Annotated in this window: 52 protein-coding genes (2 of these 52 running past the window's edge); 27 read left to right on the top strand and 25 right to left on the bottom strand. The window is 70.6% G+C overall.

The window, feature by feature from the left end:
- On the bottom strand, positions 1-719 hold the 5' portion of the coding sequence (locus AB0368_RS31290; protein ID WP_366157609.1) for a DUF885 domain-containing protein. The gene continues 952 nt to the left of window position 1, outside the view; the window shows 719 of its 1,671 coding nt (coding positions 1-719); the start codon lies at positions 717-719; its stop codon lies off the left edge, out of view.
- 39 nt (positions 720-758) lie between these two features.
- Positions 759-1,826: a PHP domain-containing protein gene (locus tag AB0368_RS31285; RefSeq protein WP_366157608.1), complete on the bottom strand. Its 1,068-nt coding sequence runs from the start codon at positions 1,824-1,826 to the stop codon at positions 759-761.
- Between the two features lie 177 nt (positions 1,827-2,003).
- Between AB0368_RS31285 and AB0368_RS31280 the strand changes: the two genes are divergently transcribed.
- The 7 genes from AB0368_RS31280 (at position 2,004) to AB0368_RS31250 (ending at position 10,616) form a co-directional block, all read left to right on the top strand.
- Positions 2,004-3,845, top strand: coding sequence for a M48 family metallopeptidase (locus tag AB0368_RS31280; RefSeq protein WP_366157607.1), 1,842 nt, complete (start codon positions 2,004-2,006; stop codon positions 3,843-3,845).
- A 742-nt stretch (positions 3,846-4,587) separates the two neighbouring features.
- Positions 4,588-5,652: a hypothetical protein gene (locus AB0368_RS31275; RefSeq protein ID WP_366157606.1), complete on the top strand. Its 1,065-nt coding sequence runs from the start codon at positions 4,588-4,590 to the stop codon at positions 5,650-5,652.
- The gene (locus AB0368_RS31270) at positions 5,639-8,329 is read left to right on the top strand and encodes a nitrate- and nitrite sensing domain-containing protein (protein ID WP_366157605.1); all 2,691 of its coding nucleotides are present in this window, start codon (positions 5,639-5,641) and stop codon (positions 8,327-8,329) included. The genes AB0368_RS31275 and AB0368_RS31270 overlap by 14 nt, the downstream gene beginning before the upstream one ends.
- Complete coding sequence (locus AB0368_RS31265; protein ID WP_364684543.1) at positions 8,326-8,796, top strand: roadblock/LC7 domain-containing protein; 471 nt, start codon at positions 8,326-8,328, stop codon at positions 8,794-8,796. Before AB0368_RS31270 ends, AB0368_RS31265 begins: the two co-directional genes overlap by 4 nt.
- On the top strand, positions 8,793-9,269 hold the full coding sequence (locus AB0368_RS31260) for a DUF742 domain-containing protein (protein ID WP_366157604.1): 477 nt from the start codon (positions 8,793-8,795) through the stop codon (positions 9,267-9,269). The genes AB0368_RS31265 and AB0368_RS31260 overlap by 4 nt, the downstream gene beginning before the upstream one ends.
- Positions 9,247-9,879, top strand: a complete 633-nt coding sequence (locus AB0368_RS31255; RefSeq protein ID WP_366157603.1) for an ATP/GTP-binding protein — start codon at positions 9,247-9,249, stop codon at positions 9,877-9,879. The genes AB0368_RS31260 and AB0368_RS31255 overlap by 23 nt, the downstream gene beginning before the upstream one ends.
- A 95-nt stretch (positions 9,880-9,974) precedes the next feature.
- Entirely contained in the window at positions 9,975-10,616 is a 642-nt protein-coding gene (locus tag AB0368_RS31250; RefSeq protein WP_366157602.1) for a hypothetical protein, read from the top strand.
- 25 nt (positions 10,617-10,641) lie between these two features.
- Here AB0368_RS31250 and AB0368_RS31245 read toward each other — a convergent pair whose 3' ends face one another.
- The 5 genes from AB0368_RS31245 to AB0368_RS31225 form a co-directional block, all read right to left on the bottom strand.
- Positions 10,642-11,592 carry a hypothetical protein gene (locus AB0368_RS31245; protein WP_366157601.1) on the bottom strand — a complete coding sequence of 317 codons (951 nt, stop codon included), beginning with the start codon at positions 11,590-11,592 and terminating at the stop codon, positions 10,642-10,644.
- A gap of 125 nt (positions 11,593-11,717) precedes the next feature.
- On the bottom strand, positions 11,718-16,553 hold the full coding sequence (locus AB0368_RS31240; protein ID WP_366157600.1) for a DNA repair ATPase: 4,836 nt from the start codon (positions 16,551-16,553) through the stop codon (positions 11,718-11,720).
- Positions 16,550-18,580, bottom strand: a complete 2,031-nt coding sequence (locus tag AB0368_RS31235) for a flotillin family protein (protein WP_366157599.1) — start codon at positions 18,578-18,580, stop codon at positions 16,550-16,552. The genes AB0368_RS31240 and AB0368_RS31235 overlap by 4 nt, the downstream gene beginning before the upstream one ends.
- Positions 18,581-18,595: 15 nt before the next feature.
- Complete coding sequence (locus AB0368_RS31230) at positions 18,596-19,171, bottom strand: hypothetical protein (protein WP_366157598.1); 576 nt, start codon at positions 19,169-19,171, stop codon at positions 18,596-18,598.
- Between the two features lie 136 nt (positions 19,172-19,307).
- The gene (locus AB0368_RS31225) at positions 19,308-19,559 is read right to left on the bottom strand and encodes a hypothetical protein (protein ID WP_366157597.1); all 252 of its coding nucleotides are present in this window, start codon (positions 19,557-19,559) and stop codon (positions 19,308-19,310) included.
- Positions 19,560-19,883: 324 nt separating this feature from the next.
- Here AB0368_RS31225 and AB0368_RS31220 point away from each other — a divergent pair, with 324 nt between their 5' ends.
- From AB0368_RS31220 to AB0368_RS31200, 5 genes are all read left to right on the top strand, one after another.
- On the top strand, positions 19,884-21,230 hold the full coding sequence (locus tag AB0368_RS31220; protein WP_366157596.1) for a glycosyltransferase family 2 protein: 1,347 nt from the start codon (positions 19,884-19,886) through the stop codon (positions 21,228-21,230).
- Between the two features lie 32 nt (positions 21,231-21,262).
- Positions 21,263-22,456, top strand: a complete 1,194-nt coding sequence (gene wecB, locus AB0368_RS31215; RefSeq protein WP_366157595.1) for a UDP-N-acetylglucosamine 2-epimerase (non-hydrolyzing) — start codon at positions 21,263-21,265, stop codon at positions 22,454-22,456.
- Positions 22,456-24,096, top strand: a complete 1,641-nt coding sequence (locus tag AB0368_RS31210; RefSeq protein ID WP_366157594.1) for a polysaccharide deacetylase family protein — start codon at positions 22,456-22,458, stop codon at positions 24,094-24,096. Before wecB ends, AB0368_RS31210 begins: the two co-directional genes overlap by 1 nt.
- A 64-nt stretch (positions 24,097-24,160) precedes the next feature.
- Complete coding sequence (locus AB0368_RS31205) at positions 24,161-24,520, top strand: nuclear transport factor 2 family protein (RefSeq protein WP_366157593.1); 360 nt, start codon at positions 24,161-24,163, stop codon at positions 24,518-24,520.
- A 50-nt stretch (positions 24,521-24,570) separates the two neighbouring features.
- The gene (locus AB0368_RS31200; protein ID WP_366157592.1) at positions 24,571-25,008 is read left to right on the top strand and encodes a VOC family protein; all 438 of its coding nucleotides are present in this window, start codon (positions 24,571-24,573) and stop codon (positions 25,006-25,008) included.
- Here the strand turns inward: AB0368_RS31200 and AB0368_RS31195 are convergent.
- The gene (locus AB0368_RS31195) at positions 25,001-25,759 is read right to left on the bottom strand and encodes a dienelactone hydrolase family protein (protein WP_366157591.1); all 759 of its coding nucleotides are present in this window, start codon (positions 25,757-25,759) and stop codon (positions 25,001-25,003) included. The genes AB0368_RS31200 and AB0368_RS31195 overlap by 8 nt on opposite strands.
- 146 nt (positions 25,760-25,905) lie before the next feature.
- Between AB0368_RS31195 and AB0368_RS31190 the strand changes: the two genes are divergently transcribed.
- Positions 25,906-27,357 (top strand): cellulose binding domain-containing protein, encoded by a 1,452-nt coding sequence (locus tag AB0368_RS31190; protein ID WP_366157590.1) that lies wholly within the window; start codon positions 25,906-25,908, stop codon positions 27,355-27,357.
- 34 nt (positions 27,358-27,391) lie between these two features.
- Here AB0368_RS31190 and AB0368_RS31185 read toward each other — a convergent pair whose 3' ends face one another.
- Positions 27,392-28,051, bottom strand: a complete 660-nt coding sequence (locus AB0368_RS31185; protein ID WP_366157589.1) for a TetR/AcrR family transcriptional regulator — start codon at positions 28,049-28,051, stop codon at positions 27,392-27,394.
- Positions 28,052-28,158: 107 nt separating this feature from the next.
- On the opposite strand from AB0368_RS31185, the gene AB0368_RS31180 reads away from it, so the two are divergent.
- Together AB0368_RS31180 and AB0368_RS31175 are read left to right on the top strand one after the other, a co-directional pair.
- Positions 28,159-28,650: a MarR family winged helix-turn-helix transcriptional regulator gene (locus AB0368_RS31180; RefSeq protein ID WP_366157588.1), complete on the top strand. Its 492-nt coding sequence runs from the start codon at positions 28,159-28,161 to the stop codon at positions 28,648-28,650.
- Entirely contained in the window at positions 28,647-30,227 is a 1,581-nt protein-coding gene (locus tag AB0368_RS31175) for an MDR family MFS transporter (protein WP_366157587.1), read from the top strand. Before AB0368_RS31180 ends, AB0368_RS31175 begins: the two co-directional genes overlap by 4 nt.
- A 51-nt stretch (positions 30,228-30,278) precedes the next feature.
- Here AB0368_RS31175 and AB0368_RS31170 read toward each other — a convergent pair whose 3' ends face one another.
- Positions 30,279-31,706 carry an MFS transporter gene (locus AB0368_RS31170; RefSeq protein WP_366157586.1) on the bottom strand — a complete coding sequence of 476 codons (1,428 nt, stop codon included), beginning with the start codon at positions 31,704-31,706 and terminating at the stop codon, positions 30,279-30,281.
- Positions 31,707-31,798: 92 nt separating this feature from the next.
- Positions 31,799-32,458 (bottom strand): TetR/AcrR family transcriptional regulator C-terminal domain-containing protein, encoded by a 660-nt coding sequence (locus AB0368_RS31165; protein ID WP_366157585.1) that lies wholly within the window; start codon positions 32,456-32,458, stop codon positions 31,799-31,801.
- Positions 32,459-32,635: 177 nt separating this feature from the next.
- Here AB0368_RS31165 and AB0368_RS31160 point away from each other — a divergent pair, with 177 nt between their 5' ends.
- Together AB0368_RS31160 and AB0368_RS31155 are read left to right on the top strand one after the other, a co-directional pair.
- Positions 32,636-34,240, top strand: coding sequence for a GGDEF domain-containing protein (locus AB0368_RS31160; RefSeq protein ID WP_366157584.1), 1,605 nt, complete (start codon positions 32,636-32,638; stop codon positions 34,238-34,240).
- A 164-nt stretch (positions 34,241-34,404) separates the two neighbouring features.
- On the top strand, positions 34,405-35,232 hold the full coding sequence (locus AB0368_RS31155; protein WP_366157583.1) for an SAM-dependent methyltransferase: 828 nt from the start codon (positions 34,405-34,407) through the stop codon (positions 35,230-35,232).
- Positions 35,233-35,426: 194 nt separating this feature from the next.
- On the opposite strand, the gene AB0368_RS31150 is transcribed toward AB0368_RS31155, so the two are convergent.
- Both AB0368_RS31150 and AB0368_RS31145 read right to left on the bottom strand, forming a co-directional pair.
- On the bottom strand, positions 35,427-35,801 hold the full coding sequence (locus AB0368_RS31150; RefSeq protein WP_366157582.1) for a hypothetical protein: 375 nt from the start codon (positions 35,799-35,801) through the stop codon (positions 35,427-35,429).
- The gene (locus AB0368_RS31145) at positions 35,779-36,033 is read right to left on the bottom strand and encodes a hypothetical protein (protein ID WP_366157581.1); all 255 of its coding nucleotides are present in this window, start codon (positions 36,031-36,033) and stop codon (positions 35,779-35,781) included. Before AB0368_RS31145 ends, AB0368_RS31150 begins: the two co-directional genes overlap by 23 nt.
- 249 nt (positions 36,034-36,282) lie before the next feature.
- Here AB0368_RS31145 and AB0368_RS31140 point away from each other — a divergent pair, with 249 nt between their 5' ends.
- Complete coding sequence (locus AB0368_RS31140) at positions 36,283-36,519, top strand: DUF397 domain-containing protein (protein ID WP_364698591.1); 237 nt, start codon at positions 36,283-36,285, stop codon at positions 36,517-36,519.
- Between the two features lie 68 nt (positions 36,520-36,587).
- Here AB0368_RS31140 and AB0368_RS31135 read toward each other — a convergent pair whose 3' ends face one another.
- Entirely contained in the window at positions 36,588-37,478 is an 891-nt protein-coding gene (locus AB0368_RS31135) for a helix-turn-helix transcriptional regulator (RefSeq protein ID WP_366157580.1), read from the bottom strand.
- A 296-nt stretch (positions 37,479-37,774) separates the two neighbouring features.
- On the opposite strand from AB0368_RS31135, the gene AB0368_RS31130 reads away from it, so the two are divergent.
- The 5 genes from AB0368_RS31130 (at position 37,775) to AB0368_RS31110 (ending at position 39,873) form a co-directional block, all read left to right on the top strand.
- Entirely contained in the window at positions 37,775-38,101 is a 327-nt protein-coding gene (locus AB0368_RS31130; protein ID WP_366157579.1) for a hypothetical protein, read from the top strand.
- Positions 38,098-38,292 (top strand): hypothetical protein, encoded by a 195-nt coding sequence (locus AB0368_RS31125; protein WP_366157578.1) that lies wholly within the window; start codon positions 38,098-38,100, stop codon positions 38,290-38,292. Before AB0368_RS31130 ends, AB0368_RS31125 begins: the two co-directional genes overlap by 4 nt.
- 13 nt (positions 38,293-38,305) lie before the next feature.
- On the top strand, positions 38,306-38,758 hold the full coding sequence (locus AB0368_RS31120; protein WP_366157577.1) for a hypothetical protein: 453 nt from the start codon (positions 38,306-38,308) through the stop codon (positions 38,756-38,758).
- A gap of 17 nt (positions 38,759-38,775) precedes the next feature.
- On the top strand, positions 38,776-39,366 hold the full coding sequence (locus AB0368_RS31115; RefSeq protein ID WP_366157576.1) for a DUF6518 family protein: 591 nt from the start codon (positions 38,776-38,778) through the stop codon (positions 39,364-39,366).
- A gap of 96 nt (positions 39,367-39,462) precedes the next feature.
- Entirely contained in the window at positions 39,463-39,873 is a 411-nt protein-coding gene (locus AB0368_RS31110) for a DUF3040 domain-containing protein (protein ID WP_366157575.1), read from the top strand.
- A gap of 10 nt (positions 39,874-39,883) precedes the next feature.
- Here AB0368_RS31110 and AB0368_RS31105 read toward each other — a convergent pair whose 3' ends face one another.
- The gene (locus AB0368_RS31105) at positions 39,884-40,717 is read right to left on the bottom strand and encodes a phosphoribosylaminoimidazolesuccinocarboxamide synthase (RefSeq protein WP_366157574.1); all 834 of its coding nucleotides are present in this window, start codon (positions 40,715-40,717) and stop codon (positions 39,884-39,886) included.
- 117 nt (positions 40,718-40,834) lie between these two features.
- Between AB0368_RS31105 and AB0368_RS31100 the strand changes: the two genes are divergently transcribed.
- A complete protein-coding gene (locus AB0368_RS31100; RefSeq protein WP_366157573.1) occupies positions 40,835-43,915 on the top strand; it encodes a DUF3427 domain-containing protein in 3,081 nt (1,026 codons plus the stop codon).
- 8 nt (positions 43,916-43,923) lie between these two features.
- Here AB0368_RS31100 and AB0368_RS31095 read toward each other — a convergent pair whose 3' ends face one another.
- The 6 genes from AB0368_RS31095 to AB0368_RS31070 form a co-directional block, all read right to left on the bottom strand.
- A complete protein-coding gene (locus AB0368_RS31095; protein WP_366157572.1) occupies positions 43,924-45,144 on the bottom strand; it encodes an MFS transporter in 1,221 nt (406 codons plus the stop codon).
- A 190-nt stretch (positions 45,145-45,334) separates the two neighbouring features.
- Positions 45,335-46,333 (bottom strand): methyl-accepting chemotaxis protein, encoded by a 999-nt coding sequence (locus tag AB0368_RS31090; protein ID WP_366157571.1) that lies wholly within the window; start codon positions 46,331-46,333, stop codon positions 45,335-45,337.
- A gap of 201 nt (positions 46,334-46,534) precedes the next feature.
- Positions 46,535-47,038 carry a DUF305 domain-containing protein gene (locus AB0368_RS31085; RefSeq protein ID WP_366157656.1) on the bottom strand — a complete coding sequence of 168 codons (504 nt, stop codon included), beginning with the start codon at positions 47,036-47,038 and terminating at the stop codon, positions 46,535-46,537.
- Between the two features lie 74 nt (positions 47,039-47,112).
- Positions 47,113-47,919, bottom strand: coding sequence for a lytic polysaccharide monooxygenase (locus AB0368_RS31080; RefSeq protein ID WP_366157570.1), 807 nt, complete (start codon positions 47,917-47,919; stop codon positions 47,113-47,115).
- Positions 47,920-48,005: 86 nt separating this feature from the next.
- Positions 48,006-49,313, bottom strand: a complete 1,308-nt coding sequence (locus AB0368_RS31075; RefSeq protein ID WP_366157569.1) for a HAMP domain-containing sensor histidine kinase — start codon at positions 49,311-49,313, stop codon at positions 48,006-48,008.
- The gene (locus tag AB0368_RS31070) at positions 49,310-49,996 is read right to left on the bottom strand and encodes a response regulator transcription factor (protein ID WP_366157568.1); all 687 of its coding nucleotides are present in this window, start codon (positions 49,994-49,996) and stop codon (positions 49,310-49,312) included. The genes AB0368_RS31075 and AB0368_RS31070 overlap by 4 nt, the downstream gene beginning before the upstream one ends.
- 36 nt (positions 49,997-50,032) lie before the next feature.
- On the opposite strand from AB0368_RS31070, the gene AB0368_RS31065 reads away from it, so the two are divergent.
- Both AB0368_RS31065 and AB0368_RS31060 read left to right on the top strand, forming a co-directional pair.
- Positions 50,033-50,644, top strand: coding sequence for a DNA mismatch repair protein MutL (locus tag AB0368_RS31065; protein ID WP_366157567.1), 612 nt, complete (start codon positions 50,033-50,035; stop codon positions 50,642-50,644).
- A gap of 2 nt (positions 50,645-50,646) precedes the next feature.
- Positions 50,647-51,420 carry a type II CAAX endopeptidase family protein gene (locus AB0368_RS31060; protein ID WP_366157566.1) on the top strand — a complete coding sequence of 258 codons (774 nt, stop codon included), beginning with the start codon at positions 50,647-50,649 and terminating at the stop codon, positions 51,418-51,420.
- 105 nt (positions 51,421-51,525) lie between these two features.
- Here the strand turns inward: AB0368_RS31060 and AB0368_RS31055 are convergent, their stop codons facing one another.
- From AB0368_RS31055 to AB0368_RS31045, 3 genes are read right to left on the bottom strand one after another with little or no spacing between them, the layout of a single operon-like run.
- The gene (locus tag AB0368_RS31055; protein WP_366157565.1) at positions 51,526-52,560 is read right to left on the bottom strand and encodes an alpha/beta fold hydrolase; all 1,035 of its coding nucleotides are present in this window, start codon (positions 52,558-52,560) and stop codon (positions 51,526-51,528) included.
- Positions 52,557-53,222 (bottom strand): hypothetical protein, encoded by a 666-nt coding sequence (locus tag AB0368_RS31050; protein ID WP_366157564.1) that lies wholly within the window; start codon positions 53,220-53,222, stop codon positions 52,557-52,559. Before AB0368_RS31050 ends, AB0368_RS31055 begins: the two co-directional genes overlap by 4 nt.
- Positions 53,219-54,865 carry a phosphatidylglycerol lysyltransferase domain-containing protein gene (locus AB0368_RS31045; RefSeq protein ID WP_366157655.1) on the bottom strand — a complete coding sequence of 549 codons (1,647 nt, stop codon included), beginning with the start codon at positions 54,863-54,865 and terminating at the stop codon, positions 53,219-53,221. The genes AB0368_RS31050 and AB0368_RS31045 overlap by 4 nt, the downstream gene beginning before the upstream one ends.
- A 411-nt stretch (positions 54,866-55,276) precedes the next feature.
- Between AB0368_RS31045 and AB0368_RS31040 the strand changes: the two genes are divergently transcribed.
- Positions 55,277-57,523 (top strand): MMPL family transporter, encoded by a 2,247-nt coding sequence (locus AB0368_RS31040; RefSeq protein ID WP_366157563.1) that lies wholly within the window; start codon positions 55,277-55,279, stop codon positions 57,521-57,523.
- 29 nt (positions 57,524-57,552) lie between these two features.
- Here the strand turns inward: AB0368_RS31040 and AB0368_RS31035 are convergent, their stop codons facing one another.
- Positions 57,553-57,671: the end of a spermidine synthase gene (locus tag AB0368_RS31035; RefSeq protein ID WP_366157562.1), read on the bottom strand. Its footprint extends 604 nt past the window's final position; only the last 119 of its 723 coding nucleotides appear in the window; its start codon lies off the right edge, out of view — the gene reads right to left on this strand; the stop codon is at positions 57,553-57,555.

The raw sequence follows: 57,671 nt of genomic DNA, 5'->3' as shown, positions 1-57,671 counted from the left end.
ATCTTGGCTCCGAGGAAGTACTGCGAGGCACGGGCGTACCGTTCACGCCCTGCCGCCTCCTTGTCGCGGCCGAGCGGGGCGAGCTCCGTACGCAAGAATTGTCCGAAGCCGGCAGTGGCCGCCGTGGCCGCGGCAGCGTTGCGTTGCAGCTCCGCGAGGAGCGCTCCCTGCGCGCCGAGCCTGTCGGCGAGGCCGTGGAAGAAGTTGTCGCGGGCGGGGTCGGTCCAGGCGTCGCACTGCTCGGCGACCTCGACCATCTGGATGCGCGCGCTCGCATTGCCCTTGGCCGCCTCGGTGAGCAGGGTGCGCTTGTACTGCTCGAGGGCCTGCGGGAAGCCGCCGAGCCGGGCCGAGATGGCGGTCACGGCCTCCTCGCCCTGGATCGGCATGAGATCGAAGACCATCCGCAGGCCGTGCAGGGCGCTGGAGATCACGTTGATCTCGCTCGCTATGTCACCCGACTCGTAGCGGACCAGGTCGAGGCCGAGCCGCTCCTGCATGGCGTCCTTGGCGACGTTCTCCGCCTCGGTCTCCGGCTCGAGCGGATCCAGCTCGAAGAGAGTGCGGCGGACGAGGTCGGCCTGTGCGTCGAAGCCGTCGGGCGACAGGTCGTCGAGCTTGTCGTCGTAGCCGGGCACGCCGATGAAGGTCGCGCCGGTCGGGTTGAGCGGCGCCCACTCGGTCACGTAGCGGTTTGCGAGGTCATCAATCTGTCCCACGGGGCGACCTTACGGGAGACCACCGACAAAACGCGGCAGTTATTCCGCCGGGGCGTGACCTCCCGTCCACGCCAGGAGGCGGTCGGTGGTCCAGGTGTTCACGACCCGATCCACCGGTACGCCGCACAGCGCCGCACGCTCGCATCCGAAACGCTGCCAGTCGAGCTGCCCAGGAGCGTGCGCGTCGGTGTCGATGCTGAACAGGCAGCCCGCCTCGACCGCGACCGTGAGCATGCGCTTGGGCGGGTCGAGCCGGTCCGGCCGCGAATTGATCTCCACCGCCTTGTCGTGCTCGACGCAGGCGGCCAGGACCTTCTCCAGGTCGAAGGTGCTCGGCGGCCGGGTACGCCCGCGGCGGTGCGCCCGGTCCCCCTCGCCGGCCGCGGACACCTTGCGGCCGGTCAGATGGCCGAGGATGTCGAGGTGCGGGTTGGCGATCGCCGCCACCATCCGGCGGGTCATCTTGGGCGACTCGTCGCGCAGCCCGCTGTGCACCGATCCGACCACCACGTCCAGCCGTGCCAGTAGCTCGTCCTCCTGGTCGAGCGAGCCGTCCGCCAGGATGTCGACCTCGATGCCGGTGAGGATGCGGAAGCCCTCGGGCAGCGCGTCGTTGAGCCGGTCGACGTGGTCGAGCTGCTTGCGGAGCCGGTCGGCGGTCAGTCCGTGGGCCACGGTCAGCCGCGGCGAATGATCGGTGAGCACCAGGTATTCGTGGCCCAGCTCGACGGCTGCGAGGGCCATCTCCTCGATCGGCGAGCCCCCGTCCGACCAGTCGGAGTGGGCGTGGCAGTCGCCGCGCAACGCCTGGCGCAGCGCGGCCGCCGCACCGACGAGATCAGTGCCCTCGGTGTCCTCCAACCGGCGCAGATAGACCGGCTCCTCGCCGCCGAGCGACTCGGTGATGCAGCGGGCGGTCACCTCACCCACACCGGGAAGCTTGGCGAGCGTGCCTTCGGCCGTACGCTGAGCGAGCTCCGCAGGTGGCAGCGCGGTGACCGTCGCGGCGGCCGATCGGAATGCCTTCACCCGGTATGTCGCCTCGTTGGCGCGCTCCAACAGGAACGCGATGCGTCGCAGGTCAGCGGCCGGATCACGAGATGCCATGCCGCCCAGCGTAGGCCGTGATCGGCTTTTCCCCGCGGTTGTCCACAGACCCCGTCACCCGGTTTCCCGCGGTTGTCCACAGGCCCGCCGAACGGGGTTGCCCAGCAGAGATCGGGGTCGGTATCTTCCTCGCGCCGCGGGCCGGAACCCACGGTGTCATGGGGGAAGGAACGACCGATGTTTCGTGCTGCCGCGTCCGTGGTGATGCTGCTCGGCTTTTATGTCGTCGCGCTGATCCAGCTCGCCGCCGTGCTCGCCTTCGTCGTCTGGGCAGCGATGTCGCACCACGCCGCGGCCGGCATCAAGCTCGGCCTGCCGCTGCTCCTCGCGGTCGGCGCGACGGCCGTCGGGCTGTGGCGCGCCATCCGCACCCAGCCCGAGCCGATGCACGGGCTCGTCGTCACCCCGCAGGCCGCCCCGGAGCTGTGGCAGACGGTGCACGCCCTGGCGAGCGAGGTCGGCACCCGGTCGCCGGACGAGATCCGGCTGGTGCCCGAGGTCAACGCGGCTGTCGGCGAGGACACCAAGCTGCTCGGCCTGATCGGCGGCCGGCGCCGGCTCTACCTGGGAATGCCGCTGGTGCAGACGCTCTCCGTGGACCAGCTCCGCTCGGTCGTCGCCCACGAGCTCGGTCACTACTCCGGCCGGCACACCCGGCTCGGCGCTGTCGCCTACCGGGGCCGGCTCGCGATCGGCGGCACGATCAGCCGGATCGGGCGCTGGAACCCGGTCGGCATCGTGTTCCGCGGCTACGCGCGGCTCTACCTGCTCGTCGACAACGCCGCCTCGCGGCGCCAGGAGCTCGACGCCGACCGCGCTTCGGTGCGGGTCGCCGGCCCGCAGGTGGCGATGTCCGCGCTCCGCGAACTGCCGGTCATCGACGCGGCCTGGGACTTCTACTTCGGACGGTACGTCGTCCCGGGATGGGAAGCCGGGTACGCGCCGGACGACGTCTTCGGCGGCTTCGGCCAGCTGGTCGCCGCCCGCGGGGACGAGCTCGCCAAGCTCCGCGACAAGGAGCCGGAGAAGCACAAGTCGCGCTGGGACACCCACCCGTCGACGGCGGAACGGATCGCGGTGATGGGTACGGCGCCCCAGCAGCCGCACCCGGTGGACGGCCGTCCCGCGGCGGCGCTGCTGCCGTCGATCCACGAGGCCGGCATCGCCCTGCAGCGCGAGGTCGTCGACGTATCCGACCGGCGGGTGCTCCCGTGGCCGCAGTTCACCGCGGCGACAGCCACGGCCCGGCTGCAGCGCACCGCCGACCGGTTGTTCCGATCGCTGGGCCGCCTCACCGGCACCCCGGACCCCGGCCTGGGCACGCTGTTCGCCCTCGTCGAGGCCGGGCGCCTGGGTGAGCTGGCGGAGGAGTTCTTCCCGAACATCGCCCCCGAGGAGGCCGCACTCAAGTTCGCCGGCCTGATGGACGTGCTGTTCATGCTGGCGGCGATCCGTTCGGGCACGGCCTTCTGGCAGCAGTCGTGGTCGGGTCCGGCGCGGCTCATCGACGCCGACGGTTCGGAGCTCGACTTCGAGGAGATCGCCAAGCTCGCGGTCTCGCCGGGAACCCTGGAGGAGGCCCGGGCCCGGCTGGCCGACCGCGGCGTACGCATCGAGTCCGCCGGCATCATCGAGCGCAAGGCCACGGCGAACGGCTCCGACGTCATCGCCGCCATGGCCAACCTGAAGGTCGACGGCGCGCACACCGACCTGGTGCTGCTGGACCGCGGCTTCGTGTTCGTACCGGGGCCGAAGTCGACCGACAACGGCAGGAAGCGGCTGCAGGAGCTGCTGTCGTCGACGTCGGTCGAGCAGCTGGCGGCCGGCTGCCGGTTCATGCCGTTCGAGGAGGTACGCGGGACGAGCATCACGAAGCGGACACCGGTCAAGGCGGACTTGCAGCTGCACGACGGCACGGTGGTCGCCCTGGAGGAGCGGTGGACCGGGGAGCAGCTCGGGGACAGCCGGGACACCCTTCTCGGAGTCCTCGACCGACTCGGTGGCCGACCCGAGAGCTGAACCAGCTGGCGGCAGCCGCCAAGGCCGGGACGCGGGGCGCGTAAGCCGGCCCGGGGGCCGCGGCCGGAGGTCAAATGCCGAGCGTCAAGGGTCGTCGGTCAGATCAGCCCTTCGCCGGAGCCGCGGACGGCGGCAAGGCTGACCGTTGACGGTCCTTGCGCCGACCGGCTCGTGGGTTTCCGCCGCCCCGTCCGCCTAAATTGCGCCATAAGCGATCCAAACGCCCGCCCGAGCATCCACCGCTCGGACTTTCCCACGCTCTTGTCCACTTCGTGAGACAACTTGAGTGATCGTGCGAATACCCTCCGCAACCTCACCCCGTTACGTGACGTATTCGTTACCCACCAGTAATACGCTCTGGGCGAAGGAGCGTACTCCATTGTGGAACTCTCAGGCCAGGCGGGCTCATCGCCCCCGGAACCCGTCCAGCGTGCCCGCCTGCGGTGCTCCTCAGCAGTCGAGTGGCTGCTCGCAGGGGGTGCGCGGGCATGTACGGCCTGCTAACCCCCGGGGTCCATCGTCCGATCAGACGAGCCAACTCTGACCCTAAGAAAGGGGTCGCATGATTATTTCCCGGATAGATTGACCCGGATCGGTGCGCCCGCACGGCTACGGAGGGTAGCCGCCAAAACGGTCTATCGCGGATGCATGGCGGAGGAATTGGGCAATGTCAGTCTCGGTGGATAACCGGCGAACCCGGACTCGCTCCGTGCTCGCGGCTGTTTTGACGCTTTTGATACTCGTGCCGGCGGGCATCCTGTTCGCCCGGGTCTGGGACGACGTCTCGGCCCGCAAGGACAGCACCCGGCTCGAGCAGAAGGGCGTCGAGTACCTCACCGCCCTCGGTCCGCTCGTCAGTGCTCTGGCCGAGGCGCAGTCCTCGGCGCTGTCCGGCGTGACGAGCGCACCCGGTTCGCTGACCGCCGCTGTCACCGGGGTCAACGCCGTGGATCAGCGTCTCGGTGGCGACCTGCGTACGCGGGACCGGTGGACCGGGCTGAAGCAGAAGATCGAGCTGCTGCCCAAGGCGACCGGCGGCTCGATCGCCGTCTTCCAGGCCCACGTCGAGGTCACCGACCTGGCGCTGGCGCTGTACGACTCGGTTCGCAACAACTCGGACCTGATCCGCGACCCGGACAACGACCTCTCGCACCTGCAGCAGGCGGTGGCCGTCGAGCTGCCCGCCACGGTCGTGCAGGTGAGCCGGATGGGCGACCTCAGCCAACTCGTCGCCAAGGCGAACGCCCAGCAGCAGGCGCAGCTCAGCCCGCAGTTCGGCGCCGCTGTGCTCGAGGTCAACACCTCCGTCAACAGCCTCACCGACAATCTGCAGGCGGCTGTCGACGACACCAACAGCCCCACGCTGAGCGGCAACCTGGTCAGTGGCCTGGACACGTTCCGCCGCGGCGTCGAGTCGTTGACGCGGGGGGCCAACCCCGGGGGCGCCCCGAATGCGGCGACCATGGCGACCGCGCAGAGCCAGCTGCAGGTGTCGTTGGCGAACCTGGCCGGGATCACGACGCGGGAGATGTCGCGTCTGCTGGATGACCGGCTCGACACCCTCGACTACCGCACGATGGAGGCGCTCGCCGCCGCCGGTGCGGCCATCCTCCTCGCCCTGGCCGCGATCGTCCTGCGGCTGACTGCCCGTCGGCGGACGGCCGCGGCGCCCTCGCCGGCGCGGGTTCCGGGTGAGACCACCCGGGACATGACGGTCGGCCCCCCGGGTGGGGACTTCGGCGGAGCGATGCCGGTGTACGGCGACGCCACCCAGACACGGCGGGAGCGTTCCGGTGCTCTTCGGTAGGTTCCGCATCCTGGGCAAGCTGACGCTGCTCATCCTCGTACCGTTGATCGGCGTTGTCGCCCTTGCCGTGCCGATCGTCGCCAACCGCATCGGCGTCGCCCGTGACGCCCAGGCCACCTCGGACGCGGTGCAGCTGGCCACCCAGGTGGGTTCGGCCGTGCAGGAGCTCCAGGAGGAGCGTCTGCTGTCGGTGGGTTACCTCTTCGGCCTGATCCAGGAGCCGGAGCTGGCGGTGCAGAGCGCCAAGGCGACCGACCGCATCCAGGGGCTCAAGAGTCTCGACCAGCCGCTGTCGAAGGGCCTGCGCAGGGCCGTCGACGACGTCTCGCGGCTGTCCAGCACCCGGGCCAACGTGATCAACCGGACCATCCGCCCGGACCTGATCGTCACCGAGTTCACCGCCGTGGTCACGCCGATCATCAACGAGCTCGCGCTGGCCCAGAAGGCCGACCTGAACACCTCGGCGGGCCGGCAGGTGTACGCGCTGGAGCAGGCCCTGCGCACCGACGACATGATCAGCCAGGCGTCCGGCTACCTGACCGCCGCCGTGGTGACCAGGAACGCGGCCATGGTCGGGCTGTTCTACTCGACGCTGGTGCAGCTTCAGCTGCTGATCGTCAACTCGCAGCCGTACTTCACCGACGCTCAGTACAAGCTCTATCTGGGCGCTCAGCAGGCGTTCGCGTCGCGGGTGGGCGACCGGTTCCTGGTCGAGGCGGCCACCGATCCCGACTCGGCGGTCAAGCTGCTGGAAGTCCGGACGCTGTTCCCCTCGCTGCGGTCCACCATCGTGCTCGGTGGCTTCGTGGAGAAGCGGGTCGCAGCGGACGTGGACACGGCCGTGACCGAGAGCCGCAACTCGGCGCTGCGCACGGCCGCCCTGGTCGGTGGCGGCTCGCTCCTCCTGCTGCTGCTCGTGATCGCGCTGTCGCTGTTCATGGCCCGCGCCGTCGCCCGGCCGCTGCGCCGCCTCACCACCTCGGCGGACCGGATCGCCCGCGCCGCCGAGGCCGAGCTGGAACGCGTGGCGGACGACGATGCCGAGGTGGCTCGCCCGATCCGTCTCGACCCGGTCGACGTGGAGGCCCGCGACGAGATCGGCGACCTGGCCCGCGCGTTCGACCGGGTGCAGACCACCGCCGCCCGGCTGGTGGAGCGCCAGGTGCTCGGCCGCCGCAACGTCGCGCAGATGTTCGGGCACGTCGGGCGGCGTACCCAGAACCTGGTCGGCCGTCAGCTGGCCCTGATCGACAACCTGGAACGCCGGGAGACCGACGGCGACCGCCTGCGAGACCTGTACCGGCTCGACCACATGTCCAGCCGGCTGCGGCGGAACGCGAGCTCGCTGGTCGTGCTCTCCGGTGGGGCCGGCGCGAACGACCACATGGCGCCGCTGGCGCTCTCCGACGTCGTACGCCTCGCCCTCGGTGAGATCGAGGACTACACCCGGGTCGACGTGGAAGTGCCCGAGGAGCTGGTGGTCGTACCGGCAGTCGTGGCCGACCTGACGCTGCTGCTCGCGGAGCTGATGGAGAACTCGACGTCGTTCTCCCCGCCGCACACCCGGGTCACCGTCAGCGCGGCGGAGCTGCGCGGCGGCGCCCGCCTCGCGATCGAAGACCACGGCCTGGGCCTGTCGCCGGAGCGGCTGGCCGAGGAGAACGCGCGGCTGACCCGCCGTGAGCGCCTCGACCTGGCACCCACCGAGGTGCTCGGCCTCTTCGTGGTCGGCCGCCTCGCCCGCCGGCACGGCATCGAGGTCACGCTGACCGATACGCCCGAGGGGGGCGTGACGGCCTGGGTGGACCTCGCCCCGGCCCACCTGCTGGCGCGGCCGGAGCCGCTGCCCGCCGAGCTCGCGCCGATCCAGGCGACCGTGCCGAGCAGCCACACCGAGTTCGCCCCGCTGATCGCCGGCGGGTCGGTGCGGCACGCGCCGGGCAGCACCCAGCCCTTCGACGCCAACGTGCTCAACCGGGCCACCCGGACGCTCGAGGTGGCGCGGTCGTGGAACGCCTTCTCGGTGCGGCCCACCGCGCCGCAGCTGGAGGCCGTCCCCAGCACCGTGGTCGAGCACGCGGCGATCTACGAGACCACGCCGGTGGCGGGACGCTTCCCGGCGGCGGTGCACGAGCTGCCGGCGGCCCCGATCGCCGGGTCGGCACACCCGGACACGCCACGGCAAAGGCCCGAGCCGCAGCAGACCGCGTACCACATGCCCGTACCGCAGCAGCCCGTACCGCCGGCTGTCGTGCCGCAGCCGCGCACGAGCCCGGAGGCGCGCAACGGCTCGGCGGCCCCGCTGCGCCGGCGGGTGCCCGGCTCCCAGCTGCCGGCCGAGACCGGACCGAAGCTGCCCGCCGCGCCGCCCACCTCGGACGACGCGCTCGCGGCCCGTGAGGCCTTCGAAGCCTTCGAGGCGGGCGTGTCCCGCGCCCAGTGGGACGTCATCGAGCAGGACATGGCCGCGCCGCCGGCCGTGGGGCATGCGCCGCTGACCCGGCGGGTGCCGGGCGCGACGCTGCCGGTGACCGAGCCCAGGAATCCGACCCCGCCGGCCGCGCCGGCCCAGCCCCTCGATCCGGAGGCCGCCCGGGCCCTGATGGAGCAGTTCGAGTACGGCGTAGCCCGGGCACTGCACGAAACCCAGCCACAACCCGAAGGACAACCGCGATGACTTCCCCTTACTCCACTGACACCGGCAACGGACGCGACTATGCGCAGTCGCAGCTCAGTGCGGAGGCGAAGACCTTCAACTGGCTGCTCGACTCGTTCACGTCCGGCACCGCGGGCGTCGTCGAGGCCATCGCCGTCTCCTCGGACGGTCTGCTGATGGCGATGTCGGCGATCAAGGACCGGCCCAACGCCGAACGCCTCGCCGCGGTGGTCTCCGGCCTCACCAGCCTGGCCGGCGGCGCCGCCAGCTGGTACGCGCTGGGCAGCCTCAACCGCGTCATCATCGACATGGCCGACGGCTACCTGCTGGTGACAGCGATCAGCGCCGGTTCGGTGCTGGGCGTGATCGCGGACCGGACCGCCAACCTGGGCACCCTCGCGTACGAGATGACGCTCTTCGCCACCCGCGCCGGTGGTGCCCTGAGCCCGCGTCTCATCGCTGAATTGAAGAACGCCGTTCAGCAATGACCTACCCGGCCGACTCCGACGACCCGGACCTCCCGGCGACCCCCGGTGTTCGGCCGTTCCTGCGCAACACGGGTCCCGGCGCGCGGTACGAACCGACGCCGGCCCCGGTCTCCGGGCCCGTGCCCGGGGACCCGCCCGAGGAGCACCCGACGTCGTTGCGGCCGTTCGTCATCACGTCCGGCCGCGTCGCCGGACAGGACGCCGGCATCGGGCTGGAGACGCAGGTCAGTGCCCTCCCGGGGGCGTTGACCACGCGGCTCTCGCCCGAGCAGCGGGCCATCGTCCAGCTCTGCGCCGAGCCGCTGTCGGTGGCGGAGATCTCGGCGCGGCTCCGGATGCACTTCGGCGTCACCCGAATCCTCGTCGACGACCTGCGGGCCGCCGGGCACCTTGACGTTCATGTGTTGGAGAGCGACTTCCCCGACCCCGAGACCATCATGCGAGTAATCCGTGGGCTTCGATCCATCTCCTGAGCGCCGCGTCGTCGGCACGGCGCGCGTACCCGGCGCGCCGCAGAAGACTTCACCGCCGGTGCCGGTCAAGATCATCGTGGCCGGCGGCTTCGGCGTGGGCAAGACCACGACCGTTGGCGCCATCTCGGAGATCTCGCCGCTGACCACCGAGGCGGAGATGACGACCGAGTCGGTCGGCGTCGACAACCCGAACCAGGCGACCGCCAAGACCACCACGACCATCGCCATGGACTTCGGCTGCGTCACCATCGACCAGACGCTGAAGCTGTACCTCTTCGGCACCCCGGGGCAGACGCGCTTCTCGTTCATGTGGGACGACCTGGTCCGCGGCGCCCTGGGCGCGCTCGTCGTGGTCGACACGACCCGGATCGACGACTGCTACCCCGCCGTGGACTACTTCGAGCGCGCCGGGCTTCCGTTCGTCGTCGGCGTCAACAGCTTCAACGGGCAAGTCGGCTACAACCTGGACGAGGTGCGCTGGGCGCTCGCTGTGCGTGACGACGTACCGGTGCTTCAGTTCGACGCGCGATTCCGCGGTTCGGTGAGAGATGCCCTGCTCGTGGTGCTGGACCAGGCCCTCGACAAGGCCGTGCGAATGCGTTCGTCGTAAGGTGTGCGCCGATTCGGTGCGTACGCGGTTTCCAAACGGGCCGTTGAGCGGGCACAGTTGTACGGGGGCGACGGCGTTGACGGGAGGACGGTGACGTGCGAGGCGGACTTGACGACGCGCTCGACAGGCTGGCACGCCGCGATGAGCTGCGCCGACGCGCCGCCGGGGAGGCCACGGGCACCCCGCCGGCGGTGACGGAGCTGGTCGAGGCGATCGCCGCGGTCGTGGGCCGCAACCCTGAACTCGCCGTGACGGTCGGCGTCGAGGGCGCCGGCGAACCCGTGCTGCTGCATTTCGCCCTCGAGGACGGGATCGTGCAGGTCAACGCCGACAACTCGGTGGTGCGACGGGCTGCCGAGCCGCAGGACGTCGAGGTCATCGACGTCGACCCGGAGCCCGAGCCGGCGGGCTACTCCTACGAGGAGCAGGCCCCCGACCACGGGCAGGACACCCGCCGGATCAATTACCAGGACCGCGGCCAGCACCGCTACGACGAGGCGGCCCCGCAGCCGCACCCGTTCGCCGCGGCCCCGCCGCCCCCGGTGCCGCCGCAGACCCGCCGGGTCCAGGCCGATCAGCACCGTGCCCCGCAGGAGCCGCCCGCCGCTCAGCGCATGCCCACCCCGCTGCCCGAGCCGGTTCCGCTGCGGGTCAACGAGGAGGAGACGGAGATGGCGGCCAAGCGTCTGGCCGCCATGCTCCGCGAGGACCCGTCACTGCTGAGGGCTCAGGACTGATCCCGAAGCGACAACGCGGCGGAGCTCAGCTGCGGACGACGACCTTCTTACCGGAGGCTGTGACCGCATACGAGACGGTCTTGTGCGTCCACGGGTTCGTCGCGTAGACGCGTACCCCGCCACGCACGTCCTTCACCTTGATCATCTTCAGCTGTGCCTTGGTGTTGAACATCGACCCCACCCGACGCACGGCCTTGCGCAGCGACGCGACCTTCACCGTTGACCCTCGTGCCGCCAGGCGCGCCTCCGCGGCGCCAGCGTAGCTGACCTGCTTGACGGCAGCCGGCATTTGCAGGTACCACAAACCCCGCGTCAACTGCGGCGCGCCGATCACGGAGTTCGCCGCCGGCGGCGTGATCGTCTGCGGTGCATACGTGTACGTCAGCGCAATGGCGAAGCTGTCCGCCTGGGCGCGCGCGCCGCTCAAAGTCCCGGCCGGACCGACCTGCAGCGTTGTGGTCTGGCCATCGACGACCTGAACGTAATCGGCGGACCCATCGTCGTGCACGGTCTTCGTACCCGCGTGATCGACGTCGTCGCTCAGCACCACGGCCGGTGTCGGGGCGTCATCCTTGAGGTACTTGGCGAGAGTGAGTGACCCGTCTGGGGTGAATACGTACTTGACGGTGGGACGGCCCATCATCTTCACCGCGGCCCGGGACGCCCGGTCGGGCAGTGTGCGGTAGAGGCCCTTACCAGCGACCGCGTACCCGGCCTCCTGACTTCCGGCGAGGCGGAACTGGTCGTAGGCGATGCCGCGCGACGGGTCGACGCGGTACGAAGCGGACCCCGACATCGAGGTACCGGTAATCGTGACGTCGGCCCGCCAGCCGGCTGCGGCCGCGGCCGTGGACGCGGTAGCCACCGGCTTCAAGGCCGCGACCATCTGCGCCGCGGACAGCCGTGTCGTCGTGTCGGCGGCGTACGCGGCGCCGGGCGCAATCGACAGGCCACCAGCCAGCGACACCGCGGCCATCAAGAGAACGGACCGGGACGTACGCAAATCCACCACTCCTAGCAATGAGATGACGCGCCTGATCAGCGCAGCGGCACCCACCATCGGTTGCCTGGCGCAAGCCACGCTCGGAGTCGTCTCAAGATCTAGGCAAGAGGCGGCCTGGCGAGCAGGATCGCCTTCTCCACCGCGCCGACCCGGTCGGCCAGCAACCCGACCGCGCCGACGGCCCGGGTCATCGGGTCGTCCTCCGCGCCGCCGAGCGCCTTCTCCCGCAGGTACGCGGCCTTGACCTCGGCCCACCGCGCCGCCTGTTCCGGGGTGAGCCGCCCGCGCAACTCGGCGAGCTTGAGCAGGTTGGCCTCGGCGCCGGTCGTCAGCGTCTGCGCCTCACCGAGGTAGTGGTCGTCGACCACGGCCTCCAGCTCGGCGTCGTTCATTACCGGCACGATGCGTTCGGCGAGCTTGTTCATGTTGCGGTACGAGCCCTGCAACTTGAACGGCGGCTCGGTCCGCGACGCGTCGGCCTGGCCGGCCGAGGCGATGTACGCCTTGTTGTTGCGCAACACGATCCGCTGCACCAGCCGCATCTTGCGCAACACCGACAGCACCTGCTCGAGCTCGGTGGGCGAGTACGCGTGGCTGAGCCGGTCGGGGCGTACGGAGTCGTCGCCCTCGGCCAGGCGGACCAGCAGCGGCAGGTCGGCCCGGTCGCGGGCGGACAGCGGCGCCAGCACCGGGTTGGAGGTGAGGGCGTTCTCCAGGTACGACATCTCGAACGCCTCCTCCCGGCCGCTGAGCACGTCGCCGAGGTTCCAGACGTCGGCCCGGTTGGCGAGCATGTCCGGGATCCGGAAGCGCGTGCCGCTCTCGGTGTACGGGTTGCCGGCCATGCACACCGCGAACCGCTTGCCCCGCAGGTCGTACGTGCGGGTCCGGCCCTCCCAGACGCCCTCCATCCGCCGCTGCGCGTCACAGAGCGAGATGAACTTCTGCAGCAGCTCGGGTGAGGTGTGCTGGATGTCGTCGAGGTAGAGCAGGACGTTGTTGCCCATCTCCAGCGCGAACGAGATCTTCTCGACCTCCTGGCGGGCCGTCGCGTCGGGCGCCTCGGCCGGGTCCAGCGAGGTCACCTCGTGGCCCAGGGCCGGGCCGTTGACCTTCACGAAGACCAGGCCGAGCCGGTTGGCGACGTACTCCATGAGGGTCGTCTTGCCGTAGCCGGGCGGTGAGATCAGCAGCAGCAGGCCGGACTGGTCGGTGCGCCGCCCGTCGCCGGTCGCGCCGAGCTGCCGGGCCAGGTTGTCGCCGATCAGCGGCAGGTAGACCTCGTCCAGCAGCCGGTTGCGCACGAACGCCGACATCACCCCGGGCTTGAACTCGTCCAGGCGCAGGCGGTCACGTTCGGCCTGGGCGAGGGCGGTCCGCTTCTTCTGGTACGCCCGGTACGCCGGCACCCGCTCCGCACGGAACAGCCGGGTCGCTGCGAGGAAGTCGTCCAGGCGTACGGTCAGCTTCCCGTCGACGATCCGCGGGTGCTGGGACAGCAGCCCGGACACCGTCTCGCTCACGGCGGCCGCGGAGTCGTACCGGGTCAGCGCGGTGCCGGTGAGCTCGATCGCGACGGCCTCGGCCACGTCGCTCACGTCCCCGGACTCCGGGTTGGCCCCGTGGTACGCCGACAGCCACGCGCGCACGAGCTGCTTGCGGGCGGCCGGGTCGGCTTCGAGCGCGCGCAGATCGTCCGCGTAGCTGCGGGCGGGTCCGGCGGTCAGCGCCCGGTGGAAGCGGTCGAGGAAGGTCCGGGCGGTCGCGCTAGTCACGAAGCCGGCCGGCGAGGCGGCAAGCTCCTCGACCAGATACTCGCCCACCACCCGGTCCGCGCCGGCCGCGACGGCCAGGGCGTCGCACAGGTCGGCGAGGTCCTGCCCGGCGCCGAACAGTTCCCGCGCCCGGACGAGCGAGGCCGCCCGCACCGACCAGGACGTCTGCTCGGCCGCGGGGAGTCCGGCCCAGAAGAGCTGCGCGGCGGCCCGCACCGGCGCCGGGTAGCGCAACAGGCCCGCCGCGGCGTGCAGGCGGATCACCGCGCCGAGGATCAGCGTCGCGTCGCTGTCGTGCACGCCGCGCTCGTAACCCTCGTCGTAGCGGGCCTCGGCTCCCCGGCGTACGAGAGCATCGAGACTGCCGTCAGCCTGGGCCGTGGGGTTCTCGGCGAAAAGGCTCGCGGCCAGGTGCTCGGCGCGGGACAGGTCCTTGGACTCGGACACCAGCGGCTGGTCCCAGAAGGGGCGGGTGGCCAGGAAGGCCTCGTCGCGGACCGGCGCCCGGTAGTCCGTGCCGGTAACGGCGAACGCCAGCTCGTCGCCGTCCGGCACCAGCGTGAGGTCGATGGCCTGGGTGTTCACCGCGAACGTGTGCCGGCCGAGGGTGATCGTGCTGCCGTCCGCGCCGTACAGGTCGAGCCGGTCGCGTAGAGCCCGGCCGGCCTCCTGTCGAGCGGCCTTGACCCGCCCCTCCAGCTCCTCGGCGCGGACCGTGTCGCCGAGGGTACGCAGCTCGTCGGCGACCTTCCGCAGCTTGCCGACCATGGGATCGGTGGCGAAGTACGTGTTGACGTCGTCGACCGTGCCGAGGCTCGCGACCCGGCGCTGGACGCTGGCGAGAGTGCGTTGCGCCGAGTCGAAGAGCCGGTCGGCCCGCCGGGCCCGCTCGTCCAGCAGGGCCTGCCGGCGCGCGGCGAAGGCCTCGTAGACCTCGGTCCGCTTGGCGCCGAGCTGGTCGATGAAGTCGTCGAAGTCGCCGAACCGGGACTCGAGCGCCTCCACCTGCAGCATCAGCTTGGCGAGCTGTTCGTCGCAGCGTTCCGGGGTGTCGGCGGCGGACAGCGCGGCCGTCACCGACTGGGTCAGCAGCGCGAACTCGGCGGCGAACGCTGCGCGGCCCTCGACGGCGGCGAGCTCGCGCCGGCGGGCGTCGAGCGTGGCCCGGGCCCGGTTGACGCCGCCGAGCACCTCGCCGATGCGCTCGAGGATGGCGACCCGGACGGTAGCGTCGGCGATGTCGAGCCCGCCGACCACCTCGGTGACGACCTGGAGGCCGTCGGCCTGCTCGGTGAGCCGCTCGGCGACCGGTACGGCCTCCGCCACGGTCGCGATGGCGGCCGCGTCGGCCACGAGCTGGTCGACGGACTGCTGGTAGCCGGCGAAGGCGTCCTCACGCTGAAGGAAGTCGACCGCCCGCCGCGCGGTGGAGTCCACCTCGGCGGACAGCTCTGCGGCGAGGTCGTCCAGCCGGGCGGTGTCGACGTACCGCAGCTCCCGGAGGGTCACGATGCGGCCCTGGGCATGGCGCAGTGCGGCGAGCTGACGGATCCAGGCGTCGGTGGTGGTCGGCACCTCGCCGCGCGCCCGGCGGATCAGCGACATCGTCGCGGCGCCCGCCTCGTCGACGGCCTTGGCCGCCTGCGCGGTCAGCTCCTGCACCGACTCGAACTCGTCGAGGACCTGCTCGGCGGTGGCCCGCACCTCGGCGAGCGGCGTCCGCAGGTCTTCCAGCTCGGCCTCGGACAGCCAGTGGTACTGGTCGAACAGGCGCGTGCAGGCGGCGATGATCGCCTCGAACACCGCGCCGGACGGGGTCATCTCGTCGATCATGCGGGACACCGACAGGGCGTCCGCGATGCCGCGTACCAGATCGGCGTTGCCCACCCGGTCCAGCGGGCCGGTGCCGACCGGCTGGGCCGCGGCGAATGTGTCCGAGACGTACGGCGTCTGCCAGACCTGCATCGGGTGGACCCGGGCCGGCTCGTCGGAGACGGCCCGGAAGGCGACCAGCGTGCCGTCGTCGAACAGCGAGTAGCCGTGGCACGGGATCGGAGTCGCGACCTCTTTGCGGATCACGTTGTACGGCAGCAGCAGATACCGCCCGGCGGCCCGGGCGTGGAAGACGTAGAGCACGTCCTCGCCGTTGACCGAGCGCACGACCCGCTCGAACTCCAGCTCCGCGACGTCGGCGTCGAACGTCTTCGCGATGCCGGTGGCCAGGTAGTAGCCGCCGGGGAAGATCAGTCCCTGGTCCTCCGGCAGCCGCTGGCAGGCCTGCCCGATCCCGTCGAGGCGAACCACGTCGCGGGTGCGGGTGTTGAAGACCAGATACCGGTACGTGGTCTCCTTGTACGGCAGCACGCGCAGCAGGATCAGCGGGCCGATGCGGGCGTACGCGATCTCCGCGTCGGCGAGGCTCTGCAGCGGCTCGTCGACGGGCTCGGAGAAGATGCCCTCGCCGTCCTCGGTGTTGTTCTCCACCTTGACGGTGAGCGTGCCGCCGACCGTCTCGACGAACACCTGCTCCTCGATCGACACGTGCGGGTGCCGGCCGAGGATGTGCTGCTCGCGGGTGGTGAGCGTCCACTCGAAGTCGTGCGAGGGCGGGAAGACGTGGTCGCGTTCGCCGCGGTTGTCGACGTACGCGACGGACCCGTCGGTGTCCACCCGCCAGCGCAGCACCTTGAGGTCGTCGGCACGGGCGCCGGTCTGGAAGACCGCGAGCAGCAGACCTTCCAGCCGGCGCAGCTGGAGCAGGTGCGTCTCCCGGTAATAGCGGTACAGCTCGGCGAAGTCGCGCTGGAACGTCGCGTCGTCGAGCAGACCGGGCAGCGTCGCCGGCTGGAACTTGCCGTCGGCGAACCCGTGCACGGCGAACACGTCGTCGACCGTCGTCTCGGTGCGCAGCCCGATGAAGACGTTGTAACCGAACAGCATCGAGCCGCCGACCTGCACGAGGTCGCGCGGGACGCAATTGTTCTCGGTACGGATCCGCTCCGAGCCGAGCAGCCGCATCTGCTGCCCGCCGAACGTCTCCATCCGGCGGGCGTTCAGCGCCTCGGCGCGGCCGGCCAGCTCCTTGGCCTGCGCGCCCAGCCGGGCGCGCAGGACCTCGTACGTGCCGGCGTCGAGCGTCTCCGTGGTCGCCGCGGTCACCGTGCCGCCGGGACCTTGGCGTCGGCCAGGCCCATCTCGCGGGCGGCCGCCAGCAGTTCCTTGAGCTTGCCGGAGTCCCCGTTGCCGGCCTTGATCTGCTGGGTGAGGAACGCCGACAGGGTCAGGTTGGCCACGTCACCGGTGTTCACCGAGCCGATGACCCGGCCCAGGTCGTCGGCGAAGTTCGCCGAGCCGTCGAGGTAGCGGGCGCCCAGGCCCTGGATGACGTCGGAGTGCTGGACGAAGCCGTCGATGCTCTTGCCCATCGTGATCGAGCCGACGAGCTTGTCGAAGAAGATCGAGTCGCCGCCGACGATGTCGATGTCGGCCTTCTCCAGGCCGGTGGCGATGAGCGTGGCCTGCGCCTCGGCGATGTCCTTCTGCACGTTGATGCCGGCGAGGCGGATCTCCTTCTCCATCTCGAGCCGGAGCCGGTACTCCTCGTGCCCGCGGCTGGCGTCGTCGAGTGCCGCCATCGCGCCGGCCTTCTCGTGCAGGCCCTCGGCCTCGCCCTTGAGCTTCTCGCGGATCGCCTCGGCGGCGACCAGCGCCTTCTCGCGAGCGACGGCGGCCTCGGCGCGGCCGGTCTTCTCGACCACCTCGGCGTTGACCCGGCCCGTCTTCTCGATCACGTCGGCGTTGCGTTCGCGCACCTGCACGTCGGCGAGGCCCGCGGCGGCCGCCTCGGCCTGCGTACCCTCGGCCAACCGGATCTTCGCCCGGGCGTCCAGCTCCGCGGCCTGCTGGCGGGCCTCCGCCAGCAGCAGCTCCTCGCGGGCCTTGAACTTCGCGGCGGCCTCGGCCGCCTCCGCGGCCTTGATGTCCTTGACCAGGGCCTCCTGCGCCTCGGCCTCGGCGTTGATGATGACCGCCTGACGGGTACGCTCCGCCTCCTCGACGACGCGCAGCCGCTTGATGTTCTCCTCCTGCTCGGCGACCGTCTTCTCCACCGCGATGCGCTCGCGGATCACCTCGGCGATCGCGCGCTTCTCCGCCTCGACCTCCTTGTTCTTGGAGATGGTGGAGAGCTCGGTCTCCCGCTCACGACCGATCACCTCGAGCATCCGGTCCTTCTCGATCCGCTCGGTCTCGATGGCGATGACCCGCTCGCGGTTCTTCTCGGCGACCGCGATCTCGCGGGCCTTGTTCTCGTTCTGCACGCCCAGCTGCTGTTCGGTGCGAAGGTGGGCGCCCTCGGCGCGGAGCCGCTCCTCGGCCTGCGCCAGCTGGATCTCCGCCTCCTCGCGGGCCCGGATGGTCTCGATCTCCCGGCGCTGCTTGATCTCCGCGTCGGCCTGGCGGCGCTCGAGCTCGAGGATCGCCTCCTTGGCGTCCACGTTCTGCCGGGTGATCTCCTTCTCCTCGTTGCGCCGGAAGTCGTTGGTGCGCACCGACTCGATCGCGGTCAGCTCGGTGATCTTCCGGATGCCCTGCGCGTCGAGGATGTTCTTCGGGTCGAGCGAGCTCATCGGCGTCTGCTCGAGGAAGTCGATGGCCGCGTCCTCGAGGCTGTAGCCGTTGAGGTCGGTGCCGATCACCTCGATGATCTGGTCCCGGAACTCGTTGCGCTTGGTGTAGAGGTCGACGAAGTCCAGCTGCTTGCCAACGGTCTTCAGCGCCTCGGAGAACTTCGCGTTGAACAGCTCCTGCAGCGTCTGCTCGCTGCTGGCCCGGGTGGTGCCGATCGCCTGCGCGACCTTGATGACGTCCTCGGTCGTCTTGTTGACGCGCACGAAGAACGTGATCCGGATGTCCGCGCGGATGTTGTCGCGGCAGATCAGGCCCTCACGGCCGGTCCGCGAGATCTCGATCGTCTTGACCGAGATGTCCATGGTCTCGGCCTTGTGCAGCACCGGCAGCACGACCGCACCCGTGAACGTGACGTCGACGCGGCGCACCTTGGAGACGATCAGCGCCTTGCCCTGCTCCACCTTGCGGAACATGCGGCTGAGGAAGAACACGACGCCGAGCGCGATGAGCAGCACCACGGCGACGAGCACACCGAATCCGGTGGAGATCACGTCCATGTAAGAGCCTTCGGTTTAGGAGTTAGCGATATCGGCGGGGACGATCCAGAAGAAGTCGCCGTCGGGATCCACGTCGTAGAGCAGGCCTACGGTGCCGGCCCGCAGTTCGTCGTCGCCGGCCTGACGGACCTGCACGATCGCGGAGGAACCGTCGGGGGCGTGCACCTCGGCCTGGCCGAAGGTGCGGGTGACCCGCCCGGTGCGTACGACGCAGGTCAGACCGACGAAGTCGGCCCGCGACGGCTCGGTGCCGGCGGGCAGGAAACGCCTGATGAGCAGGACGGCCAGTCGCGTGACGACCCAGGCGGCCACGACGGCGCCGGCCAGCACGAGGGTGGCGGGGACGGCACCGAGCAGCGCCGCACCGGCCAGCGTGGCGAACCAGGCGAAGGCGATGAGCAGCGAGAGCACCACGGACACCGGCACGCCGCCGAGCCCGAGGAAGCCGAGGAATCCGCCCTCGCCGACGCCGTCGCCCTCGGGGTCCGCCCCGCCCACGACGACGACCAGCCAGTAGCCGATGACGACGATGAGGAGCGGGGTGAGTACGACGGTGGGGAAGCTGAGCACAGCCTCGAAGAACCCACCCATGGATCAGCCCCGCCCCCGTTGATGCGCCCGCAGGTGCTCTCCGCCCCCTGTGGCGGATCACCTGCTGCGGCGATGTCGATGATGACAGGCGCGTTCAACCGCGGCACTCGGCCGTCAGGACAGGATGTGGATCACCTCAGTCGTCGGTGAGGGCGAGGGTGTCCGGCAGGTCGAGCAGGACCTCGCGGCGGTCCGGGTCGCGCGTCGACTCCGCCTGGTCCTCGATGTAGTCGACGATCTCGTCGCGTTCGGCGTCCGAGAGGTCGTCGAGGCTGGCCGCCAGGTCGTCGAGGAGGGTCGTCGCCGTACGGGGGTCGATCTCGTCGTCGCTCGAGAGCTCGATCGACACCGCCAGGTCGACGAGCGCTCGCACCAGGATCCGGTTCACGCAGGCAGCATAGACCTCACGCAGAGTCACATGGAGTCACCGTCGCGCCACGATCCGCCGCGAACGGCGAACATCACCCACTGTAGTGACTTCCTCGCGAGCCGACAGAACGCGCGGGGCGCCTGACCCCTCCGCCCTCGTTGGCATTTCGCCCGTTTTGCGCTGACTGAGATGTCTGGCATGGGCCGATCGGGCGGACCGGCCCGTCGCTCCGGTGATCGCCCTTGTTTCACGCTGTGTAGCGACCTAATGTCCTAATACGTCCAGGGACGCGGCAAGCGTTACCCGGTCGACATGACAGACAGCAACGAAGGGAGCGTGGCCGTGACGGCATCCGACAGCTGGATCTTCGTAGTCGTCGGCTACGCGATCCTGCTCGCCTGGCCGGTCTCCACGCTCGGCCTGGTCAGCTTCGCCGTCCGTTACGCGGCGTCGCACCGCCAGGCCGTCGTCACCAGGTCGCTGGAGCGCGGCGACGGCACCCCCGAGCACTTCTGGATCATCGTCCCGGCGCTCAACGAGGAGGTCGTGGTCGCCAACACCGTCAACGCCGCGCTCTCCCTCGGCGGCCCCGGCGGCACGCTCGCCCGGGTCCTGGTCGTGGACGACGGTTCGGACGACCGCACCCCCGAGGTGCTCGCCGCCATCGACCACCCGCGGCTGACGGTCATGCGCCGGGAGCTGCCGGATGCGCGCAAGGGCAAGGGCGAGGCGCTCAACGCGGCGTACCGCTACATCGCTCAGCGCACCGCGGAGGACGGCGTCAGCCCGGACAAGGTGGTCATCGGCATCATCGACGGCGACGGCCAGGGCAGCCCCAACATCCTGCTCGAGATCTCCCGGATGATGCGCGACCCGCGGATCGGCGCCGTGCAGGTCCAGGTCCGGATCCGCAACCGCCACAAGCTCCTCGGCGCGGTGCAGGACCTCGAGTTCGGCGCGATCGTCAACGCCTGCCAGAGCCTGCGCGACACGATCGACACCGTCGGGCTCGGCGGCAACGGCCAGTTCACCCGCCTCTCCGCGTTGCTGGCTCTCGGCGACGCGCCCTGGTCGGCGTGCCTGGTCGAGGACCTCGAGCTGGGCCTGCGCATGCACCTCGACGGGGTCGGCATCCGCTACACCTCGCGGGCGTCGGTCACCCAGCAGGCCGTGGTCGACCTGCGCCGGCTCACCCGCCAGCGCACCCGATGGGCGCAGGGCAACCTGCAGTGCGCCCGGTACCTGCGCCGGCTGGCCCGCTCCGAGCGGATCGGGATCACCGCCCTGCTGGAGATGTTCCACTACCTGGTCTCGCCGTGGCTGAACGCCCTGGTCACCGTCGGTCTGCTCGGCGGCGTCTCGGTCGCCGTGATGGGCCTGCTGGCCGGACACCCGGTGCCGTACCTGCACTCCTGGGCGGACCTGGCGACCACCGGCGCGGTGTGGTTCTCGGTCACCTTCTTCCCCGGCTTCATCTGGGCGCTGGTGCACCGCTACCGGCTCCGCGACGAGGACCTGTCCCGGCTGCTCACCGCCGCGGCCGCGTACCCGATCTTCTTGCTCCTCGGACTGGTCGCGACCTACCGCGCCATCGTCCGCCAGGCCCGCGGTCAGCAGTCCTGGGCCAAGACCGAACGGCTCGCCGAAGAGCCGATCGCCGCACCCCTGCACCTCCCCGTCCCCGCCTGAGGCTCCCCCTCCTCGAAGTAAGGGCTCCCCCCATGTCACTGCCCGAAGTGCACCTGATCGGCGGCACCCGCCCCGAGGCCGTCAAGCTCGCTCCGGTCGTGCTCGCCATGCGCGAGGCCGGACTGCTCACCCCCGTCCTCGTCGCCAGCGGCCAGCACCCGGCCATGGTCGGCCAGGCCCTCGCCGCCTTCGGCCTCACGCCGGACGTCACGCTCCAGGTCGAGCGCGGCACCGGCACCCAGGCCGAGCTGCTCACCGAGATGATCCGCCAGCTCGACCGGCTGTGGGCCGACCGGGCCCCGGCCGCGGTGATCGTGCAGGGCGACACCACCACGAGCCTCGCCGGCGCGCTGGCCGCCTTCTGGCGCCGGATCCCGGTGGTGCACCTCGAGGCCGGCCTGCGCTCCGGCGACCTCGACTCGCCCTTCCCCGAGGAGGCCAACCGGCGCCTGGTCGCCCAGGTCGCCGCACTGCACCTGGCCCCGACGCCGCTGGCCGCGATGAACCTGCTCGACGAGAACATCGCCACCGGCGACGTCCTGATCGCCGGCAACACCGTCGTGGACGCCACGCTCGCCGTCGCCGGCCGCCGGCTGCCGTGGGAGAACCCGCAGGTCGCCGCCGCCCGGGCCGCCGCCGGGGACCGCCGGCTGGTGGTCGTCACCGCCCACCGGCGCGAGTCGTGGGGCGCGCCGCTGGACCGCATCCTGGCCGCCGTCCGCGAGCTGGTCAGCCGGTACGCCGACATCGACGTGATCCTCCCGAGCCACCCCAACCCGGCGGTACGCGCCCAGGTCGAGGCGGGGCTCGCCGGCCTCGAGCGGGTCACGGTCACCGACCCGCTGCCGTACCCGGACCTGTCGCGCCTGCTCTCCGAGGCGTACCTGGTGCTCACCGACTCCGGTGGCATCCAGGAGGAGGCGCCGTCGTTCGGCGTACCCGCCCTGGTGCTGCGCGACGTCACCGAGCGCGTCGAGTCGCTGCACGCCGGCTGCGCCCGGCTCGTCGGCTCCGACACCGACCTGATCGTCAAGGAGGCGGCCGAGCTGCTCGACAGCCGGGTCCGCCGCGACGCGATGACCGCCGGCGGCAACCCGTACGGCGACGGCCTCGCTGCACGGCGTACCGCCCAGGCCACCGCCGCCCTGCTCGGCCTCGCCGAGGCTCCCGAAGCCATGCCTGCCCTCGCTTCCACCGCCACTGTCACGTACGGAGCGTCCTTCTGATGCGTATTCGCAAATTCAGCCGCCGCGCTCTAGTCGCCGCCGGCGCCGCGCTCACCGCCACCGCCGTCCTCGGGGTCGGTGTCGTGAACGCCGACGCCGCCGAGCGCACCACCACGGCAGCCACAACGATCGCCACGAAGTCCGGCAAGGCCGCTCCCGGCGGCGGTACGGCGAAGACGCTCGTCCTGTACGACACCACCGGCCCGTACGGCTGGATGGGTGAGGTCTACGCGACCCAGACCGCGAACCTGACCTCGCACTTCGGCTCCTGGACCGCCGCTCCGGTGGCGAACTACAAGGCCAAGGACCTGGACCTGTACACCGCGGTGGTGTACCTCGGCTCGACCTACGACGAGGCGCTGCCGGCCGCGTTCCTGGACGACGTCGCCGCCACGAAGAAGCCGGTCACCTGGGTCTTCGACAACATCTGGCAGCTCACGTCGCGGGACGCGTCGTTCGCGGCGAACCACGGCTTCACCAGTGGCTTGTTCGACGACGCAGCGGTCGCCGAGGTCACCTACAAGGGCGCCGCGCTGACCCGTGACACGACGGACAAGTCCGGGATCATGAACCTGTCGATCAGCGACGCGTCGAAGGTCAAGACCCTGGCCTCCGCCGTACGCCCGGACGGCACGTCGTTCCCGTGGGCGGTGCAGTCGGGCAACTTCACGTACGTGGGTGAGATCCCCTTCGCGTACGTGACCCACGACGACCGCTACCTGGCCTTCGCCGACATGCTCTTCGACTCGCTCGGCGACACCGGCGTCTCCCGCGAGCGGCACCGCGCCCTGGCCCGGATCGAGGACGTCGGCCCCGACGCTGACCCGGCCGAGCTGCGCGCGATCGCCGACTACCTGTACGCCGAGAAGGTCCCGTTCAGCGTCGCCGTCTACCCGCGCTTCCGGGACCCGAAGGGCGTGCAGAACAACGGCAAGCCGCAGGACTACTCCCTGGTGCAGAAGCCGAAGGTGGTGGCGGCACTGAAGTACATGCAGCAGCGCGGCGGCACGCTCCTCATGCACGGCTACACGCACCAGTTCGGCAACGTCGCCAACCCGTACGACGGCATGAGCGCGAACGACTTCGAGTTCTACGCCGCGCACGTCGACGCCGGCGACAGCGTGATCTACGACGGTCCGGTCGCCGGTGACTCGGCCGCGTGGGCCGCCAGCCGGATCGCCGCCTCGGGCCTCACCTTCGCCCTCGCCGGCCTGGGCGTGCCCAGCACCTTCGAGTTCCCGCACTACGCCGGCAGCGCCGTCGACTACCAGACCGTGAACTCGATCCTGGGCAAGCGCTACGACCGTGGCCTGTACTTCCCCGGCGTCCTCACCGGCGGCAAGCTCGACTACGCCCGGCAGTTCGGCCAGTTCTTCCCGTACACCGTCCGCGACGTCTACGGCTCGGTGGTCATCCCGGAGAACATCGGCAACGTCGAGCCCGAGCCGTTCAACAACCACCCGGCCCGGCTCCCGGCCGACCTGCTCGCCTCGGCGAAGCGCAACCTGGTCGTCCGCGACGGCGTGGCGAGCTTCTTCTACCACCCGTACCTGGGCACCGACTACCTCAAGCAGCTCGTCCCGGGCATCAAGGCGCAGGGCTACAGCTTCGTGGCCGGCGACTCGATGCTCGCCAACTGATCGCGTTCTGATCGCGGCCGCCGCCCTCACGGGCGGCGGCCGTCGTCTCTGCCGAGGAGCCGTCATGGGAACCGCCGACCTGGTCACCTTCTACGCCTACTCCTGGATGACCCGGGACCGCACGGCCGTCCGCCGGCTCATCGCCCCGGACGCGGAGGTCGAGTGGAACCTCGGCGTCCCGGTCGACGACGAGGAGATGGTGCAGACGCTGCACCGCATCGCCGCCTTCGCCGACTCGATCACGATCAAGTCGACGGCGTGCAACGGGGACCGGGCGTCGCTCGTCTACGACTGCACGGCCCCGTTCGGTACCGTCCGCATCGCGGAGTTCCTCGAGGTCATGGACGGCCGGATCGCCGACGTACGCCAGGTCTACGACGTGGTCGCCCTGCGCCGGTACTTCCCCGGCCTCCTCGACGACTGAGCTTCTCGGCAGCGGGCTTTTTTGTCAGAGGTGCCGCCTACCCTGCGGGGATGGCATACGACTTCCAGGTGACCGTCGACTGCGCCGATCCGCACCCCCTGGCCGCATGGTGGGCCGAGACGCTGGGGTGGCAGGTCGAGCCCGTCGACGAGGCCTTCATCAAAGACATGGTCGCCAAGGGGTACGCGACAGAAGACCAGACGGTGGTCTACGAGGGCCACCTGGTGTGGCGGGTCGGCGCCGGCATCCGCCATGCGGAGGCGCTGCCGAGCGGCAAGCCGCGCCGGATGCTCTTCAACCTCGTGCCCGAGCCCAAGACGGTCAAGAACCGTATGCACATCGACATCTGGGTCGGGGCCGACCACCGTGAGCAGGTGCGCGACGAGCTGGTGGTCCGCGGCGCGAAGTTCCTCTACGCGGAGCAGCAGGGCCCGCACGCCTGGTTCACGATGGCCGACCCGGAGGGCAACGAGTTCTGCATCAGCTAGCCGCGGGGTGGACCCGGTCGAGAAGGTCGAAGAGCTTCACCCAGTGGCGCTGCTCGCCGGCCTCCTGGTAGGCGGCCGTGTCCGTCATCGTGAAGCCGTGCGGCGCGCCGGGGTACACCTCGGAGGTGTAGGCCACGCCCGCCGCGTCGAGGGCCGCCTCCAGGGTGCGGATCTGCTCGGGGGTCATCGAACGGTCGTTGTCGGCGTGGGCCAGGTACAGCTCGCCGGTGATCGCGCCGACGCGCAGGTGCGGGCTGTCCGGCTCGTCGGTGACGAACCCGCCGCCGTGGAAGCTGGCAGCGCCCTTGATCCGGTCCGGGTAGGCCTCGATCGCCCTGACGGCGTTCCGGCCGCCCATGCAGTAGCCGGTCACCACCACCGGCCCCGCCGCGACCCGGTCCTGAGCGGCGAAGAAGTCCAGGTACGCACCGGTGTCGCGGGTGATCATGCCGGCATCCAGCGCCTTGACCAGCGGCATCACCCTGCCGAAGATCGCGTCGCGCCGGTCGGGGTCGCCGAGCTCGGCCGGATCCACCAGCGGCGAGCGCCCGCCGCGGTAGAGCAGGTTCGGCGCGAGGACCGCATATCCCCGCTCGGCGATGCGGTCGGCCATCTCGAGGATGCGCGGGCGCAGGCCGAAGGCGTCGATGAAGAGCAGGACGCCGGGGAACGGTCCGTCACCGCCAGGTCGCACGAGGTAGGCGTCAGCCACGCCGTCGCCGGTCGGGATGTCCACCGTGGTCTTGTCCATGGCCGAACCGTATCCCCGTTCACCGGCAGTGATCGTGTCGACCCGCTTCGGCGACTTCAGACACTCTTAAGGAAATTGGCAGAACGCTTTAAGCCCTCGCATTCCACGATCGACGCCGTTCGTACCCCCCGCGATCGGAGTCAGCAATGACACGCAACCGTCTACGCCTGTCCATCTATGTGGGAGCGGCGCTGCTCGCCGTGGGCGGAGGCGCGGTCGCCGCGGTCGCGGCGACAGCCCCGACCACCAAGGCGGCCGGCGGGCTCACCGCCACGTTCACCAAGAACTCCGACTGGGGTACGGGCTACCAGGGCACGTACGTCATCAAGAACACCGGCGGCGCCGCGGTCACGGGCTGGCAGCTCGCGTTCGGCCTGCCGTCGAGCGCGAAGCTCGGCAGCACCTGGGAGGCCTCGGTCACCACCTCGGGCGGCGTGAACACGGCGAAGGACAAGGGCTACAACGCGACCATCCCGGCCGGCGGCACCACCGAGTTCGGCTTCATCGTGGTCGGCAAGGGCGACCCGACCAGCTGCGCCATCAACGGCGCCTCCTGCACCGCCGGCGGTTCGGTACCCACGACGGCGCCGGCCACCAAGCCCGCCACCACCGCCCCGACCACGTCGCCGACCAAGCCGCCGACGACCGCCCCGACCAAGCCGCCGACCAGTGCGCCGGCGACCACCACCGCGCCCCCGCCGTCCAACGGGGGTGGCGGGACCGTGCTGGTGGCCCCGTACGTGGACATGGGCCTGCTCTCCAACGGGAGTACGACCCTCGCCCAGCTCGCGAGCAGCAGCGGCGTGAAGTCGTACTCGCTGGCGTTCGTCACCGGCGCGGGCTGCAAGGCCAGCTGGTTCGGCGCGTTCGACCCGCGTACCAAGCAGTTCGGCGACCAGATCAAGGCGCTGCGGGCGGCCGGCGGTGACGTCAAGGTCTCCTTCGGCGGCGCCACCGGCATCGAGCTGGCCCAGGCCTGCACCGACGTGACGGCGCTGCAGGCCGAGTACCAGGCCGTGGTGTCGGCGTACGACCTGAAGTTCATCGACCTGGACATCGAGGGTGCGGCCTCCGCCGACACCGCCTCGATCGCCCGCCGCTCGACCGCGCTGGCCGCGCTGCAGAAGGCCAACCCCGGCCTCAAGATCTCGCTGACCCTGCCGGTGCTGCCGGAGGGCCTCACCAACGACGGCCTGAACGTCGTGAAGTCGGCCAAGAACGCCGGCGTCGACGTCGACCTGGTCAACATCATGGCGATGGACTACGGCCGCTCCGCCCAGGACTACGGCGACCTCGCCATCCAGGCCGTGAAGTCGACCAAGGACCAGATCAAGGCGATCTACGGCAACAGCGACGCTGCGGCGTTCAAGATGGTCGGCGTCACCCCGATGCTCGGCAAGAACGACGACCAGGGCACCTTCAACCAGAGCGACGCCCGGGACCTGGTGGCCTTCGCCAACAGCAACCACGTCGGCTTCGCGTCCTTCTGGGAGCTCAACCGCGACAAGAACGCGTGCAACGGCGCGCTGTTCCAGTGCACCAACGTGCCGCAGTCGGCCTTCGAGTTCAGCAAGATCTTCGCCGGCTTCCGCGGCTGAGAGAAGTTCCGTCCCCGAAGTACCACCATCCCCATCAGCGCGGCGCCGGGAAAGCACCCCTCCCGGCGCCGCGCGCCTGTCCGCTGTCCCCGAAGCCGCGACCGGTCTCCGCGAGTGACCGCTGCACCAGCTCATCCAGGGACGACTCGTCCGGCGCCTCGAGCCAGACGTGCAGCGAGACGCGCATGGCCGTCATGAACGCGGCCGCCATCAGCCGGGCCCGCATTCCCTGCGGGTCCGGCTCGTCGTTCCGCTCCGCGACCGCGGCGGCCAGCTCCCGTTCCAGCGCCGCGAACGTGCTCACCTGCTGCGCGGCGAGCGCCGGCTGGGCGCGCATCAGCCGGGACTGGGCGACCCACTGCGGGTCGAGCTCGCCCAGCTGCTCGTAGAACTCCTGCGCCGCCCGGGTCAGCGCGACCCACGGCGCCTCGCCCGCCGGACGCGCGCGCACGATGTCGATCAGCGCGCCGATCCGTTGACGGTCGCCGTACAGCAGCGCCTCTTCCTTGTTGGCGAAGTAGTTGGAGAACGTCCGCCGGGAGACGCCGGCCTCGTCCGCCACCGCCTCCACCGTGATCTTGTCGGCGCCGTGCGCCATCGCGAGCCGGACGGCGGCCTCGTGCAGCGCCTGGCGGGTCGCCGTCTTCTTACGTTCCCGCAGCCCGGGCTCGGGGACGCGGACCTCGGTGGTCATGGCGTCGAGCGTACCGAGAATGTGACTCAGTTCCCACTGTGCAAACTTGCGCATTGGGCAAGTTAGGCCGATAGTTGTATGAGGCAACCATTCCGAGGAGGTGGCTCATGGTCGACGACGCCGGTAGCGCGGCCCGCCGGGAGCTGCTCGCCCACCTGCGCGAGATGCTGAAGGCCGTACGCCTGCTGAAGAACGACATGTCGACGCAGCACCCGGACGTCCCTGCCGGGACCCTCAGCGTGCTGGCGCTGATCGACGCCATGGGCGGGGAACCGGCGGCCCCCGGCTGTCACGTCAAGGACCTGGCCGCCCGCTCGTCGCTCGACCCCTCGACGGTCAGCCGCGCCGTCGCCGCCGTGGTGCGGGCCGGGCTGGTCGAGCGCACCGCGGACCCGCACGACGGCCGCGCCAGCGTGCTCGGCCTGACCCCCGCCGGCCGCCGTTCCCTCGACGACGCCATGGCGTGGACCGACGACCGCCTCGCCGGGGCCCTCGAGAAATGGAACCCCGAGGACATCTCCGTCTTCACCGCGCTGCTGCAGCGATTCTCCGCAGACCTCATGTCCCACCATCACCGACCGCTGGAGGCCGCGCGATGAGCGCACCCACCACCACTCGCGCCGAACACGGCGCGATGAGCCACCGCGAGATCCTGGAGGCCCTCAGCGGCCTGCTGCTCGTGTTGTTCGTCGCGATGTCCAGCGCGACCATCGTCTCCACCGCCCTGCCGAAGATCATCGGATCGCTGAACGGCAGCCAGACCCAGTACACCTGGGTCGTGACGGCCACCCTCCTGACCGCCACCGCCACCACCCCGATCTGGGGCAAGCTCTCCGACCTGTACAGCAAGAAGGCCCTGGTCCAGGTCTCCATCATCGTGTTCGTGCTGGGCTCGATCGTGGCCGGCTTCTCGCAGACCGCCGGGCAGCTCATCGCCGCCCGCGCGTTCCAGGGCATCGGCATGGGCGGCGTCCAGGCGCTCGTCCAGGTGGCGATCGCCGCGATGATCCCGCCGCGTGAGCGCGGCCGCTACAACGGCTACCTCGGCGGCGTGCTCGCCCTCGCCACGGTCGGCGGCCCGCTGCTCGGCGGCGTCATCGTCGACACATCGTGGCTCGGCTGGCGCTGGTGCTTCTTCATCGGCGCCCCGGTGGCCATCGTCGCCCTGATCGTCCTGCAGCGCACGCTGCACCTGCCGGTCATCCGCCGGGAGAACGTGAAGATCGACTACGCCGGCGCCACGCTGATCGCCGCCGGCGTCAGCGTCCTGCTGGTCTGGGTGTCGTTCGTGGACAGCTCGTTCGACTGGGTCTCCTGGCAGACCTTCGCGATGGTCGGCGCCGGCCTTGCCCTGCTCGCGATCGCCGTCTGGGTCGAGGCCCGCGCCGTCGAGCCGGTCGTCCCGCTGCAGATCGTCAAGCAGCGCACCACGGCCCTGGCGATCCTCGCCAGCCTCGCGGTCGGCATGGCGATGTACGGCGGCTCCGTCTTCCTCGGCCAGTACTACCAGATCGGCCGCGGCTACAGCCCGACCGAAGCCGGCCTGCTCACCATCCCGCTGATGGCCGGCATGCTGGTCTCCTCGACGATCTCCGGGCGGCTGATCACCAAGTCCGGCCGGATCAAGCCGTACATCGTGGCGGGCACCATCGTGCTCGTCGCCGGCTTCGCGATGCTGTCGGTCATGGACCACGAGACGGCGCTCTGGTACATCGGCGTCGGCATGGCCCTGGTCGGCATCGGCGTGGGCATGTCGATGCAGAACCTCGTGCTCGCGGTGCAGAACTCCGTCTCCCTGCGCGACATCGGCGCCGCCAGCTCGACGATCGCGTTCTTCCGCTCGCTCGGCGGCACGATCGGCGTCTCGGTCCTCGGCGCGGTCCTGGCCCACCGGGTCACCGACTCGATCACCAAGCAGCTGGCCGCGGCGGGCGTACCGGCCGGCGGCGGCGGCAAGACCAGCAGCCTCAACCTGGCCGAGCTGCCGGCCGCGGTCCAGCACATGGTCCGGGCCGCGTACGGCGACGCCACCGGGCACATCTTCCTGATCTCGGCGGGCATCGCGGTGGTGGGCGTCATCGCGTCGCTGCTGTTCAAGCAGATCACCCTGCGGTCGACGATCGACCTCGGTAAGACGGCGCAAGCCTCGGAGAAGGCCCCGGCACTCACCAAGTAAGCGGGTTCGACAGCGGCGCCCGGGGACTCCCCGGGCGCCGCTTCTTTCCGGCTAGGCCGCGACGGCCGCTTCGACGACCTGGTCGGTGGTGGGACGTAGCCGCGGTGCACCGATCGCGGTGAGCATGTTGACCGCCGCGAACACGGCCGCGAAGAGCAGCCCCCGCTCGAAGCCGCCCACCAGGGCCTCCTGCGGCTGCGTACCGCCGGTCAGCAGGCTCTGCACGTGCGAGGTGGCCAGCGTGGTGATCACCGCGAGGCCGAGCGCGCCGCCGACCTGGTAGCCGGCGTTCACCACCCCGGACGCCGCACCGGCCTGGTCGTGCCGCACGTCGGCCACCGCGGCGATCGACGCCGGGGTGCCGACCGCGATGATGCCGATGCCGAACAGCACGATGCCGGGCAGGATCGTGAGCGCGTACGAGCCGGTCGCGTCGGCCCGGGAGAGCAGCAGCAGGCCGATGATGCTCAGCGCGGCGCCGCCGAACTGCACGGGCTTCGTGCCGAACCGGGTGACCAGCTGCGAGGCGATGATCGCGCTGGCGATGGCGGCGATGCCCATCGGCAGGAACTGCAGGCCGGTCTCCAGCGCCGTCAGGCCACGGACCTGCTGCAGGAAGATCGCGGTCAGGAAGAACATCCCGAGGAACGCCGCGCCGTTGAGCGCCAGCGCCAGGATCGACGTGGTCAGGCCGCGGGACCGGAAGAGCCCCAGCGGTACGAGCGGAGCGGCGGAACGGGCCTCCACGCGTACGAAAGCGGCCAGCAGAGCAAGACCACCGACGAGCAGGGCGACGACCTCGAACGACGACCACCCCTTCGGTTCGGCCCGGATGACGCCGAGCACGATGGCCAGCAGGCCGGAGGTGCTCAGCAGGGCACCCGCGACGTCGAACGTGCGGCGGCCGGTGGTCGCCACCCGGCTCTCCGCGACATACAGCGGCACCAGCAGCGCCAGCACGATCGCGATCGGCACGTTGACCAGGAACACCCAGCGCCAGGTCAGCGAGTCGACCAGCAGGCCACCGGCGATCACGCCGAGGGTGCCGCCCAGCCCGGCCAGGCCGCCCCAGACGCCCATCGCGATGTTGCGCCGGCGCCCGTGAGCGAAGGTCACGGTAAGGATTGCGAAGGCCGCGGGCGACATCAGGGCGCCGCCGAGGCCCTGCACGGCCCGCATGATCACGAGTTGCTCGGGGTTCTGCGCGAGCCCCGCCACCAGCGACGTCACGCCGAACAGCACCAGGCCCGCCACGAACATCCGGCGGCGGCCGAGCAGGTCGGCCACCCGGCCGCCGAGGAGCAGGAAACCCCCGAAGAGCAGGGTGTACGCGCTGACGACCCACTGCAGACCGGAGGCGGTGAACCCCAGGTCCTGCTGGATGTCGGGCAGCGCCACGTTCACGATCGTCACGTCGAGCACGACCATGAACTGGGCGACCGCCAGCACGGCCAGGGTCGACCAAGGATTGCGTTGCACCGGTCCCACCTCCACGCGAGCGCCGCCCTGTGCGGCGTACATGTACACCGTATATGTACGCCGTAGAGGAACGTCAAGGGATGTGACGGAGATCAGTTGCGGCGAAGCCCCCGGACACCCGCGATCAGCAGGTCCAGATTCAGGGCGAAGTAGTCGTCCTCGTCCCGGCAGACAGCCAGGTACGGCGCGGCCGCGATGACGTTCGGATACCGCTCCGGTGACAGCGCCCCCAGCATCGCCTTCTTGTGCCGGAGCATCTCCTCCCGCTCCTCGCCGGCCGGCGGCACGCCGGGCGAAGGGTCGGCGGCGACGAGCGTGATCACCGAGCACATCAGGAAGGTGCCCACCTCGGCGGCCCGCGGCGGCTCGAACCCGGCCCCCCGCAGCAGCTCCAGCACCCGTTCGGCTACTCGCAGGCCGGGCTCGGCCACGAGGATGCGGCGCAGTGCGAGCACCGCCGTGGCGGGGTGCGGCCGGATGGCGTCGAGGAACGCCTGGAGGATCTCCCGCAGCTGCCCGTCCCAGGGCGCCTCGCCGGGCTCGGGCAGCTTGACCGACGCGAGCAGGTGCTCGGACAGGCCGTCGAGCAGGCTGTCCTTGTCGTTGAAGTGCCAGTACATGGCCATCGGCGTGACGCCGTTCTCCTGCGCCAGGCGCCGGATGGTCACGGCGTCCAGGCCTTCCGCGTCGGCGAGGGTCATCGCGCAGTCGACGATGACGTCGCGGCTGAGACGTACGGTCCGCTTGGCCATCCCTCAACTGTACGACGTACATGGTGTGCGACTTCGCATGGCGGCGACGTGGATCACGGGTGCGACGCTGGGATCAGAAGTTCACTCAGGGCTAACCTTCGGAACACGTACCGCATTTGTTCTACAGCGGGGGCGGAGGGTGTCGATCAATCCCGGTGAGCGGAAGGGGTGGGCCGGATGGACAGGCGGGTGCACGACGCCGAGCAGCTGTCGGCTGCCCTGACCGAGCTCGAGGACCAGTACTCCTGGGACGCCGACGCCACCTATGACGCCGCGATCGCGTACGAGGACGCGGCGTGCCGCCTCGGCGACGACCGGATGATCACCCGCGCCCGTCTCGTGCAGGCCAACATGCTCATGCGCAAGGGCGAGGTCGCCGCGGCCGCCCAGCGCATCTGGAAGATCCACCACTGGGCCGTCGACCAGGGCGACACCCTGGTGCAGGCGCGCACGCACCTCGTCTGGGCCAACATCCACCGCCACCTCGGCGACGCTGCCCAGTCCCTCGAACACTCGGTGCTCGCCGTCGAGCTGCTCGACGACACCGCCACCGACCACATGCAGGTGTGGCACCGCGCGAAGCTGGCCGACGCCCTCGGCGCGGCCGGCTCCATGGACGCCGCCCGGCAGCGGTACGCCCAGGCCGAGGAGCTCGCGGTCCGGCTGGGCCTGCCCCGGCTGCTCATGGGCATGCTCAACAACTACGCCTACACCGAGTACGCGGCCGGCGAGAACGCCCGGGCCGAGGCGGTGGCCCGGCGGCTGCAGGAGGTCGCCGAGCGGCACGGCTTCACCCTCGACCCCGCGGTGCTCGACACCATCGGCGCCATCGAGATCGAGAACGGGAACTACAGTCAGGCCGAGCAGACGCTGACCGAGGCCGTCCGCCGCCACCACCAGGGCGGATACGAGGACGCCGACGCGCTCGCCGAGTTCATGCTGACCCTCGCCCGGGCCCAGCGCTTCCTGCAGGCGACCGACCGCGCACAGCTGTCCCTGGACGTCTCGCGGGAGCTCTGCGTCGAGCGCGGGCTCGGCGACGTGCTCGTCCGGGTCCACCAGGAACAGGCCGAGCTGCACGCCGCCCGGGGGGAGTTCGCCGAGGCTTTCGCCGTACACAAGATCTTCTTCTCCGCCCACAATGCGCTGCACTCGTCGCAGCGGGAGGCGCAGGCCCGCACCCGGCAGGCGATGTTCGAGACCACCGAGGCTCGGCAGGAGGCCGAGCGGTTCCGCGAGCAGGCCCGCCGCGACGCGCTGACCGGGCTGCACAACCGCCGGTACATCGACGAGGAGCTGCCCCGGCTGGTTCGCTCCGGCGCCGGACTGACCGTGGCGATGGTCGACCTCGACCACTTCAAACGGGTCAACGACCAGTTCTCGCACGACGTGGGCGACCAGGTGCTGGTGCTCGTGGCCAAGCTCCTGGAGACCGAACTGGCCGCGGTCGCTCCGGACGGCTTCGTGGCGCGGATGGGCGGCGAGGAGTTCCTCATCGCCATGCCCGGCACCACCGCCCCCGCGGCGGCCGCTCAGCTCGACGGCATCCGCCGGGCGATCGGATCGTACGACTGGACCTCCCTGACCCACGGCCTGCCGATCACGGTGAGCATCGGGGCGGCGGACCTGTGCGACGCGCCGGCCGCGTCCCAATCGGCCCTTCTGTCCACAGCAGACCGGAATCTGTACGTCGCCAAGCACGCCGGACGCGATCGGGTCGTATCGGGCAAGCCTTGCGATGGCCGCGCCCGGTCCTACCGGGACGGTGCCACCGCGGCCTGATGGGCACTGCGCTGCGTGACAATTCCTTGGAGCGACAGGGCTGAATTCGATCATCTTCTGGCGCTAGGCTGGCCGGTACGGATCTCGCCGTAGGGTCGGGCTCCGGTCCGGCCTGGACGGCCGGGAGTCTCGGCCAGGGGTGGCCTGATCAGGAGGCGGTCGACGTGACGCAGGGCAGCGCGGATTCGGCACCGGCAGAGACGGCACCGCCGGGGGTCAATCCCAACGTGCCGCACTCCGCCCGCATCTACGACTACTGGCTGGGCGGCAAGGACAACTTCGCGGTCGACCGGGCGGTCGGCGAGGCCATGATGAAGGCCATCCCGGGCATGCGCTACATGGCCGGCGAGAACCGCAAGTTCGTCCATCGCGCGGCCCGCGACCTGGTCGCCAAGGAGGGCATCCGGCAGTTCCTCGACATCGGTACGGGCATTCCGACCCGGCCCAACCTGCACGAGATCGCCCAGCAGATCGCCCCGGAGACCCGGGTGGTCTACGTGGACAACGACCCGATCGTGCTGGTCCACGCCCGGGCCCTGATGGTCAGCAGCGAGGAGGGCCGCTCCGAGTACATCGAGGCGGACATCCGCCGGCCGGAGTCGATCCTCACCGAGCCCGTCCTGCAGCAGACCCTCGACCTGACCAAGCCGGTCGGCCTGACGCTGATCGCGATCCTGATGCTGCTGGCGGACGAGGACGACCCCTGGGACATGGTGACCCGCTACCGCGACGCCATGCCGTCGGGCAGCATCATGGCGATCACCCACCCCACGGCGGACTTCAATCCGGACGAGGTGAATCAGGCGGTCGCCGCGGCGCGCGGGGCCGGCATGACGTTCCAGGACCGGGGCAGGGACGAGGTCGCCCGCTTCTTCGGCGACTGGGAGCTGCTCGAGCCGGGGCTGGTGCCGGTGTCCGCCTGGCGTCCGGACAGCCCGGTCGACGCTCCGGAGGCGGCCTATTACTGGGCCGGAGTTGCCCGCAAGCCCTGATACCCGTTCCGCTCCCGGCCCGATCGCCTCATCCGGGCTTCCCCATCGGGCAGACATCGCCGGAAAGATCGGCCGGCCGAGCGATCCAGCACGGGGGAACCGGACCGCCCGGCCGGGGTCCGGGCAACGCGCCCTCCTCGTGGAGTGCGCGACGAGCGACGCCTGCGCAGCGCCGCTCACCTTCTAAGACGTTGTCAGGGCCGCATCCGGGGGCGTCCGCGCGTGGGCATTTTCGGGAGCAGGCGGGCGCGGACCAGCACCTGGCGGCTGCGTCCCTGCTCACCGGTCCGCCGGTCGATCATCGCGCCCTTCACCTCGAACCAGATGTCGCCCTCGTACGGGATCGGCTTGGCCCACTCCACCCGGTGCAGCCGGAGCGCCAGCGGGCCGCTGCCGTAGCAGTAGTCGCGTTCCTGGAAGACGTGGACCGGCCAGCGGGCGATGCTCAGCTGGAGCCGTCCGTCCCGGATGACCGGCGCAACGAGGGACCAGGTCCGCCGGCCGGCCGCTTCCTGCGGCCGACGCCGGCGGGCGCAGTGGACGTGTTCAGTGACTCGCGTGAGGATCACCGCCGTCGTCCGGGGTGGGGTCCGGAGGGTGACTCCCGTCGTTCCGGGTCAATGCATAGCGGACGCCACCGAACCGGTGGGACACTGTCGTGGCCCGGGTCGTGGCAGCTTCCATCCCGTCGGGAAGCCTCTCGTCGCGATAGACGAGGGCCGGGTTGCCACGCCTAGGCGTGTCCGTGCCGTCCGGCTCGGTGAGGTCGAACGGTTCCGGGCCGATGTTCGGTACCGACATGTGCATCTCCTCCCGCTCGGGCGCTCCCGCCAGAGAGCCCCGCGTCGAGGGCCGCAGCGGCCGTTCCGCGACTGACCCGTCACTCAAAGATGTCACCCTCCGTGACCCACTTTGTGTGGGGTACGTGCGTTATCATGCTCACAATCATGTGAGAACGCAAGGCCAAATGCACGTGCATCTGCACAGCTGGCGGCGGCGTGACACACATCGCCGGTCTCCGGACCGGTCTCACCGTTAGGGAGCCTAGGAATGACGCACATTTTCAACGGCATGCCCGCTGGGCAGCTGCAGGGTGTGACCTGGCGAAAGAGCGGCCGGAGCAACCCCAGCGGCAACTGCGTCGAGTGCGCCGCGCTGCCGGACGGGAGCGTGGCGATGCGGAACTCCCGCGACCCGCAGGGCCCGGCGCTCATCTACACGCCGGCCGAGATCGAAGCCTTCCTCGGCGGGGTCCGGGACGGAGACTTCGACCACCTGCTCGGGTGAATCGATTCCGCACTCCGGATGACGCCCCGGACAACTAACTACATAGTGTAATCGAACCGCGACCAGGATCAGGCGAGCCGGCCGACCTCGTGCAGCAGCTTGCCGAGGATCTCCTGCGTGTGGTTCGGCGGCTCGGCGTCGATGCACACACGCTCCATCGCGATCGCGTAGTGGTCGACGTCGTCCCGCTTGTCCAGGTAGATGGCGCTCGTGAGCTGCTCGACGTAGACCACGTCGGGCAGCTCCGGCTCCGGGAAGCGCAGGATCGCGAACGGACCGCCCGCCGCGGCGTGGCCGCCGGCGTGGAACGGGATGATCTGCAGCCGGACGTTCGGCCGCTTCGACGCCTCGATGAGCGCCTCGATCTGACCCCGCATGACGTCTGCGCCGCCGATCGGCCGCCGCAGCACCGCCTCGTCGATGACCGCCCACAGCTGCGGCGCGTCGGGGCGGTCCAGCAGCTGCTGGCGCTGCCGGCGCAGCTCCACCCGGCGGTCGATCTCGTCGGCCGTGGCGCCGGCGTGACCGAGCATGATCACGGCGCGGGCGTACTCCGGGGTCTGGAGCAGCCCCGGGACGAACTGGATCTCGTACGTGCGGATCAGCGACGCGGCCGCCTCGAGGCCCAGGTAGGACTGGAACCACGACGGCATGATGTCGCCGAAGTGGTGCCACCAGCCGGGGTTGTTCGCCTGCCGCGCCAGGCCCAGCAGCGCCTCGCGCTCGGCGGGGTCCTCGACGCCGTACATGCTCAGCAGGTCGGCGACGTCGCGCTCCTTGAAGCTGACGCGACCGAGCTCCATGCGGCTGATCTTCGAGCCGGAGGCGCGGATCTCGTAGCCGGCGTCCTCCCGAGTGATGCTTCTGCCCTCGCGTAGCCGACGCAGCTGCGCGCCGAGCAGGATGCGCAGCACGGTGGGGCCGCTGTTCGGCGCCTCCTCCTGCGTACCGGTGCTCACCTGGCTCCTCGTCCGACTCGTCCCCCGGAACTGCAAGTTGCAGTTCGGTCGCCCAATGCATCCTAAGGGTGAGATCGCCCGGCGGAAAACCGAACGTTCGGCCACCGCAGACCGGGACGCACGTTGCGGATGCACGTGCATCCGGCCTTGCGGACGCACTTGATCCCGAGCATGATATCTGACAGGCGGTTGCTTTGCTGCTGACGCAGGGTATTGGGATTTCCGCGATCACAGCCCAGCGGACGCCGGTGGAGCACCGACGACCGAGTCGTTCCCGGGATCGGAGGAGACTCTCGATGTCGACCCCTACCATCGCCCCACCGCAACGCGACCCTGCGGACGTCGCGCCTGCGGACAGCTACCACAAAGCGGACCCGGTGTGGGTATACCGCGACGGGTGGCGCGCGGGCGTGATCGAGGCCGCATCACCGCGCGCCGTGACCGTCACCTACCGCCCGGGATCCCACCTCGGCACCGGCGTCGACACCTTCACCGCCTCCTACGTGACCTCCCGCGCCGACGAGGACCCGGCACTGGACCGTCGCCAGGAGAACGCGCTGGCGTACCGTCGCCCTCGCAGCGGCGGCGACGGCGCGTCGGTGCTCGACAGGCCGCAGCGATGACCGGCGCCGTCGCGCTGGCCGCCCTGGTCGGCCTGGCGAGCCTGCTCGGCGGCGTGGCCCTGGGCTGGTACCTGCGCCGGACCAACGACTGGTGCCCGCACTGCGGTGACCAGCTCAGCTGCGACGCGTGCGGGGGCAAGGCCGCCTGGCCCCGGGACCGTGAACCCGAGCTGAGCCTCGACCAGAGCTGAGGCCCACCACCGCGTGACGACCTTCATCCTGACCTGGGACGGCAGCGACACCGGCTACTTCCGCACCAACTACCGCCGCGACATCGAGGCCACCGCCGGCGGCGGCACCGTGCGGGGCCGGTGGAGCTTCGGGTCCCGGCGATCCGGCGCGGCGACCGGCGACCGCGTGTTCCTCCTGCGCCAGCAGACCGAGCGCGGCATCGTCGCGAGCGGCCGCCTCGCCGACGGCGCGATCTTCCCCGCGCCGCACTGGGCCGGCGACCCCGGCAAGGTGACGTACTACGCCGAGGTGCTCTGGGACCGGGTCGTGCCGGTGGCCGACCGCCTGCCCTTCGCCGAGCTCCTGCACGGCGTCCCCGGGCACCACTGGAACCACATCTTCGCCTCCGGCCAACGGGTACGCCCACCCGCCGACTCCGAGCTGGCAGAACTGTGGGCCGCGCACCTCAAGGACCTGGACGGCTGACCGTACCCTCGGCTCCCGTGACCCAAGATCGAGTTCTCGCGGGGGTGGCGGTGCTGGGCGGCGTAGCGCTCGGTGCGGCCGACTTCGCCCTGCAGAAGCTGCTGCCCTACCCGTGGGCGAACCTGGCCAACTCGGCCGCCGCCTGGGCAGTCGCGGCCTTCGCGCTGGGTTATCGGGTACGGGGAAGCGCGGCGCGAGCGGCCGTCGCGGCGACCGTCCTCCTCGTGATCGCCGTACCGAGCTACTACCTGACCGCCGTCCTCGTACAGCACGACGACCTCGCCAGCATGTGGGCGCCCGCCTCGCTGCTGTGGATGTTCTTCGGGGTGCTCGCCGGCATCGTCTTCGGCATCGCCGGGCGCTGGACGCGACTGCCGAACTGGCGGGGATACGTCGGCGTCGGACTGCCGGGTGCCGTGCTGTTCGCCGAGGCGGCCCGGCTCCTGCGCCGCGATCTGGCGGCCACCGCGGCGATCGAGGCGGTGCTCGGCGTGCTGGTGATCGCGCTGGCCGGGCGCACGTGGCGGCAGCGGGCGGTGGGCGTGGCGGTGGCCGTACCGTTGGCCCTGCTGGGTTTTCTGGGTTATCAGACCGGTGGCATGGCATGAACCGCCGGGATTCGGGTTTGGACCGGCCGGGGCAGGGGTAGATCCCGGCCGCCGGGCAGGCTCGAGCCCGCCGGCACACCGCCCGGAGGTGGCACGATGCCCGACCCCGCGTTCGACGCCATCGTCTCGGGCCTGCGCGCCGAGGACGCCGGCTTCGTCGACCGGCTGGAGAAGCTCGGCGACCCCCGCCGCAAGATGCGGCTCACGCTCGCGGTTCTGCTGTGGACGGTCGCGCCGCTGTGCATCGTCCTCGGCGGCTGGACGGGTGTGCTGGTCGCGGTGATCGCCGGCGGGTACGGCACCCACCTCATGCGGACCCCCTCCTGGAGGAACACCATGACCGAACCCGACCCCCGGCCGGCCACCATCGAGGAGGCCGCGGAGATCGTCCGCAACGACGAGGCCCTGCAGGCGGCTACCGACACCGCGGCCGCCGACGACACGGCCACCGACGACGACGCCCGCACCGCCGACTCGGCCCCTACCGGTGAGACCAGGGACAGCTAGCTAAGCCCCGTCAGCGCCAGCGGTCGCCGGTGAGGCGCTCGTAGACCTCGATGTAGCGGTTCCGCGTCGCCTCGACGACCTCGTCCGGGATCTCCGGGCCGGGCGCCGTGCGGTCCCAGTCGGAATTCGCCGACCAGTCCCGCAGGAACTGCTTGTCCAGGTATCGCTGCGTACCGCCCGGCTGCCACTCGTCGGCCGCCCAGAACCGCGACGAATCCGGGGTGAGCAGCTCGTCCCCGAGCTTCAGCACGCCACCGGACAACCCGAGCTCGATCTTGGTGTCGGCGATGAGAATCCCGTTCCGAGCCGCGATCTCCGAACCCCGCCGGTACACCTCCAGCGTGATCCGCCGCAGCTCGGCCGCGACATCGGCACCGACAGAACGCTCCACATCCTCGTACGTGATGAACTCGTCGTGCCCCTCGCCGGGCGCCACCTTCGTCGTCGGGGTGAAGACGGGCTCGGGCAGCTTCGACCCCTCGATGAGGCCGGGCGGCAGCGAGACCCCGGAGACGGCCCCGTCCTTCTCGTACTCCTTGAGCCCGGACCCGGCCAGATAACCCCGAGCGATGCACTCGACCATGACCATCTCGAGCCGCTCGCACCGCACGGCCCGGCCGGCCCACTCGGCGGGAACATCGGTCGCCGACACGATGTGGTTGGGCACGACATCGGCGAGCTGGTCGAACCACCACAGCGACAGCTGGGTGAGGATCTTGCCCTTGTCCGGGATGGCGGTGGGCAGCACCACGTCATAGATGGAGACACGGTCCGAGGCGACCAGCAGGATGTCGTCGCCGTCGGCGTAGACGTCCCTGACCTTGCCCGAGTGCAACAGCTCCACGTGTTCCCCTAACCGCAAGCGGACTCCGTGCAGTCACGCTATCGGACGGGGTAGGGACGGGATGACGACGGCCACGATGTACGCGACGTTGTCGGACCCTCGCGCTATGTTGCCGCCGTGACGGATCTTCCCGAAGGTGCGTACGAGCACCTCATTACGCGCGGGATGCAAGGGCGCCTCGGCGACTTCGACAGCGACCTCGTCCTGCGGGCAGACCTTGATCCCGCCGACTCGCATGAGGTCATCGGTCGGCATCTCACGGAAATGGCAGTACGGGCGCTCAAGGCGGTGCCCGGCCAAGGATCCGCACGGCTGACGGCGCAGGTGCAGTTGGCCAACACGATCGCCGCCGCGATCAGGAGCGCGGCGCCGCGGGCCGTCGAAGACGAAGACCTCTTGGGTACGCCACCCAAGCTGCTCACGGCGATCGCGACCCGGCCGCCAGCGCCCCTTCCGGTCGCCTTTCCCACGCGCCCGGAAACTCCCTTCGCGGCTGGGGCACTCCTCACCAACGGTCGAGGTCAGCCCCGGATCGGCACCGAGGTCATCAAGGAGATGGCGTCGGCAAACGAGGTGCAGTTGTTGTGCGCCTTCATTAAGTGGCACGGCGTACGCCTCTTGCAAGACGCGATTCGGGACCTCGGCGCGCGCGGCGGAACCCTTCGCATCATCACCACGACCTACCTGGGCGCCACCGAGCAGCGAGCCCTCGACAGGCTCGTCGAGCTGGGCGCGGAGGTGAAGATCTCGTACGAGACGAGGACCACCCGGCTCCATGCCAAGTCGTGGCTGTTCCACCGGCACACCGGAACGAGCACGGCCTACGTGGGCTCTTCCAACCTCTCCAAGAGCGCCATGATCGACGGCCTCGAGTGGAACGTGCGCCTCTCCCAGCTGGAACAGGAGGCGCTTGTGGAGACGATCAGGAAGACCTTCGTCGAGTATTGGAACGATCCGGCCTTCGAGTCCTACGACCCGGCGATAGCGGCCGACCGCGAACGGCTTCAGACCGCATTGACCCAGGCGGCCGGCCCCAGGCCCGGCGATCTGCCCATCGACATCGCCAGCATTGATGTTCGGCCGTACCCGTACCAGCAGGAAATTCTTGAGCGGCTTGATGCCGAGCGCATGGTGCATGGGCGGCGGCAGAACCTGGTGGTCATGGCGACCGGCACCGGCAAGACGATCGTCGCCGGCTTGGACTACCGCCGGCTCCGCAGCCAGGGGATCGGAACCCTTCTCTTCGTAGCGCACCAAGATCGCATCCTGCGGCAGAGCTTGCGGGTCTTCCGACAGGTGCTTCGCGACGGCACGTTTGGTGAGTTGTTCGTGGATGGCCAACGGCCCTCGCAATGGCAGCACGTGTTTGCGTCGGTGCAGTCGCTGCACGCCCGCGGCGTCGATGACTGGGACCCAAGTCGGTTCGACATGGTCGTCGTCGACGAGTTCCACCACGCGGAGGCCGCGACCTACCAACGCCTGCTCCGACATTTACAGCCGAAGATCTTGCTGGGATTGACCGCGACTCCGGAGCGGGCGGACGGGCTCGACGTTCGCCACTGGTTCGGTGGCCACACCGCGGTGGAACTCCGGCTGTGGGAAGCGCTGGAACGGCAACTCCTGGCGCCCTTCCAGTACTTCGGTGTCCACGACGAGGTAAGTCTCGCCGGACTGCGCTGGAAGCGAGGACGCGGGTACGACATCAGCGAGCTAGAAAACGTTTACACAGGCGACGACGCCCGCGTGCGGCTCATCGTGGAGTCCCTGCGCAACACCGTCGACGTGGGCCGGATGCGAGGCATCGGCTTCTGCGTCAGCATCAAGCACGCGGACTTCATGGCAGCTCATTTCCATCGAATCGGCATCCCTGCCCGCGCGCTGCACTCCAGGGTCGACGCGAATCAGCAACGGAGTGCCGTCAGAGAGCTCGAGGACGGCAGCCTCAAGATGCTCTTCACGGTGGACCTCTTCAACGAGGGCGTCGACCTGCCGCGGATCGACACCATTCTGATGCTGCGCCCGACCGAGAGCGCCACTATCTTCCTCCAGCAGTTGGGGCGAGGTCTCCGGCTCGCTGATGACAAGGCTTGCCTGACCGTCCTCGATTTCATCGGCGGGCAGAATGCCCAGTTCCGCTTCGACCTGCGCTATCGCGCTCTAACCGGAGCGACACGTCGCAGGCTCCTGCACGACGTCGAGCAGGATTTCCCCACGCTGCCGGCCGGTTGCCACATCGAGCTCGACCGCGTGGCCAAGACCATCGTGCTGGACAACATCCGTGCGGCACTTCGCCGTCAGCGCCGAGACTTGGTCGCCGAACTGCGGGCCCTGCGTGACGTCACCCTGGTCGACTTCCTGAGCGAAACCGGACTCGAGCTGGAAGACCTCTTCCGCCGTAAGTCGGGCCGCGGTTGGATCGGGCTTCGCGAGGAAGCGGGCCTGGAAATTCCTGAGGGTCTGGACGACCTCCCGGTGAGTACAGCCATCGGTCGCATGCTGCACATCGACGATCCAGACCGCGTTACTGCGCTCCGTCGGCTTGCCGAAGGACACGGGGTCGGTGGGCGGTTGGGCGCGATGATGAACCAGTCGCTCTGGGGCGATCCTCAGGCCGACAGCGCCTCCCGCCTGGCCGCACTCCCTCGACGGCGGGCCGAACTGACTCAGATTGCCGACGTGCTGGAGGCACGCATCGAACGCGTGACGCCCCTGCTCGATCCGACCGGCGTCAACCCGCTGCGCCTGCATGCCCGATACACGCGAAACGAGATCTGCACCGCCTTCGGGATGGGCGACCCGTCGAATGTTCGCGAGGGTGTCAAATGGCTTCCCGACGAAAACGCAGACGTTTTCTTCGTGACCCTGACCAAGACGGAACAGCACTACTCACCGACGACCATGTACCAAGACATGGCGATCACCGAAAGCATCTTCCAATGGGAGTCGCAGAGCACCACGTCGTCGGCCTCGCCGACCGGTCAGCGCTACATCCATCACGAGGCACGCGGCTCGTCCGTGCATCTCTTCCTTCGAGAGGTGAAGAACGCGGACGGCGACTTGGGTGCGCCACCGTATCTCTACGCGGGCCCGATGACCTATGTCCGGCATACCGGTGAGCGTCCGATGCGCATCGAGTGGCGGTTGACCCATCCCCTGCCGGCGGACGTCTACCACGCCGCAAGGCTTATGGCCGCGTGAGCGCCGAGTCAGGCAGGCTGGGCCGCGAGGCGACGTCCCAGTACGGGGAGCGACCGCCCCTTCAACCGTGCCAGCAGGTATCCCCCGCCGATCGCCGCCGCCGAGGTCACCACGCCGGCCAGGACCAGCGCGCCGCGGGAGCCCAGCGTGTCGCAGAGCCAGCCGATCAGCGGCGCGCCCACGATGCCGGACAGGGATGACACCACGCCGAGCGTTGCGAGGACCCGGCCGCGCATGTCTTCGCGGGTGTCCAGCTGGACGCGGGTGGAGATCACCGTGTCGAAGATGACCGCTCCCGCCGCGATCGGCAGGATCAGGGCCGCGAAACCGAGGACGTTCGGTGCCAGGCCCGCAGCGAGCTGGAGCAGGCTGATCGTCAGGCCCGCCGCCAGCAGGACCCGCAGCGTCGACCGGCCGCTGCCGGCCAGCAGCAGGCCGCCGGCCACCGCTCCCACCGCGAAGACCGTCGAGAGCATTCCGTACGACGCCGAGTCGGCGTGCAGCGGGCCGGCCACCATCGCGGCCATGGTCACCTGGTAGTTGCGGCCGAGGGAGCCGAGGACGAACGAGAGGGCGAGGATCACCAGGACGACCGGCTGGCCGGCGAGGTAGCGCAGGCCCGCGCGGACGCCGCCTTCACCAGGGGCGGGCGCCGCGAGGGTGCGCATCGATCCCGTACCCATGATCGCCAGCGCCACGATCACCACGACGTACGTGGCCGCGTTGATGGCGAAGAGGGAGCTGGCGCCGGTGATGCCGACGAGGATGCCGCCGAGGGACATGCCGACGATGCGGCCGGCCGAGCTGAGCACCGAGCCCAGCGCCAGCGCCGAGCCCAGCGCCGACGACGGGACCAGGGCCGAGCCGAAGCGGCCCAGGCACGGGCCCTCGACCGAGCTGATCACGCCGGACGCCAGGGCGACCGCGTAGACGGGCCACAGGTGGCCGGTGTCGACGACCAGGGCGAGGGCCAGCAGTGCCCGTACGGCCTGGAAGACGATCAGCGCCGGCCGGGCCGGGAGGCGGTCGGCGAGGGCGCCGCCCCAGCTGCCCAGCAGCAGGACCGGCAGCGCCTGGAGCATCACGACGACGCCCATGGTGGCGGCCGAGCCGGTCGCGGAGAGGACCACCCAGTTGAGCCCGAGCACCTGCATCCACGTGCCGGCCACCGAGACGACGTCGGCGGCGGCCCAGAGGCGGTAATTGCGCTCCCGGAGCGGTGCGAACATCGGAGCCACGGTGGGGGCACCTCCACGAGGAAAGTGGCGCCGGATCTCGGCGCCACCCGCCCTATCGGGAAGCGCTTCTGGGCTCCTTCGGCGGTTCGGACCGGAACACCGCAATCGCAACCCGCACGGTTGCGGCGCCCGTTCCCGGCTCGATGAGCCGGGAACGGGCGCCGCCGCGGGGGAAGGAGGGTCAGACCCGCAGGGTCCGCAGGGCGCTCGCCAGCTCGAGGCCGGCCTCGCGGAGCTCGCGGGTGACCTCGTCGGTCTGCTCGACGGTGGCCTTGGCCTCGGCGCGGGTCTCGGCGACCCGGGACATGGCGTCGGCGATCTGCTGCGCCCGGGAGCCGGCCGCCGCGATGCTGTGCGTCATCTGCTCGGCCGTCGCGTGCTGCTCCTCGACCGCCGAGGCGATCGTCGTCTGGTAGCCGTTGACCTTGCCGATGACCTCGCCGATCTGGGTGATCGAGTCGACCACGCCGGTGGTGTCGGCCTGGATCGTGCCGACCTGGGTGGTGATCGAGTCGGTGGCCTTGGCGGTCTCCTGGGCGAGGTCCTTGACCTCGCTGGCGACCACCGCGAAGCCCTTGCCCATCTCGCCGGCGCGGGCCGCCTCGATGGTGGCGTTCAGGGCGAGCAGGTTGGTCTGCTCCGCGATCGCCGTGATCACCCGGACCACGTCGCCGATCTGGGCGGACGAGTCGCCGAGCTTGGTCATCGTGCGGCTGGCGTCGGAGGACACCTCCATCGCGTCGTTCGCGACGTTGACGGCCTCGGAGGCGCTGCGGGAGATCTCCTGGATGCTGGCGCCCATCTGCACGGCGCCCGCGGCCAGGGTGGCGATGTTCTCGGAGACCTCCTGCGAGGCGCGGAGGATCTCGCCCGCCGCCTGCACCGAGCCCTGGGCCCCGTTGACCATCTCGGCGACCAGCGTGGTGAGGCGCTCGGTGGCGCCGGTCATCTTGACGTTCGTGGTCTCCGAGAGGCGCACGACCTCGGTGAAGCGGTCGAGGAGGCGGTTCAGGTTCTCGCCGGCGGGGGTCAGGTCACCCTCTTCGACGCGTACGGTGAGGTCACCGGCCGCGGCCTTCTCGAGCACCTCGACTGAGGGATCCTGGCGCCGCATGCTGCGGGCGACCACGAACCCGACGACCAGTCCGACGATTGCGGCGACGACGACGCCAATGACCATGATTGCTCCCCCGGAGTTCCGACTGGCCCCTTTGATCGGCACCCGGGCACCGCAGTTTACGAAGCACCCAAAACGCAACAAACTCCGGCCGGCCCGAGTGCGGGCCGGCCGGAGGTGCCGGGTGCGCCGGTCATGAAGGGGTAGACCGAGGCGCCCGTCTTGCGACCGGCGGCTGGGGGGAATCCAGCCGGGGGATGCCGGTCAGCTGTTCAGCAGCGTCAGCATCTGCTTGATCTGGTCGGTGCGGCTCTCCCGTACCCGATCGGCGAAGGCCTTGGTCTCGGCGTTGACGCCGTCGGTCTTCTCGAGCCGGGCCATCTCGACCGCGTTGTGCTGGTGGGCGACGAAGAGGTTGAGGAACGCCGTCTCGAACGCCGCGCCCTTGGCCTTCTTCAGCGCCGCGATCTCCTCCGCGCCGGTGGCCGGGAGGCCGCCGTGGTCGGCGTGCGCGCTGGGCGCGTGGTCGACCGTGGCCGGCTTCTTCCACCCGGTGAGCCAGGACTTCATCAGCTCGACCTCGTCCGACTGGGTGGCGTCGACCGCCTGGGCCAGGGTCTTGACCTCGTCGCGCTGCGCCGACTTCTCGGCGAGGCGGACCATCTCCAGGCCCTGCTCGTGGTGCGCCACCATCATCTGCAGGTACATGACGTCGGTGTCGTTGAACTTGCCCTCGGCCTGCACCACGGCCTTGGCGTTCGTCGTCACCTGCGCCGGGGTGTCCGGCGCGGTGCCGCACGCGCCCAGCAGCAGCGCCGCCGAGAGGACTAGGACGAGACGCTTCACAGCGGCAGCCAGAGGGCGAGGGTGAAGATCGAGGGCTCCCAGCTGCGGATCGAGGAGTGCCCCTGGCGGCACTTGTACTTCTTGCCCTCGAAGGTCACCTGGTCGCCGGTCTTGTAGGCGACGCCCGGTGCCCAGTCACCGCCGCCGGAGCCCGGCGCATCGGTGACCGGCGCGGCCGTCGTGGGTGCCGTGGTCGGAGCCGTCGTGGGAGCAGTCGTCGGGGCCGTGGTCGGCGGCTGGGTGGTGGGCGCGGTGGTCGGGGCGGTTGTCGGCGTGCCGCCGGAGTCGGAGCCGCCGCCCACGTTCAGGTCGATGCAGCTGTAAAAGGCGTTGGGTGTGTCGCCGATGTTCCAGACGGCGAGGACCGTCTGCTTGCCCCGGAAGCCGCTGAGGTCGACGTTGTGGGTCTCCACCGCGTCCGGCTGCTGGTTGCCCCCGTCAACGGTGGCGACCTTCTTGCCACCGATGAAGTACTCCCAGTTGCTGGTGCGGTGGCGGGCCGTCATCACCCACGTGAACGTGACATTGGTGCCGACCGCCTTGGCCGGCCAGTTACGGCTTTCGTCGGCGAGTACCGACCACTGGGCCACCCCGCCGTTGCAGGAGCGCTGGCCCTTGGGCGCCTCGACGCTCTGCGGCTCGAACTGGATCGGGCCGCAGTCCTTCACCGCGCCCGACGCGCAGAGGGCCTGGCGGCTCGGCGGCGCGGAGACGTACCCGTGCGCGAGGGCCGGTGACGTGACCGCCAACGTCGACCCCGCCGCCCCGAGTGCCACCAGCGGATATGCGATCGACCTGCGCATCTTCGTCTCCTGTCGTCGTCGGCCTTGATTACGGCAGGACCGTAACGACGCGTTCCATAACGGAGCCTTAAAGGCTCCGGAAAGACTCATGAAGCCGCATGGCGCCGCCGGACGGTGGTGGATTTCTCCGGTACGGGGAGCAGCAGTCCGATTCGCGCCCCGCCCAGCGGCCCGCGGGTGATCTCCAGTCGCCCGCCCGCCGCCTCGGCGACACGGCGCACGATGTCCAGCCCGAGCCCGGTGGAACCGGCCCCGCTGACACCGCGCTGCACCGCGGCGGCCGGGTCGGCGATGCCCGGCCCGGCGTCGTCGACGAGCAGCCCCGCGGACGACACCGAGACCCGGAACGCGACGCCCTCGGGCGTGTGGGCGAAGACGTTGCCGAGCAGCGAGTCCACGGCCAGGATGACTTCGCTGCGCGGCAACGGCACCAGGACGGGCACCTCACCACCGACGACCTCCCAGGGCCGGAACTGGTCCTCCGCCAGCGCCGACCAGAAGGCGAGCCGGTCCGCCAGCACCTCGACCAGGTCGGCCTGCTCGTTGTTGCGGGCCTCGATGCCGAGCCGCGCCCCCGCGATGATCGCCTCGAGCTCCTCGTCGAGCATGTCGCAGGCCTGCCGCATCCGTTCGGCGATCGGCCCGGCCGGCATCGTCTCCGCGTCCAGCCGCAGCGCGGTCAGCGGCGTACGCAGCCGGTGCGACAGGTCGGCGGCCAGCTCCCGTTCCGCGTCGAGCAGGCGGCGCAGGTCGGCGGCCATCACGTTGAACGCGGTCGCGGCGTCGCGCAGCTCGGGCGGTCCCGAGGGGTCCACGCGTACGGCGAGGTCGCCGGCGCCGAGGCGGCGGCTCGACCTGGCCAGCTCCCGGGTGGCCCGCACCAGGCGGCCGCCGAGCCGGTCGGCGAAGAGCACCGACCCGGCGACCAGCACCACCGCCAGCGCGCCGAGGGCGAGCCAGGCCGGCCACACCCCCTCGCGCATGTCCTCGTCGGGCACGTACACCTCGATGACCACGGACCGGCCGTCGCTCAGCACGCTGGGCTGCAGGTACGCGATCCCGCCGGCGATCTCCGCGGTCACCGGCCTCCGGTACAGGTTGGCCTGCGCGACCTCGGTGCCGGTCACGTGCGTCGTACCGACCGGGGCGATGCCGGGCAAATGCACCGCCAGCCGGCCCGCGCTGCCCGCTACGGTGCTGGCCACCGCGCTCGTCAGGAGCTGCGGGTCCGAGTTGACGGCCAGCGCGGCCACCATCGCCGCGGCCTGCTGCCGGGCGTCGCCGATGGCCCGGTCGTGGGCGATCTTCCCGGTGGCGTAGATCAGCGGCACCAGGAAGGCCAGCGCCACCATCGCGGTGATGGCGAGCGCGAGCCGGTTCAGCTCCCACCTCACTGCGGATCGACCATCATCACGCCGACCCCGCGTACGGTGTGCAGGAAGCGCGGCGCCGCCGCCGACTCCCCGAGCTTGCGCCGCAGCCAGGAGATGTGCACGTCGATGGTCTGCTCCTCGCCGATCCGGGACTGGTTCCAGACCTCGGTCAGCAGCTCCCGCCGGCTGACCACCTGCCCGACCCGCTCGGCCAGGTAGGTGAGCACGTCGAACTCGCGGCGGGTGAGTTGCAGCGGCTCGCCGCGCAGCGCGGCCCGCCGCTGCCGCGGATTGATCTCCAGCTCGCCGACGGTGATCACGCTGGGTGCGGTGTCGACAGCGGCCCGGCTACGGCGGAGCACGGCGGCGATGCGAGCCAGGATGTGCCCGCTGGAGAACGGCTTGGTCACGTAGTCGTCGGCACCGGCGCTCAGCAGGCTGATGATGTCGGCTTCGGAGCGCCGCGCGGTGGCGACGATGACGGGCACCGCGGAGACCGTACGCATCATCCGCAGCGCGTCCGTGCCGTCGATGTCGGGCAGCCCGAGATCGAGGATCACCAGGTCGGGAAGCTCCTCGGTGAGGATCTTCAGCGCCTCGGTGGCCTGCCCGACCGGCCGGACGACATGGCCGGCGTCCGTCAGCGCCCGGGTCAGCGCCGCCGTGATGTTGCGGTCGTCCTCGACCAGCAGGATCAACGCCATGGGCACCACCCTAGGTGCAGGTGAGACGATGGCAATGTGCGATCTCCGCGAAGCTGGTTCCCGGTGCTGGGCTGGTGCGCGGCCACGCTGACCAGCGTGGCGCTGGCATCGGTGGCGATGCTGCCCGTGCTACGCACCGCGACGTCGGACGAAAGTGCCCTGGTCTCGGTCGAACAACTGCGTGACTCGGAGCAGGGCCCGCCGACCACGCCGCCCATTCCCTCGTCGTCACCGCTGCCCATCGATCCGGCGTCCCCCGCGGCGAGCAAGTCACCGGATCCCGCTCGCAGCCCGTCGCACAGCAAGAGCGCCACACCGCCGCGGACACCGGCCACGCCGCCGCCCACCCAGACCCCTACGACGACCACGACGACCGAGGACGGCTGGACCGTCAGCACGGACGGCGACGGCAACCGCAGCTATCTCCGGTCGTTCCGGGTCGAGGGCGGCCAGACCGTGATCCGGGCTGCGGACGGCGTGATCAAGCTGGTGACGGCCACCCCGAGCGACGGCTACTCGGTGGCGACGGTGCAGAACTCACCGGACAACCTCGCGGTCTACTTCAACGAGGTCAACCACAGCTTCATCATTCACGTGGTGTGGCAGGCCGGAAAACCGTTCGCAGAGATCGACGAGATCGGCTCCTGAGCGTGACCGTGACCGTCGACCGGCCCCCGGCGACCCGCCGTGAACTCGGCCTCGAGGTCGCCGTCGTGCTGCTGCTGTCCCTCGGGCAGTCCGCGGTGTACGCGGCCGTGTCCCTCGTCGCGAAGCTGACCGCCGGCAAGCCCCTGTCCCAGCAGACCGCCACGCTGAACCCGTCGCAGTCGCCGCGGCCGTACCTCGATCTCACGTACCAGTTGCTCGGGATCTTCTTCGCGCTCGTACCCGTGTTGCTGGCCCTGTATCTGCTGCACCGCGACCGGCTCTCTCCGGTCCGCACGCTGGGGTTGGATGCGCGCCGCCCGGGCCCGGACGTCGGCTGGGGTACGGCGCTCGCCGCGTGCATCGGCATCCCGGGCCTGCTGCTGGTCTTCGTGGCGGCCCAGCTCGGCCTCAACGCGCGGATCATCCCCGCGGCGCTGCAACCGGTCTGGTGGGCGGTGCCGGTGCTGATCTGCGCGGCCGTGCAGAACGCGGTCCTCGAAGAGGTCATCGTGGTCGGCTACCTGGTGACCCGCCTGCGCACGTTCGGATGGAGGCTGGGCTGGATCGTCGCCACGAGCGCCGTCCTGCGCGGTTCCTACCACCTGTACCAGGGCTTCGGCGCCTTCGTCGGCAACGCGGTGATGGGCGTGGTCTTCTCGCTGTTCTTCCTGCGCAAGGGCCGGGTGATGCCGCTCATCGTGGCGCACAGCCTGCTCGACATCGCCGCGTTCGTGGGCTACACGCTCCTGCCGAAGGACTGGCTGACCTGGCTCTGAGCGCGCCGTTCAGGCGCTGATCGCCGGCTGGAGAAAACGAGCCGGTTGCCGGGACAGTCGTTGCTGAGAAGCGCCGCATACGTCGTCGCTGTCGGCGCCGTAGCGTCAGGCGGCGCGGTCCGGGAGGCTGCGGGCGAGGTGCCCGGACAGCCAGTCGAAGGCCGGGGACGCCATCCGCCGCCAGAGCGTGGGGCTGTGCCCGCCACGCGGCAGCTCGACGGCGGTGACGCTGAGCGGTGGCCGGGCCAGGCGTACGACGTCACGGGAGCCGTCACGGGACTCGGTGTCGTCGGCGGCCCAGCCCACGTACAGCGCCACCCGGGGCGGCGGCAGGTGCCGGAGCCGCCAGGAGATGTTGTTGGTGGTGTGCTCGCTGCCGTCGCCGATCGTGATCGCCGGGCGGCTGTCGCCGGACAGCGACGCCGCGGCCGCGTAGCGCTCCGGGTGCCGCAACGCGAGGTTCATCGCGCAGAAGCCACCGGCCGAGTAGCCGATCAGGCCCCAGGCGGCGCGGTCCGGACGGACCCGCAGGCGGGCGACGGCGTACGCGGCGACGTCTTCGGTCAGGAACGTCTCGGTCCGGGGGCCGCCGACGAGGTCGGTGCACTCGGTGTCCAGCATCCGCCGTGGCGTCTGGTACGGGAACAGCACCACCGTCGGCGCCATCCGCCCGGCGGCCATCTCCCGGTCCAGGTGGCGCAGGACGTCGAGCCGGCGGATCCAGGTGCTCGGCGAACCCGGAAACCCGTGGAACACCTCGATGACCGGGAACCGGAGGCCCGCACCTGCGGCGGTGTCGTACGCGGCTGGCAGGTAGGCGCCCATCGTGAGGGTCAGGCCGCTCGCCCGGCCGGGAACGGTGACGGTCAGCAGCCGCCCGCCGCCGGGCCGGAGCGGGATCCCCGCCGACAGCGACGCCCCGCGCGCCGGCTCGTCGATCAGGTCGGACCACGACGGGTACGCCACGGTCAGCCGGTTCAGTTGCACGGCGGACGTCGCGGCCAGCAGAACCACCACCAGCGCGGCGACAACCGTACGGCCGAGCAGCCGGCGCCCGTCCCAGAGGTATGCCAGCGCAAGCGTGGCGAGCAGGACTGCCACGGCTCCCAGTGCGACCGTGGCCGGGGAGTCGATGGTCATGGCCGCAGCGGCGCCACCAGCGGCGCCGGAAGTCGGTCGGCGGCCTCGGCGAGGGCGGCATCCCATCCACCGGTCGCCGTGACCACCGTGGTGACGTCGAGATCGGCCTCGCCGAGCCGGCGGGCGAGCTCGCGGTGCGGCCGGTCGGCCACCAGTGCCCGGGCGTGGCCCGTGACGCGGGCCAGCCGCGGAAGCCGGCCGATCAGGCGGGTCACCTCGGTGGCCTCCCTCGGGGTGAACGCGACGGTCACCACGTCCGGGACCACCCGCGCCGCCGCTCGCACGGCCTCCACATCGGCCGGTCGGCAGAGAACGACGATCACCGGGAACGTGACGTGGGGACGTTCGGCGTACCCGACCGGCACGACGATCCCCTCGCCGGGCGGCCGCTCGCCCCTGGGGCGGTCCGAGGGTGCGACGACGACGACCGCCTCCGTCCCGCCGCCGGTCAGGTCCCGCCAGGAGGGGTAGAACGCCTGGTAGCGGTTCACGATCAAGCCGGCCGTGGTGACCACCAGAAGTTCGGCGAATACCAGTCCGACGGTACGCATGACGACCCGTCGCCGGAGTCCGCCGCGGGACCATGTGCGCACGGTGACGGTCAGGGCGCCCGCCGCCAGGCCGCCGGCCAGCAGGATCAGCGGAATGCCGGTCAGCCTCACGGGGCGGGCTCCGCGAGCCGCCGGCGGCGCGACGGCAGGAAGGCCTCGGCGCTGAGCGCGGCGACCGCGATCCGCGGCAGGTCCCGGCCCGACGGGAAGCACAGGAAGCGCGGCTGCCAACTCGGCTGGTACTTGGCGTTGGCCTTGTACAGCGAGTCGATCTGCCACAGCCCGGACATGGCCCGCAGCAGCCGCGCCCAGATCCGGACGACCGGCCCGGCGCCGAGCTGCTCGGCGCGCGCGAGCACCGAGCGCAGGACCGCGAAGTTCAGCGAGATCTTGGCGACGCCCAGGCCGGCCGCGGCCTCCACGGCACTGACGATCATGAGCTCGGTGACGCCGTTCTCGGCGCTGCGGTCGCCGCGCATGAGGTCGAGCGACAGCCCGGTGTCGCCCCAGGGGACGAACTGCAGCAGTCCTCGCATCCGGCCCTCGCCGTCGCGGCACAGGACCAGCACACAGTCGCCGTCGGCGGAGCTCCCGAACCGCGACAACGCCATGGAGAAGCCGCGTTCGACACTGTCCTGCCGGAACGCCACCGCGCAGTGGCGGGCCTCGGCGAGCGCGGCGTCGTCGAGATCGCTGCGCCGGACGACCTCGCACGTGTAGCCGGCGCGGCGCACCCGTGCCACGGCCTGGCGGACCGTACGCATGTTCCGGCCCTGCAACGTGAAGCCCTGGACGTCGAGGATCGCCTCGTCGCCGAGCTCGATGGCGTCGAGGCCGAAGCGCTGGTACGCCGTGCCGCCGGCCGTACCGCAGGCGAGAACCGCCGGTGTCCAGCCGTGCGCGTCGCAGTCGGCCAGCCACGCCGTGATCGCCTCGGGCCACGCGGAGGGGATGCCCACCGGATCGCCGGACGCGAGGCTGACCCCGTTGACCACCCGGTACGCCACCGCCGCGCGGCGCGACGGGGCCCAGATGAACGACTTGTCCGGCCGCAGCGCGAAGTAGCCGAGGGAGTCGCCGTCGCCGTGCCGGGTGAGCAGCGTACGCATCTGCTGCTCGTCGTCCGGCTCCCAGCCGGCTCCCCGGGTCCCCGGGCGCAGCAGCACCACGGCACCGGCGGCCAGACCTAGGAGCCCGAAGGCGCCCGTGGTCAGGTCCACAGTGGTCGCAGCGATCGCGTGGTCGAAGTGCACCGGGCCGCTGACCCCGACCATTCCCAGGGCGACGTGCTCCGCCCACCGTGCCGGACCGGCGCCACCCGTGACCTGGCCCGCCCGCAGGGCGATCTCGGCGAAACCGAGCACGAACCCGGCGCCGAGGAAGCCGGCGCACGCCCCGAGGGCCCGCCACCGGTTCCGCAGGTCGCCGCGGGCGTAGAAGCGGTCCCGCTCGACCACGAGGACGACCAGCAGCACGGCCGCGACCAGGGCGGAGGCCGGAGTCGCCTTCGCCAGGTGCAGGACGACGCTGAACGCACAGAGCACAGTGGTCAGTTGCCAGGCCCGCCGTTTGCCGCGCCGCAGGCCGGCGCCCAGGTACACCAGGAGCAGGCCCACGACGGCGAGCGCGGCCCGGGCGGTCACCATGCCCGCGGTCGGCATGAGGTGGGCGAGCGCCGCCATCCGCTGATGCCAGGACGGCAGGATGGCGGTCACCGCGTCGAACAGGCCTACCACCTGGACGCACCGTGCCACCACGGCCCGTGACGGCGGCGGCCGCCACGAGACCGGATGGGCGGAACTCCGCGGCACACCACGCTCCGTCGTCACCGCGGCATCCCGCGTGTTCACCGACATCGACAACCTCCCCGTATCGCAGCGAACCCATAGTGGCTGCACCGCCGCGTCCTGGCGTCGGCCGACGGTAGGGACCTGGCGCAAGGCCCTACGACTTTCGACCGATGCCGGGATAAACCCTGAGGCAACTCAGGGTCGCCACGCGGCGAGGTGCCCCATAGCGCCGTTTCGCCGCTTCTGGAGGGGGCCGGCGACCCCGGAGGTGCCGCGCCGGAGATCCGGGGTGAGCGCGGGTCGGACCCGGATGTTCCCAGCCTCCGCCCTGCCTAGGTTCAGGTTCGACACAGACATCGAGCAGGGGGACCAACGATGCAGAGGCGACCGGTCACGGTACGGGTAGCGCGGTGGAGCGCCGAACACCCATGGCGCGCGGTGGCGCTGTGGATGGTGTTCGTCGCGCTGTGCTTCGTCGGTGGCAACGCCGCCGGGCTCCAGGAGGCCACGGCGAAGGACATGTCGGTGGGCGAGTCCGGCCGCGCCGGCGTCATGATCGAGGAGGGCAAGTTCGCCGACGAGCCGGCCGTCGAGAACGTCCTCATCACCGCCCGCTCAGGGGCGCTCGACAAGCGCGCCGCCGGCGATGCGGCCAAGGCCGCGGCGGCCCAGCTGCGGACCGCGCAGGGGGTGGCGAAGGTCGGTGACGCGATCCCGGCAACCGACGGTTCCGCGCTGCTCGTGCCGATCACGATGAGCGGCGATCCGGAGACCGCCTCCGACCGGGTGGAACCGCTGCGCGCGGCCACCGAGAAGGTGCAGCAGCAGTATCCGGGCCTGCGGGTCGAGGAGGTCGGCGGGCCGTCCATCAACAAGGCCCTGAACGACACCCTCGGCAAGGACTTCAAGCGCGCCGAGTGGCTGAGCCTGCCGGTGACCCTGGCGATCCTGATCATCGCGTTCGGCGCGCTGATCGCCGCCGGCATCCCGGTGCTGCTGGCCCTGTCGTCGGTGGCCGCCGCGATCGGCCTCTCCACGCTGGCGTCGCACCTGATCCCGGCCAACGACTCGACCTCCAGCGTCATCCTGCTCATCGGCATGGCGGTGGGCATCGACTACTCACTCTTCTACGTCCGCCGTGAACGGGAGGAGCGCGCGAAGGGCCGCGGTCACGTCGACGCGGTGGAGATCGCCGCGGAGACCTCCGGGCACGCGGTCGTGGTCTCCGGTACGGCGGTCGTCATCGCCATGGCCGGCCTGTTCCTCGCCAACGACGCCATCTTCTCCTCGCTGGCCGTGGGCTCGATCCTCGTCGTCGCCGTCGCGGTGATCGGCTCGCTGACCGTGCTCCCCGCCCTGCTGGCCAAGCTCGGCCGCTGGGTCGACCGGCCGCGCGTGCCGCTGCTGTGGCGCCTCGCCGCACGCCGTACGACCCCCGACGGCCAGGTCCAGCCCAGCCGCTTCTGGTCGGCTGTGCTCCGGCCCGCCCTGCGCCGCCCGCTGCCGACCCTGCTGGTCAGCGTCGGACTCCTGCTCGCCCTGGCGGGACCCGCGCTGGGCATGCAGCTCAAGTTCCCGGGCACCGAGGACCTGCCGCGGACGACACCGGCCATGCAGGCGTACGACCGGCTGACGGCGGCGTACCCGAGCAACGGCACCCAGCACAGCGTTGCGGTGCAGGCGCCGGCCGACCAGGCCGAAGCGGTGAAGGCCGCCCTGACCCGGCTGGCCCGGCGCACCCAGGGCGACCGGCTGTTCGCGCCCCAGGAGCAGACCGGCCCGGACATCGAGGTCTCGCCGGACAAGACAGTGACGGTGCTGTCGGTGGCCACCCCGTTCGCCTCCCGCAGCGACGAGGCGGTGCAGTCCCTGCACCGGCTGCGCGAGGATCTCGTGCCGGCCGCACTCCGCGGAGTCAGCGGCGCCTCGTACGCGGTGGGCGGCGGCGTGGCGGAGAGCGAGGACTACGCCTCACACGTGTGGCACAAGCTGCCCATCGTCGTCGGGTTCGTGCTGCTGCTGACGTTCCTGGTGATGGCGTGGACGTTCCGGTCGGTGGTGGTCGCCCTGACCTCGATCCTGCTCAACCTGCTGTCGGCCGGGGCCGCGTACGGCCTGCTGGTCCTGGTCTTCCAGAACACCTGGGCGGAGGGTCCGCTGGGCTTCACCTCGATGGGCGCGATCGTCACCTGGCTGCCGCTGTTCCTGTTCGTGGTGCTGTTCGGCCTCTCGATGGACTACCACGTCTTCGTGGTCAGCCGGATCCGCGAGGCGGTCCTGCGCGGCGTGCCCAACCGCGAGGCCGTCGCCGAGGGCATCACCGGCTCAGCGGGCGTCGTGACCAGCGCCGCGATCGTGATGGTCGCCGTGTTCTCGATCTTCGCGACGCTGTCCACGATCGACATGAAGCAGCTCGGCGTGGGTCTCGCGGCGGCGATCCTGCTCGACGCGACCCTGATCCGGGCGGTGGTCCTGCCCGCGCTGATGACGCTGCTCGGCCCGGCGAACTGGTGGGCGCCGAAGCTGCTGCGGGGTCGCGGTAAGCACGCCACCGGCGGTCGGGGCCCCGTCTCGCCGGCGGCCGAGGAAGAGCCGACCGGCGAGCTGGTGGGGGCCAACTGACCTTCATCGGTACGCGCACCGGCCGGGAGTCAGTTGCTCCCGGCCGGTTCCGTCCGCGTCCGGGCGAGGTAGACCGTGTTCGTCGAGAGCCGTCCCTGCAGTGGGTTGTCGAAGGCGACCACCTCGGCGCGGGCGGTCGCGAAGACCT

Origin of the sequence: Actinoplanes sp. NPDC051475, from assembly GCF_040689425.1 — a bacterium.
GTDB lineage: Bacteria > Actinomycetota > Actinomycetes > Mycobacteriales > Micromonosporaceae > Actinoplanes.
The sequence above is the reverse complement of the archived record's forward strand: the minus strand, read 5'-3'. Positions and strand labels throughout refer to the sequence as shown.

Coding starts and splice junctions, on each gene's coding strand:
- AB0368_RS31230 (WP_366157598.1), bottom strand. CDS start 19,171: ATGGGTGGGTTCTTCGAGGCTGTGCTCAGCTTCCCCACCGTCGTACTC.
- AB0368_RS31195 (WP_366157591.1), bottom strand. CDS start 25,759: ATGGACAAGACCACGGTGGACATCCCGACCGGCGACGGCGTGGCTGAC.
- AB0368_RS31080 (WP_366157570.1), bottom strand. CDS start 47,919: ATGCGCAGGTCGATCGCATATCCGCTGGTGGCACTCGGGGCGGCGGGG.
- AB0368_RS31245 (WP_366157601.1), bottom strand. CDS start 11,592: ATGGCCGCGGTGTCGCTGGCTGGTGGCCTGTCGATTGCGCCCGGCGCC.
- AB0368_RS31265 (WP_364684543.1), top strand. CDS start 8,326: ATGACTTCCCCTTACTCCACTGACACCGGCAACGGACGCGACTATGCG.
- AB0368_RS31285 (WP_366157608.1), bottom strand. CDS start 1,826: ATGGCATCTCGTGATCCGGCCGCTGACCTGCGACGCATCGCGTTCCTG.
- AB0368_RS31130 (WP_366157579.1), top strand. CDS start 37,775: ATGTCGACCCCTACCATCGCCCCACCGCAACGCGACCCTGCGGACGTC.
- AB0368_RS31175 (WP_366157587.1), top strand. CDS start 28,647: ATGAGCGCACCCACCACCACTCGCGCCGAACACGGCGCGATGAGCCAC.
- AB0368_RS31110 (WP_366157575.1), top strand. CDS start 39,463: ATGCCCGACCCCGCGTTCGACGCCATCGTCTCGGGCCTGCGCGCCGAG.
- wecB (WP_366157595.1), top strand. CDS start 21,263: ATGTCACTGCCCGAAGTGCACCTGATCGGCGGCACCCGCCCCGAGGCC.
- AB0368_RS31095 (WP_366157572.1), bottom strand. CDS start 45,144: ATGTTCGCACCGCTCCGGGAGCGCAATTACCGCCTCTGGGCCGCCGCC.
- AB0368_RS31235 (WP_366157599.1), bottom strand. CDS start 18,580: ATGGACGTGATCTCCACCGGATTCGGTGTGCTCGTCGCCGTGGTGCTG.
- AB0368_RS31040 (WP_366157563.1), top strand. CDS start 55,277: ATGCAGAGGCGACCGGTCACGGTACGGGTAGCGCGGTGGAGCGCCGAA.
- AB0368_RS31125 (WP_366157578.1), top strand. CDS start 38,098: ATGACCGGCGCCGTCGCGCTGGCCGCCCTGGTCGGCCTGGCGAGCCTG.
- AB0368_RS31090 (WP_366157571.1), bottom strand. CDS start 46,333: ATGGTCATTGGCGTCGTCGTCGCCGCAATCGTCGGACTGGTCGTCGGG.
- AB0368_RS31200 (WP_366157592.1), top strand. CDS start 24,571: ATGGCATACGACTTCCAGGTGACCGTCGACTGCGCCGATCCGCACCCC.
- AB0368_RS31180 (WP_366157588.1), top strand. CDS start 28,159: ATGGTCGACGACGCCGGTAGCGCGGCCCGCCGGGAGCTGCTCGCCCAC.
- AB0368_RS31070 (WP_366157568.1), bottom strand. CDS start 49,996: ATGGCGTTGATCCTGCTGGTCGAGGACGACCGCAACATCACGGCGGCG.
- AB0368_RS31260 (WP_366157604.1), top strand. CDS start 8,793: ATGACCTACCCGGCCGACTCCGACGACCCGGACCTCCCGGCGACCCCC.
- AB0368_RS31280 (WP_366157607.1), top strand. CDS start 2,004: ATGTTTCGTGCTGCCGCGTCCGTGGTGATGCTGCTCGGCTTTTATGTC.
- AB0368_RS31205 (WP_366157593.1), top strand. CDS start 24,161: ATGGGAACCGCCGACCTGGTCACCTTCTACGCCTACTCCTGGATGACC.
- AB0368_RS31145 (WP_366157581.1), bottom strand. CDS start 36,033: ATGTCGGTACCGAACATCGGCCCGGAACCGTTCGACCTCACCGAGCCG.
- AB0368_RS31140 (WP_364698591.1), top strand. CDS start 36,283: ATGACGCACATTTTCAACGGCATGCCCGCTGGGCAGCTGCAGGGTGTG.
- AB0368_RS31185 (WP_366157589.1), bottom strand. CDS start 28,051: ATGACCACCGAGGTCCGCGTCCCCGAGCCCGGGCTGCGGGAACGTAAG.
- AB0368_RS31190 (WP_366157590.1), top strand. CDS start 25,906: ATGACACGCAACCGTCTACGCCTGTCCATCTATGTGGGAGCGGCGCTG.
- AB0368_RS31055 (WP_366157565.1), bottom strand. CDS start 52,560: ATGACCATCGACTCCCCGGCCACGGTCGCACTGGGAGCCGTGGCAGTC.
- AB0368_RS31210 (WP_366157594.1), top strand. CDS start 22,456: ATGCGTATTCGCAAATTCAGCCGCCGCGCTCTAGTCGCCGCCGGCGCC.
- AB0368_RS31160 (WP_366157584.1), top strand. CDS start 32,636: ATGGACAGGCGGGTGCACGACGCCGAGCAGCTGTCGGCTGCCCTGACC.
- AB0368_RS31165 (WP_366157585.1), bottom strand. CDS start 32,458: ATGGCCAAGCGGACCGTACGTCTCAGCCGCGACGTCATCGTCGACTGC.